The sequence below is a fragment of the Brevibacillus sp. NPDC058079 genome, from assembly GCF_042885155.1.
Taxonomy (GTDB): domain Bacteria; phylum Bacillota; class Bacilli; order Brevibacillales; family Brevibacillaceae; genus Brevibacillus.
Map to the genome: position 1 here is coordinate 1 of NZ_JBHVSO010000021.1, position 55237 is coordinate 55237.

Below are 55237 nucleotides of genomic sequence, written 5' to 3' on the forward strand. Positions count from 1 at the left end.
GGTTCGGTGTGGAAGCGCGGTAACGCGTGGAGCTGACGAATACTAATCGGTCGAGGACTTATCCACACACTTAGCAATCATGCGTATTCAGTTTTCAGGGAATGAAACCAACCTCTTTACCCCAGAATGGGTAAGGAGGTTTTTCGTTTTTATAGCAAAAAGACAAACTCGCGATTATTTTGTCGATAAGTTAGGCCGAATGACCGACAAGTTCCCTCTTGCAGACGGGTCTTGGGGTAGACTAACATGAGAAGGTACCTGATCCAGGCGTTGGAGTAGGCGAGGTTATGAAGGAGAATCGTTCATGAAAAAAATTCTAATCTTTTCCGCTTCCATCGGTAACGGACACAACCAGGCAGCGCGAGCCATGCAAGAAAGCTTGGCTGAGAATGGTTGCACATCAATGATCATCGATACGTTGGAATATATTAGCCCCACCTTTCACAAGATTTTGCTGGAAAGCTATATGAATCTGTTAAGGCTGTCACCTAAGATGTGGGGAAGAATTTACCATAATACAGAAAAAACCCGTTTCTTCGATATGAATGTGCTGATGAATAAATTATTGGCAAACAAACTGAAAAAGCTGATCAACAGTGTACAGCCTGATGCCTTTATTGCTACGCATCCGTTTGCAAGCTGTATGCTTTCCGTACTGAAAGGAAGAAATGATTGGAAGGAACCAATCTATACGATCATTACTGACTATACCATCCATCCTTCATGGATTAATCACCATATCAATTATTACTTTATCGGCCATGAACAACTGTATTACCTGTTAGACGTTTATCGACAGGACCATCAAAAATTCATTCCGATGGGCATTCCCATCATGAAAAAATTCAGTTTGCCATTGGAACCCGAACTGATTCGGGAAAAGCTGGGCCTCGCTCCTGGACAAAAGAGCATTATTCTTTCAGGGGGTGGATTGGGTCTTGGCTCGATGGAAAAGGTATTAGATGGGCTAGAAGAGATTAACATTCCTCTGAAAACCTTTGTGTTAACAGGGACAAACGACAAGCTGTACAATAAAGTGATAAATCGTACGTATCGACATGAAGTCGTTCCACTAAAATTCATCAATAACTTCCACGAATACTTGGAGACAGCTGATTTAATTGTCACCAAATCAGGCGGACTTACATCAGCTGAAGTAATGAGTAAACGGGTACCCATGATTGTTTACAATCCTCTGCCTGGACAGGAAGAGAGGAACAGCCACTTTTTGCTCAATAATGGATGTGCGGTACATGCGAATCTGTCAGAGCAATTGATTTACTTTATCGATGAACTATTGCATAGCCCGTCCAAGGTGGATTATATGCGTAGAATGGGACAGAAAATCTCAAAGCCAGATGCTGCACAACGAATTACCGAGTTCATCATGGATGATATGAATATGTTGCCAGGAGAAGTAGAATAGCTGCCTAGCCAGACAAAATGGAGGAACCCATGACTGTACCATTCGCCATATTATTTGATATGGATGGCACGTTACTACAAACAGAAAAGCTGTCGACCCCCGCATTTATTCGAACGTTTGACCAGCTTCGTCAAAAAGGGCTATGGCAAGGGGAAACCCCCGACGAACGTGAACTGATCAATGTACTGGGAATGACGATCGAGCAAATCTGGGACAAATTACTGCCGGGCGCGAGTGAGGAAGCCATTCGCTCAGCCGACGCCTTCTTGCTAGACAATGAAATCCAGTTACTCAAAGAAAGAGTGACCGAGCTATATCCGGATGTAAAATCAACCTTGGAAACGCTGCGTGAGAAAGGATTTGCTTTGTTTGTAGCAAGCAATGGGCAGGAAGAGTACATCGATGCCATTTGTCAGGAATACGAGTTAAAGCCGCTGATGACCGATCTGTACTCAGCTGGCCGTTTCCGCACGCATTCCAAAAATGACCTAGTTGCAAAATTGTTGTCTGATTACAAAATCGGGCAGGCCATCATGGTAGGAGATCGTCACTCCGACGTGGAAGCAGGCAAGACAAACGGTTTATTTACCATTGGATGCGACTTTGGTTTTGCGAAACCAGGCGAGCTTGATGGGGCAGATGTCATCATCACCAGCTTCTCTCAGCTACTGAATCATTTGCCAGCAATCGACACCAATACACAAGAACAAACATAAACCATTCCTCAGGGAGTGGTTTTTTTGTTGATCATGTCCAAGTTTCAAGCGACCCTCTTTTGCCCACACTAGAATGTGTAAGGGACACTTGCGGGCACGCATTAAACCCATTATAATTAACGTCAAAGATAGTCAAAGTCAATAGGTAACCTCATAAGAACATACACAGAGGAATAGGAGGCGATGACTTGCGTAACATCTCGGACATCATTGAACATCACTTAAAAGGCATCATTACAAACAGTCCCAATGGATCGATCGAGATTCAGCGTAGTGAGCTTGCCGACCATTTTCAATGTGTGCCGTCTCAGATCAACTACGTCATCAATACGCGCTTTACCGTTCAAAAAGGATACATTGTAGAGAGTAAGCGCGGGGGCGGCGGGTATATTCGCATACGCAAGGTGCAGATTGTCAGCAAAGCACGCTTGCAGCAATTGCTAACAGAAGAACTAATTGGTGAGAGCATCAGTCAGAGCGTGGGAAATGCGATCGTAGAAAGACTATTTGAGGAAGGATTAGTCAACATCAGAGAAGCCACCTTGATGAAAATCGCTACCTCGCGAAACGTATTGACGCTAGAAGCTGAATTGCGGGATCGTTTGCGGGCAAATATTTTAAAGCAGATGATCGCAGCAATCTTGTTGAAGTAAGAGGAGGTATGATGTTATGAACTGTGAGGAATGCGGAAAACGACCGGCGACACTTCATTTGACGAAAATCGTCAATGGCGAAAAAACCGAATACCATATTTGCGAGCAATGTGCTCATGAAAAAGGGGACGTCTTTACCGGCTTTCACAACTTCAGCATCAACAATCTCCTGTCAGGACTTTTAAAATTTGATCCCATGCAAAAGAATGGACGCGAAACGGCAACGAATAAGCCGCTTCAATGCGAAACATGTGGACTCACATATTCTCAATTTAGTAAAAGCGGCCGATTTGGCTGTAGTGATTGCTACACCTTTTTGGGTGATCGACTGGACCCCCTTTTCCGCCGAATTCATGGAAACACACAGCATAGTGGAAAAGTACCAGAGCGGACCGGTGGCAAACTGAAGATCCGTAAAGAGCTGGAGCAACTAAAGCAAGCGCTGCAAAGTCATGTCGCCAGTGAAGAGTTCGAGAAGGCAGCAGAAATGCGCGATCGAATTCGAGCATTGGAACAAAAAATGGCCCAATCGTAGCAAGGGAGGTTAGCTGGTTATGTCCCAAAAGCAGTTTATGCAAAACCCGTGGAGCAATTGGATGAAAGGAGAAGGTCCTGATTCCGACATTGTCATTAGTACACGGCTGCGTATCGCCCGTAACCTGCGCCAGCACCCCTTTCCGTTATTGGCAACGGACTCGCAGGGCGAGGAAGTCGTCAGAAAGGTAACGGAAGTAAGCGATTCGGAGGCAATGCGCAAAAGGCATCAGCTTCAGGTCATCCATATGGACCAAATTAATCCGTTAGAAAAAAGGGTGCTCGTAGAAAAGCATCTGATTAGCCCTCACCTGGCAGAGGAATCTCGCAAAGGTGCGGTATTACTTCGTGATGATGAGTCTGTCAGCATTATGGTTAATGAAGAAGACCACATTCGAATACAGGTACTATTACCCGGGTTTCGTTTGAACGAGGCATGGGAAATAGGTACGAAGATAGACGACATTTTTGAGAAAAGCTTGAACTACGCTTTCGACGAAACTCGAGGATATCTTACAAGCTGCCCAACCAATGTGGGTACGGGAATTCGTGCATCTGTGATGCTGCACTTGCCAGCTCTGGTGATGACGCAGCAGATCAGCAGAATTTTACAGGCAATTAATCAAGTTGGTCTAGTCGTTAGAGGAATTTACGGAGAGGGCAGCGAAGCTCTAGGGAATCTTTTTCAGTTATCCAATCAGGTCACACTGGGGATGTCTGAATCGGATATCCTTTCCAATCTCTACGGCGTAGCCAGACAGATTATTGAGCAAGAGCGTGTGGCACGTACTTATTTGCTGGAGCATACACGGGTTTCTTTGGAGGATCGGATTTTTCGGTCGTATGGCATCTTGATGTACGCCCGTACGGTAGAGTCCAAGGAAGCGGCTCAACGCCTGTCCGATGTACGTCTGGGAATTGATCTAGGCATCATTCCGAATGTATCTCCGCTCGTCCTAAACGAACTGTTGGTCACGACACAGCCAGGGTTCTTACAGCACCACGCTGGACAAAAGCTCACTCCGGACCAACGCGACGAAAGAAGGGCAAGGCTGATCCGAGAGCGTCTGCGCGTAGTAGAATCACAAGAGTAATCGTAATGGTATCACGCAATTGTTAACCATATAGAGAAAAAACACGGTTATACGGAGGTGTACGATATGATGTTTGGACGTTTTACAGAACGAGCACAAAAAGTACTGGCGCTTGCCCTGGAAGAGGCGGTTCGTCTCGGACACAAAGATATTGGGACAGAGCATGTGCTACTGGGACTTATTCGAGAAGGCGAAGGGATTGCGGCAAAGGCACTGCAATCACTTGGGCTTGGCCTCGATAAAATCCAGAGTGAAGTGGAGTCGTTAATCGGGCGAGGAACAGAGCAGTCCGGTAGTAATTACACACCAAACTATACACCTCGCGCCAAAAAGGTTATTGAACTTTCGATGGACGAAGCCCGCAAGCTGGGTCATACCTATGTCGGGACTGAACATATTCTGCTTGGCTTGATCCGTGAAGGAGAAGGCATTGCTGCGAGAATCATGAACAATTTGGGCGTTAGCCTGAACAAGGCACGTCAACAGGTACTTCAGCTTCTTGGTAGCTCAGAAATGATGGCATCTCATCAACCGTCTGGAGGGAATCCAGCGGCGAATACGCCGACACTGGACGGCTTGGCAAGGGATCTGACTGCAATCGCTCGTGATGGCGGGCTGGACCCTGTCATCGGTCGCCAAAAGGAAATCGAGCGTGTGATCCAAGTACTTAGCAGACGCACCAAGAACAACCCTGTTTTGATTGGGGAGCCTGGTGTCGGGAAAACAGCTATCGCAGAAGGACTTGCCCAAAAAATCGTGAACAACGAAATTCCGGAGACCCTTCGTGATAAACGAGTCATGACACTGGATATGGGAACCGTTGTTGCGGGAACCAAATATCGCGGTGAGTTCGAAGATCGTCTGAAAAAAATCATGGACGAAATTCGCCAAGCAGGAAACATCATCCTGTTTATTGATGAGCTGCACACCCTGATTGGTGCAGGTGGAGCAGAAGGCGCAATTGATGCCTCCAACATTTTGAAGCCTGCTCTGGCACGTGGCGAGCTACAGTGCGTAGGTGCCACAACGCTGGATGAATATCGCAAGTACATCGAAAAAGACGCGGCACTGGAGCGTCGTTTCCAACCGATTCAGGTTGATGAACCGACAGCGGAGGATGCTATTCGTATCCTGCATGGCCTTCGTGATCGTTACGAAGCCCACCATCGTGTCAAAATTACCGATGAAGCAATCGAGCAGGCAGTAAAACTGTCTGACCGCTATATTACGGAACGCTTCCTGCCTGACAAGGCCATTGACTTGGTCGACGAGGCGGCATCCAAAGTTCGCTTGCAATCCTTTACGGTTCCACCAAACCTCAAAGAGCTGGAGGGACGTCTGGAAGAGGTGCGCAAGGAAAAAGACGCTGCTGTGCAATCACAAGAGTTCGAGGAAGCAGCAGCACTTCGCGATCAGGAGCAAAAACTGCGTGAAGAACTGGATAAAACGAAAAAAGACTGGAAAGAGCGCCAAGGTCAGCTGAACATGGAGGTTACGCCAGAAGATATCGCACAAGTAGTAGCGAGTTGGACGGGTATTCCTGTGTTGAAGCTGAAGGAAGAAGAGACAGAGCGCTTGCTGAAGATGGAAGAGATTTTGCACGATCGCGTCATTGGTCAAGATGAAGCAGTCAAATCCATCTCACGTGCGATTCGCCGTGCCCGTGCTGGTCTGAAAGACCCAAAACGTCCAATCGGCTCGTTTATCTTCCTAGGACCTACTGGTGTGGGTAAAACTGAATTGGCTCGTGCCGTGGCAGAGACGCTTTTCGGTGACGAGGATGCAATGATTCGTGTAGATATGTCCGAGTATATGGAGAAGCATTCCACCGCTCGACTGGTAGGTGCCCCTCCTGGCTATGTAGGCTTTGACGAAGGCGGTCAGCTGACCGAAAAAGTGCGTCGCAAGCCTTACTCCGTCATTTTGCTGGACGAAATCGAGAAGGCTCACCCAGACGTATTTAACATCCTCTTACAAGTACTGGATGATGGTCGTCTGACAGACTCCAAGGGACGTACCGTCGATTTCCGCAACACGGTTGTCATTATGACTTCCAACGTCGGAGCCAACATGATCAAGAAAAATACGACGCTCGGCTTCACAACCAACGATTCGGAAAGAAAGTATCAGGATATGAAAGACAAAGTCATGGATGAGCTGAAGAAAAGCTTCCGTCCTGAGTTCTTGAACCGTATCGACGAAGTCATCGTGTTCCACTCCTTGGAGCAAGAGCACATCGAGCAAATCGTATCTCTCATGACAGACGAGCTGCGTAAACGTTTGAAAGAGCAAGACATTGATTTCCAACTGACCGAAGAAGCTAAGAAAGTATTGGCAAAAGAAGGCTTTGATCCGGCTTATGGTGCACGTCCTCTGCGTCGTGCTATCCAGCGCCACATCGAGGATAATTTGTCCGAGGAATTGCTCAAGGGCACGATCAGTAAAGGCGATACCGTCAATATCGAAGCCGAAGAAGGCAAGCTGGTTGTCAAGCGCCTCGAAAAAACGAAATCATAAGCTAGGTTGAAATGTAATAGAATGCCTCCTGATTTGGGAGGTATTCTTTTTTTGGGTGCGTAATTATGATAAAAGTAGAGAAAGAAATCCAAGTGAGGGTGCGATTATGTCAAAGTATAAAACGAAATACGCGTGTCAAGAATGTGGCTATGAATCACCAAAATGGATGGGAAAATGCCCAGGCTGCAGTAGCTGGAACACCTTGGTGGAGGAAGTGACGGTAAAAAATGCACATCGTCACGAAGGGATGAGCGGCGGCCAGCGCCAATCTGCGATTCCATTGACCCAGGTAGCCAGTGAAGAAGAGCCACGCATGGATACGACAATCGGAGAATTGAATCGTGTACTTGGTGGAGGACTTGTTCCGGGTTCACTCATTTTGGTTGGGGGAGACCCCGGAATTGGGAAATCGACATTGCTTTTGCAGACATCTTTTGCCTTGGCTCATCAAGGGGCGAAGGTTCTCTATGTATCTGGAGAGGAGTCGGCAAAGCAAATCAAAATTCGCGCGGATCGACTCCATTTGCAAACGCCGCCGATGTTTGTATTGGCAGAAAATGATTTGGATTTGATCGAACAGCATATTAATCAAGTAGACCCAGATGTGCTGATTATTGACTCGATCCAGACCGTGTTTCACCCGACGATCCAATCGGCTGCTGGAAGTGTCGCACAAGTGCGGGAGGCGACTGCCCAATTGATGCGGATTGCAAAAGGGAAAGGAATTGGTACCTTCATTGTCGGTCACGTTACCAAGGAAGGATCTATCGCCGGTCCGCGTATGCTTGAGCACATGGTAGATGCTGTTCTTTATTTTGAAGGAGAGCGCCACAATACGTTTCGAATTTTGCGCGCCGTCAAAAACCGTTTTGGTTCGACAAATGAAATCGGTATTTTCGAGATGAAGGATCGCGGTTTGGAGGAAGTGGCGAATCCATCTGAGATATTTTTGGCAGAGCGTCCATTTGGTGTTGCGGGTTCGACAGTCGTAGCCAGTATGGAGGGCACACGTCCCGTCTTGGTTGAGCTGCAAGCTCTCGTTGCCCCGACCAGCTTTGTAACCCCTCGGAGAACGGCAACAGGGGTCGATCATCAGCGTGTGGCGATGATCATGGCAGTGTTAGAAAAGCGCATGGGCATGATGCTGCAAAATCAGGATGCTTATGTAAACGTAGCAGGTGGGGTCAGATTGGATGAGCCAGCGGTTGATTTGGCGATTGCCGTAAGCATTGCAAGCAGTTTCCGTGACCACGCTACCAATCCGCATGATGTCGTTATCGGAGAGATTGGTTTGACTGGAGAGGTGCGCGGTGTCTCCCGTATCGAGCAACGAGTACGAGAAGCACATAAGTTAGGGTTTAAGCGTGTCATCATCCCGGAGAAAAACATCCGTGGTCTGGATGCGCCAGCTGATATTCAAGTAATTGGTGTAAGCAATATTGCCGATGCGTTGAATGAGGTGATAAGGAGGTAGGAGTGGGCATGCAGGGGAACATCAAAAGAGCTCCGCAATTCGGTGATGTGCTTCGTCTCGTGGCACCCGGCACACAGCTTCGTGAAGGGTTGGAAAATGTTTTACGGGCCAAAACCGGGGGCTTGATCGTCATTGGGTGCGGTCCAGAGATGAAGTCGATTGTCGATGGCGGTTTTTCCATCAATTGTGATTTTTCTCCTGCCCATTTGTATGAATTAGCGAAGATGGATGGGGCGATTATAGTAAGTGAAGACGCAAAACGCATCCTGTACGCGAATACGCAAATCTTCCCACCCTCCTCAATCCCCACGAGCGAGACGGGGACACGGCATCGTACAGCGCAACGGACAGCCATTCAAACCAATCATCTGGTCATTGCTATCTCTCAGCGCCGCAATGTGATCACGCTGTATCAGGGGAATTTCCGGTATGTCTTAAGCGAAATCAGCGTCATTTTGGCCAAGGCGAATCAAGCTGTATCTACCCTTGAGAAATACAAGGCCGTGCTTGATCAAACACTGACGAATCTCGGTGCGTTAGAATTCGAGGAGCTCGTTACGTTACATGAAGTTGCCTCGGTTTTGCAACGGATTGAGATGGTATTACGTATTAAGACAGAGGTCTCCAAATACATATGTGAGCTAGGGGTAGAAGGAAGGCTCGTCAGTATGCAGTTGGAGGAACTGGTCTCAAACATTGAGGAAGAGGCCCATATGCTTATTCGGGATTATTCCCGAGATCCATCCTATTCACCTGATCTCGTGCTTCGGGATATGAAAAAATTGAACTCGGAGGAAATGCTGGAGCTCACTTCCTTTTTGCGAACGCTGGGATATTCCTCCAATGCCAGTATGCTGGATGAATCCGTTTCCCCTAGAGGATATCGGATCCTGTACAAGATCCGGCGGCTGCCCGTTACGATCATCTCAAATCTGGTAGAGCATTTTCATCATCTGCCGCGAATTATGATGGCAACGATCCAGGAATTAGACGAAGTAGAAGGCATTGGCGAGGTCCGAGCGAGAGCCATTAAAGAGGGGCTGAAACGAATTCAAGAACAAGTGTTCATTGACAGACACATTTAAAGTAGAATAGGATAAAGGCATTATTTGTATTCAACATTTGCCTAGGGGACTTGGATAAAAACAAGGTCGACAGGATAACCTGCTCCTTACGCAAAAGAAATCAGGAGGTAGTCTATGTTCGTGAAATCGTTACCGAACATACTAACCGTAAGCAATTTGTTTCTGGGAGTTTTAGCAATTATTCTTGCGTTTCGAGGCGATCAATACGTCGAATATGCAGCGATCACAGTGATCATTGGTATGCTGGCAGACGGGCTGGATGGACGTGTAGCTCGTATGCTGAATGCCCAAAGTGAGTTCGGGAAGGAATTGGATTCCCTTTCTGACGTCATTACATTTGGGATTGCGCCAGCGTTCATCATGTATGTTGTCGTCTTGCAACACTTTGATTTGCTTGGGATTCTCATTACAGCCATTTTTCCGATCTGTGGTGCGCTGCGTTTGGCGCGTTTTAACGTACAGGCCGGGGTTCCGGGGTATTTCATCGGTTTGCCGATTACGGCAGCGGGGGGCGTACTGGCTACGCTCGCACTCTATCACCAAGTTTTCACTCCGGTATTGCTTGCCGTAAGTATGTTGCTGCTTGCCTTTTTGATGGTATCAAAGGTCAAGTATCCTAACTTTAAAAAAGTGGGGATTCCAAAGTCTGCTTACTGGATCACACCCATTATCATCGCGATTGTGGTTGTTGTAGCGATTAAGTATCCGCAGCAATTTCCAAAAATCGTCTTCCTGCCACTTGCTTTTTATGCACTGTACGGAATAAAAAAAAACGTTGACTTTCTTGTCAAAAAATTACGCAAGCGTAAAAACAAAGAGGAAGAATCCGTTCCGTTCGAATAGTTACGGCATAAAAAAACCCACACTTCAATGTGCGGGTTTTTCTTTTTTGTATGCAACTTTTTTTAGGGTTCATTCGTAATACGAGTAGCGGACTTTTAAGACAGATTGAAGACACCCAAAGTATTCAGTCGGTTGGATTCTTTCTGAAGCACATCTTCTAGCTTAATGTCAGTAATATTGCACAAGGCAGTGAGGTAAAAGAGGTTTTTGCCAAGCTCAGCAGTAACTACATCGCGACAATGCTCGCACAGCGGACCGTTAAAGTGGGTGTCCAAATGGGACTTGTTGTCCTCCAGATTCTTGTTCGAATCATATGTCTGTTTTTTGGCAACCACTTCGACACAGCCGCATTCGGTGATGGCTTTTGTCAGTGAACGGTTAATGCGGGATGCCGTTTCCTGAACTTTGGACATGACGTCCAGTACGCTACGATGTCTGATCAAAAGCTCGGATACTTGCGTTTGAAAGTCGTCTATGTTTCGATTGTCCATCTGGGTTCACCTCTGCTTTAGGCTGTTGGTATCGTCATAATTTTCTCTCATTACGATACTGACATTATAAGAAGGGAGCCAGCTCTCTGTCAATTTATCATCGAAGGAAACGAGTGTTCCCGGGTTGACGAGAAAATGACAACTATGTTAAAATTTTTGGCTATTTGACATGGCAAAATCTTTTTTGCTATAGTGAGGGAAAGTAAAATGAAGCATTATAATGATTTGGAAAAAAATAGGGTTTTACTCTTAGGCTTCTGTCTATATTAGTAAAAGGAGGTGAAGGCATGTTACGCCGAGTAGGAAAATTCATTTTTGTTTTGATTGGTGGCGGATTGGGGTATCGATTTGGTGACGAATTGTTCTCGTTGCTTGATCCACTGTTAAACTTTGGTGTAGTAGCCGGATCGCAATATATTGGAGCTATACTGGGTGCCATCTTGTTTTTCTTTTTAGCGAATTGGGTTGTGGATTATGTTCTGCGCATCGTTCGATGGGGTGAAGAGACACTCGTCAAAATGCCGGTTGTCGATGTGATGTTCGGAGCGATGGGGTTGATTAGTGGTCTTATTGTTGCATTCTTATTATTCCTGCCCATCAGTAAAATTCCGATTCCATTTGTAGGAGATCTTTTGCCGTTAATTGTTTCCGGGTTGCTCGGTTATTTGGGCTTCCAGGTAGGGTTTCGCAAGCGGGACGAGATTATGTCGGTATTTTCGATTGGACGTAAGGATAAGAAAAAGGAAAGTGGAACATCTGCCACTACCTTGGAAAATAAAATTCTCGATACCAGTGTCATCATTGACGGACGCATTGCAGATATTTGCCGTACCGGCTTTCTGGAAGGGGTACTGGTCATTCCGGGATTTGTGCTAGAGGAGCTGCAGCATATCGCCGATTCCTCCGATGTACTGAAGAGAAACCGCGGTCGTCGTGGTCTGGATATTTTGAACAAGATTCAAAAAGAAATGAAGGTAAAGGTCCAGATTTGGGAAGGCGATTTTGAAGAAGTATCCGAGGTGGATAGCAAGCTGATCAAGCTCGCAAAGCTCATTAGCGGAAAGGTCGTAACAAACGACTTTAACCTGAACAAGGTATGTGAGCTGCAAGGTGTTGCAGTCTTGAACATCAATGATTTGGCGAATGCAGTCAAGCCAGTAGTTCTACCTGGAGAAGAGATGAATGTTCAGGTCATCAAGGATGGGAAAGAGCACGGTCAGGGTGTCGCTTATCTGGACGATGGCACGATGATTGTTGTAGAGGGCGGACGAGAGTACATCGGAAATGACGTCGATGTTCTCGTAACGAGTGTGCTGCAAACTTCAGCAGGACGTATGATCTTCGCCAAACCAAAGTTGCTGGAACGAGCGTTATAGAAAAGACAACAGGAGAGGGATGAATCAGTGAGTACGGGTGTCGTGATCGTTGCAGCCGGTTCGGGTAAACGAATGGGTGGACAACGCAACAAGTTGTGGTTACCGCTTGCAGGCGAGCCGATCTTGGCTCATACGGTACGTCTTTTTGCTACTCATCCCGACATTGATGAAGTCGTGCTAGTGGTGAGTGAAGCAGACCACGCAGAAGTAATGACCTTGATCTCGGCTGAAAAACTGACGGCTGTGGTTACTCTGGGTGGAGCAGAGCGACAAGACAGTGTGAGAAATGGCTTGGCATCACTATCCGCAAAATGCGATTACGTACTGGTTCACGATGCAGCTCGTCCTTTCGTCACTCGCAAACAGATCAGTGACATGATCAAACAGGTGCAACAAGATCAGGCAACGATCATGGCAGTACCTGTCAAAGATACGATTAAAGTGGTGGGGGCAAAAGGACTTGTAGAGTCAACCCCGGCACGGGAAAGCTTGTGGGCGGTTCAAACCCCACAAGCTTTTCGTATGTCTTTATTGCGAGAGGCACATCAGGCAGCGGAGGCAGCGGGGAAGCTGGGTACGGATGATGCGATGTTGGTTGAGTGGCTGGGTCATCCGGTATCGATTCTCCACGGAAGCTATGAGAACATTAAGATTACTACGCCAGACGATCTGTGGTTTGGTGAAGAGATATTGCGGAAACGAAAGGGAGAGTAGCTCATGCGTATTGGACAAGGTTTTGACGTGCATCAATTAGTAGAGGGGCGTCCATGCATTATCGGAGGCGTCACCATTCCGTATGAAAAAGGCTTGCTAGGGCATTCTGACGCAGATGTTCTCCTCCATGCGATTAGTGACGCGATTCTTGGAGCGATTGGTGAAGGGGATATTGGCCGTCATTTCCCAGATACAGACCCGGCTTTCAAGGATGCGGATAGCGTAAAGCTGCTGGAGCATGTATGGAAGTTGGTTCGGGAGCGCGGCTACCGCTTAGGAAACGTGGATGCAACGATCATTGCCCAAGCGCCGAAAATGGCGCCGTACATCCCGCAAATGTGTGAAGTCATTGCACGCGTGCTGGAAGCAGACGATCTCTCGCAAGTGAATGTGAAGGCGACGACATCGGAGAAACTCGGTTTTACAGGCAGAGGAGAAGGAATCGCTGCACAGGCAGTATGCTTGCTTGTCAAGTAGAGGGGCAAGGTGTAACATAAAGCCTTAGATACGTTTTTACTTAGGTCAAGGTTATAGCCTTTTACATTCATAAGGATGGTGCTACCAATGGCGAAAGAAATTCGCACTCGTTATGCGCCGAGTCCTACGGGGCATTTACACATCGGCGGTGCGCGAACAGCGCTCTTCAATTATCTTTTTGCTAAACATCACGGTGGTTCGTTCATCGTTCGGATTGAAGATACGGACCAAACACGCAATAAGGAAAATGCGGACGAAGAACAAATGAAAAACCTGAAATGGCTCGGCGTAACTTGGGAAGAAGGTACAGACGTTGGTGGACCATATGGACCGTACCGTCAAACAGAACGCCTGGACATTTATCGGAAATATATCGATCAACTGCTGGCAGAAGGCAAAGCGTACTACTGCTACGCGACAAAAGAAGAGCTGGATGCAGAACGTGAAGAACAGCTTGCGCGTGGAGAAACACCACGCATTCTGGAAAAGCACCGCCATGTAACGGACGAGCAGCGTGCTCAGTACGAAGCAGAAGGGCGAGTGCCATCCATTCACTTCCTCGTTCAGGATAATCGCGAGTATGTCGTGAACGACCTGATTCGTGGCCAGGTAACATTCGACTCCAACGAGATGGGCGATTTCGTTATTTGCCGTCCGGATGGAATTCCTACATACAACTTCGCTGTTGTAGTGGATGACTATTTGATGAAAATTAGCCACGTCATTCGTGGAGAAGAGCATCTGTCCAACTCGCCTCGTCAATTGATGATTTATGAAGCGTTTGGCTGGGAAGCGCCTGACTTTGCTCACTTGGCACTGATCCTCAACCAAGATGGCAAAAAGATGTCCAAGCGCGACGAGAGCATTCTTCAGTTCATTGAACAATACCGTGACCTCGGCTTCTTGCCAGAAGCAATCGTGAACTTCCTTGTTCTTCTGGGATGGTCTCCAGGTGGCGAAGAAGAGATTTTCTTAATGGAAGATCTGATCAAGCTGTTCTCAATGGACCGCGTGAACAAGTCGCCAGCTGTGTTTGATGCAACGAAGATGAACTGGATGAACAACTTCTATTTGAAGCGTCAACCGCTGGATATGATTACAGACATGTGTATCCCGCATCTGCAAAAAGCTGGCTTCATCGAAGAGAATTTGTCTGCTGAGAAGCGCGAATGGGTTCGCAGTATCGTAGGCCTGTACCAAGAGCAAATGTCCTACTGTGCACAAATCGTTCCGTTGGCAGCTCTTTTCTTCCTCGACGAAGTGGTGTACGATGAAGAAGCAACTTTGGTGCTGAAAGAACCACAATTGCCGGAAGTACTTGCTTCCTTTGTGAAACACCTTTCTGCCCAGGATGCATATAATGTGGATGTTATTAAAGCGGTACTCAAAGACGTGCAAAAGGAAACGGGTCACAAAGGCAAGGCATTGTTCATGCCGGTCCGCGTAGGAGCAACTGGTCAAGCGCATGGTCGCGATCTGGCGGAGACGTTGTATCTGCTTGGACGCGACAAGGTGATTGCACGTGCAGAGCAAGTAATTACAAACGGTCAGTAAGTGTTGGCTGATTCTCTATTATAAATAATGAATGCAACGATCAGGAGAAGTACAACAGTCTGCACATCTACAGAGAGGATGGATAGGTGAGAGCCATCTGGTGTGCCCTGTATGGAAATGCCCCTGTGAGCAATGAGCTGAACCTATCTTTTTGAAAAGATATCAGTAGGCGCCATCGGCTTCCCGCCGTTATCGGGATATGAGCGAGATTTGCTCATGACTGTTGTGAGTTTTTCGTGACAGTGATGACGATCTAAGCAGAGTGGAACCACGGTAAACCCGTCTCTGTCCCTTCGTGTTTGAGGGGATAGGGGCGTTTTTTATTTTTTTGATCGCTATCGTTGAGCAGGTAAATCAGGCAGGAGGTGCCACCCAAAAATGTTAGCACAGATGAGAGATGACATTCATGCTGTTTTTGAACGAGACCCGGCTGCGCGAAGTACGCTGGAAGTCGTTATGACCTATTCCGGTTTGCACGCGATATGGGGGCACCGGATTGCCCACAGGCTCTGGAAGGCTGAGCTGTGTACACTCGCCCGAATTGTCTCTCAAGTATCCCGTTTTTTCACGGGAATTGAGATTCACCCGGGCGCAACAATTGGCCGCGGCCTGTTCATTGACCATGGCATGGGTGTTGTGATCGGAGAGACGTGCGAAATCGGAGACCATGTAACGATTTATCAAGGGGTTACACTCGGGGGAACAGGTAAGGAAAAAGGAAAGCGTCACCCTACGATCGGCAATGATGTCATTATTGCGACGGGAGCAAAGGTGTTGGGCTCCTTCAAAATTGGCGATAATTCAAAGATAGGGGCTGGTGCCGTTGTCTTGCAGGAGGTACCGCCTAACTCGACCGTAGTAGGAATCAAGGGACGCATCGTCATCCAGGATGGCAAACGGGTCAAAAATGATTTGGACCATGTAAACATGCCAGACCCGGTAGCGGATACGATTCGTATGATGCAAAAGGAAATTGATCAATTACGTAAAGAATTGGAGCTTTTGAGGGAGGATAAAAAGAACGATGGGCATTCAGCTGACTAACACGATGACGCGGCGAAAGGAACCGTTTCACACATTGGAGCCAGGAAAGGTAAAAATGTACGTGTGCGGCCCGACCGTGTACAACTACATCCACATTGGAAATGCGCGCCCTGCCATTGTATTTGATACACTGCGCCGTTACTTGAAATATCGTGGATACGAAGTGACGTTCGTGCAAAATATTACGGACGTAGAAGACAAACTGATTCGTGTGGCGAATCAGGAAGGTGTCACTGTCAAAGAAGTGGCTGATCGATACACAGATGCGTACAATGCTGATCTGAAATCACTGAACGTATCGCCACCGGATATTCAACCGCGAGTGATGCAGACAATTCCGGAGATCATTGAATTCGTGCAAGGACTGATTGAAAAAGGCTTTGCCTACGAGAGTGAAGGTGACGTCTATTTCCGCACAGGACGTTTTCAGGAATACGGAAAGCTATCGCATCAACCGCTGGATGATTTGCAGGCAGGTGCTCGTGTAGAAATCAATGAGAAAAAGGAACATCCCCTGGACTTCGTACTTTGGAAAGCGGCCAAGACCGGAGAAGTTACCTGGGACAGTCCGTGGGGCGAGGGAAGACCAGGATGGCATATTGAGTGCTCGGCAATGGCCCTGAAGTTTTTGGGTGAGGAAATCGATATTCATGCGGGCGGAACAGACCTTGTGTTCCCGCACCATGAGAACGAAATTGCCCAGTCGGAGTGCTTTACGGGTAAAGTCTTTGCTCGCTACTGGCTACACAACGGGATGCTCAATATCGATAACGAAAAAATGTCCAAATCCCTCGGGAATTTCTTGCTTGCACGCGATCTTTCGGAGAAATTCGGCGGTCAATTAATTCGCTTCTTTATGCTTCAGGGGCACTATCGCAACCCGATCAATTTTAGCGAAGAGTTGATCGAACAGGCGGCCAATGGTATGGAGAGAATCAAGACTGCATATACGAATCTGTCCCATCGTCTGGATACCGTGCGCGCAGAAGAGCCGAATGATCAGGCGCAGGAGCAGGCACGAATCATTGGAGAGCTTCGCGAGCGTTTCGTTGCTGAGATGGATGATGATATTAATACAGCTAATGCCATTACCGTTATTTTTGACGTCGTGAAGGAAGCCAACCTGTATTTGCGTCATCAAAATGTAGGCGAAACCGAAGTTCGTGCGTACATGGATTTGTTGGTGGAGTTGACGGAGGTTCTTGGTCTTGAAATTGCAGAAGAGCAGGAGCTGTTGGATAGTGAGATTGATGCGTTGATCGAAGAGCGCACAGAAGCTCGCAAAGCAAGAGACTTTGCCCGTTCTGACGAAATCCGCGATCTGCTCGCAGCAAAAGGAATCGTGCTGGAGGACACGCCACAAGGTGTTCGCTGGCGTCGAAAGTAAGGGGCCGAAGAAAATAGATGCAAAAAGAAGAACTAACCCGAGATCCTAATCTGACAAATCCACTCGTGCTTGCCTTCCTCGGGGATGCTACCTATTCGCATTGTGTCAGGTATCATTTGATCGCCAAGGGGCTGGTTAAACCAAACCAGCTCCACAAGGCGGCCAACCGCTATGTTTCAGCGAAAGCACAGGCCAATGTGTTGTTGACGTTAATGCCCACACTGCCGGAGGAAGAATTGAATGTAGTGAAGCGGGGGCGGAATGCCAAATCCGGTTCCAGTGCCAAAAACGCCGATATTATCGACTACCGTCATGCAACGGCTTTTGAAGCATTGATCGGGTACCTGTACTTGAGTGGAAAAGAAGAGCGGATCGCTGAAATTGTGCAGCAGGCTTTTGCCATAGTGGAAGGAGAATCATGAAATGAGTGAAGAGTGGATTCTGGGGAAAAACCCCGTTATCGAGGCTCTGCGATCAGGCCGTACGATCAATAAGATTTGGATTGCAGAGGGAACGAATAAAAATCTGATGGGACCTGTCTATGCCTTGGCAAAAGAACAGGGTGTCATTGTGACGACGGCGAATCGTAAAAAGCTGGATCAGCTCGTGTCGACGGACAACCATCAGGGTGTAGTGGCTTCTGTTGCTGCTTATGATTACGTAGAGATAGACGATATTTTGAAGCGGGCAGAGGAAAAAAACGAGGCGCCGTTCATTTTGCTGTTGGACGAGCTGGAAGATCCGCATAACCTTGGTTCCATCATGCGGACAGCCGATGCAGTCGGTGCTCATGGTGTCATCATTCCAAAGCGCCGTTCTGTCAGTCTTACGGCAACGGTGGCAAAAGCTTCGGCAGGGGCGATCAACTACGTGCCAGTAGCGAGAGTGACGAACTTGGTTCGTACCATGGAAGAGCTCAAAGAACGCGGTGTTTGGATCGCAGGAACAGACGCAAGTGCCAAACAAGATTTCCGTCAGGGTGACTATACGATGCCACTCGCGATTGTCATTGGCAGCGAAGGAAAAGGTATGAGTCGCCTCGTGCGGGAAAACTGTGATTTTCTGTACAGCCTTCCGATGGTGGGCAATGTTACCTCACTCAACGCTTCTGTAGCAGCTGCCTTGTTGATGTATGAAGTCTATCGCTCCAGGAGTCCAATTCCGACTCGGGTGAAATGACATGGCAAAACGAAAAGCCAAGCAGCTGTTGATCGTAGATGGATACAATATCATCGGCGCCTGGCCCGATCTGCGCCTGCTGAAGGATCAAGAGCGGATGGACGAGGCACGTGATCAATTAATCGCAAAAATGGCAGAGTACCAGAGCTACACTGGTGTGCAGGTCATCATTGTCTTTGATGCGTACAACGTTCCTGGCATTGGCCGTCAAATGGAAGACTTCCAGGTTGAAGTTTATTTTACGAAGAAAAAGGAGACGGCTGACGAAAAAATCGAGCAGTTAGTCTCCCAATTTCACAATAAAAATCGACAAATTTACGTGGCAACTTCTGACTATACGTCGCAACGTGTCATATTTGGGCAGGGAGCTTTGCGCAAATCTGCCCGGGAGTTGTTGCTCGATATGGAAAATGCGGGGAAAGAAATCAAGAAACAAGTCGAAAAAACGCAAGAAGACGGCTTCTCCAGGCGGATTGCGCTGAATGATGAAATAGCGAAAATATTCGAAAAATGGAGAAGGGAATAACTTGGATTCGGTTGACGCTTTTTTACGGCATCATGTATAATAGCGCTATCTATTGGAGAAACCGGTTGGCGGAGGGATCATTTGTGAGTGTTGACCTCAAGGAGTTAAAACATGCCCAATATGAACTAATGACCGACGAAGAAGTAGTCGACCTGGTTCGCGATAATGACGCCGAAGCTTTGGAGTATTTGATCAACAAATACAAGAACTTCGTCCGTGCCAAAGCGAGATCCTATTTTCTTATTGGGGCTGACCGCGAAGACATCGTGCAGGAAGGGATGATCGGACTGTACAAGTCTATTCGCGACTTCCGAGGAGACAAGCTCACGTCGTTCAAGGCATTTGCCGAGCTGTGTATTACCCGTCAGATCATTACCGCGATCAAGACGGCGACACGCCAAAAGCACATCCCGCTCAATTCTTACGTCTCATTGGACAAGCCTATATACGATGAAGATTCTGACCGCACACTACTCGATGTGATCTCGGGAACCAAGGTGACCGATCCAGAGGAATTGTTTATCAATCGGGAAGAATTCGATGACATCGAGGGCAAGATGAGTGAAATCTTGAGTGACTTGGAGCGCCAGGTTCTCATGCTTTACTTGGACGGACGATCCTATCAGCAGATTGCTGTTGAACTGAAGCGTCATGTCAAGTCTATCGATAATGCATTACAAAGAGTCAAGCGCAAGCTAGAGCGCTATTTAGAAGGAAGAGAGATTCATCTGTAAGAGAGAATCTCTCTTTTTATTTTGGAAGCAAAAGGACTTCAGGTTGTCAAGTCATTTTGTTTGACATGGGTATTTCGGTATGATAAATTTATTTAGGTAGCCATAGACTCTTATCTCTCTGTTCTATGGTTACTTAGGTGAATGAAATGGTCTGGAAAAAGTAGCGGTTTTCCCGTACTATTTATCATCGGGGTACTTTTAACTAATAGCAGGTTTGAAATGAGATGGAGGTGGCAATAAATGCGAGTAAACATCACGTTGGCGTGCACCGAGTGTGGCGAGCGTAACTATATCTCCACAAAGAACAAGCGCACCACTACTGAACGTGTTGAACTGAAAAAGTATTGCTCCCGTGACAAGAAGCAAACCCTTCATCGCGAGACGAAGTAATGGTTGATGCGACGAAGTCAGGGGGTGGCAAAGTGGGTTTTTTATCACGAATCGGAGCCAGTTTTCGCCGTACCGGTGGTTTTTTTAGTGACGTAATGTCCGAGCTAAAGAAAGTCCGTTGGCCTAACCGTAAAGAATTGACGACCTATACGCTCGTTGTTCTTGTTACGGTTATGCTCCTGGCAGTATTCTTCTTCGTCGTTGATTTGGGTATCTCGCGCTTGATCGATTTGATTCTAGGAACGTAATTATGCAAGTCTTAGGAGGGACGGACGGTTATCGTCCTGTTGGATATGGAAAAAGCATGGTATGTACTTCATACGTACTCAGGTTACGAAAACAAGGTGAAAACCAATCTGGAGAAGCGACTCGAGTCGATGGGCATGGAAGACAAGATCTTTCGCGTTCTTGTTCCCACTGAAGAAGAGGTGGAAACCAAGGATGGTAAGAAGCGCACCGTCACGAAAAAAGTGTTTCCTGGATACGTCCTTGTTGAAATGGTGATGACGGACGACTCTTGGTATGTCGTGCGCAACACCCCTGGGGTTACCGGCTTTGTCGGATCCACGGGTGCTGGCTCTAAACCGACAGCGCTGCGTCCTGAAGAGGCCGATACGATTCTCAAGCAAATGGGAATCGAAATTCCCAAGATCAGAGTCGATTTTGCTCTCCGCGATATGGTGCGCGTCACAGATGGTCCGTTTTCCAATCGCACCGGGGAGATTATCGAGATTTACCCGGACAGGCAGAAGGTTCGCGTGTTGGTGGACATCTTCGGTCGCGAAACACCGGTAGAGCTAGACTTTACACAAGTTCAACAATTGGATTAGGATTCAACTTGAAAAGTATCGCGCTATGTGGTACATTTCATTTTGTTTTAACAATCCCACAACACTAATTGGGGTTTCTTGCACTCTCACTATAGATCGAAAGTCTTTTACTAGACTTTCAAAAAACGGTGGGAGGGGGCATTCCCCCGTAATAACCACATGTGAAGTAAGGAGGTGTCTTACGTGGCTAAGAAGGTTATCCGCGTAATTAAATTACAAATTCCAGCAGGTAAAGCGAATCCTGCACCTCCAGTAGGTCCGGCTCTCGGTCAAGCTGGTGTAAACATCATGGGATTCTGTAAAGAATTCAATGCTCGCACTGAAAGCGAAGTAGGTATGATCATTCCGGTGGAAATCACCGTGTTTGAAGACCGTTCTTTCACTTTTATCACAAAAACTCCTCCAGCTGCAATTCTGTTGAAGAAAGCTGCTGGTATCGAGTCCGGTTCCGGCGTACCAAACAAAACAAAGGTTGCTACGCTGAAGCGTGATAAAGTTCGTGAAATCGCAGAACTGAAGCGTCCTGACCTGAATGCTGCATCCGTAGAAGCGGCTATGCGCATGGTAGAAGGTACAGCTCGTTCTATGGGTATCGTAATCGAAGACTAATTGTCTTGAGTGCAAGGGGGCACAGACGTTGTGCCCCCCTGTCTGTGGGAGGATCAACCGCTACGACCACATTGAAGGGAGATTTAATCATGGCGAAAAAAGGTAAGAAATATCAAGATGCTGTAAAGCTCGTTGATAAAAACAAAGTATACGAAGTAGCAGAAGGTATTGAGCTGGTTAAAAAAGCAGCTACTGCTAAGTTCGATGAAACTGTTGAAGCGGCTTTCCGTTTGGGTGTAGACCCTAAACGTGCTGACCAACAAATCCGTGGCGCTGTTGTATTGCCACATGGTACTGGTAAAGTACAACGTGTTCTCGTATTCGCTAAAGGCGAAAAAGCAAAAGATGCTGAAGCAGCTGGCGCAGACTTCGTAGGCGATGCAGACATGATCGCGAAAATTCAAGGTGGCTGGTTCGACTTTGACGTTATCGTAGCTACCCCTGACATGATGGGTGAAGTAGGTAAATTGGGTCGTGTACTCGGTCCAAAAGGCCTGATGCCAAACCCTAAGACCGGTACTGTTACTTTTGACGTAACAAAAGCGGTTAACGAAATCAAAGCAGGTAAAATTGAGTATCGTGTAGACAAAGCAGGTAACATCCACGCTCCTATCGGTAAAGCGTCCTTTGATGCTGACAAGCTGGCTGACAACCTGGCTGCTCTGACTGACGCACTGAACCGTGCGAAACCAGCTGCAGCAAAAGGTGTTTACATGAGAAATGTAACCCTGAGCTCCACTATGGGCCCTGGTGTTCGTGTATCTGTAAAATAATGACAGTTGACTTCCGATGTGGGAGTTGTTAAGATAGTTCCTGTTGATGAAAAGAATATGCCGTAGACAGAAGGCGCGGTGCTTGTGAGAGTAACGCTTAATTTCCCTCCGAGGCGTGTAATGTACGAATGAGGAAACGCTGTTTTCCTTTGACGATATAGCATTATGCCCTCGTGAGTCTGCGAGGGCATTCTTCATTTTCTAGGATTAGAGCACGGGAGGTGTAATCAATGGCAGAAATTCGTCCAACCGTTATTCGTGAAGAAAAGGTACAAGCGATCAACGAAATCGCAACTAAGCTTCGCGAAAGCCAAACTACAGTGGTAGCTGACTACCGCGGTTTGACAGTAGCACAAGTAACTGAGCTCCGTAAGCAATTGCGTGAAGCTGGTGTTGAGTTCCAAGTGTTGAAAAACTCTTTGACTCGTTTGGCTACTGAGAAGGAAAGCCTGACTGAACTGGATCAATATCTGACTGGGCCGAACGCTTTGGCGTTCTGCAAAGACGATATCATCGCTCCAGCGAAAGTTATCGCTGAATTCGCTAAGAAAAACGAAAAGCTGGAAATCAAGGGTGGCGTTATCGAAGGTAAAGTAGTTGATGCTGAGCAAATTAAAGCTCTGGCTTCCCTGCCGAACCGCGAAGGTCTCTTGTCCATGCTTCTTTCCGTCCTGCAAGCTCCAATGCGCAACGTTGCACTGGCAGTCAAAGCAGTGGCAGAACAAAAAGAAGGTCAAGGCGCTTAATCGTCTGACCGGTTAATGTTTTACAAATACTATTCCTTGAATGGAGGATTTACAAATGTCTAAAGACCAAATCTTGGAAGCCATTAAAGGCATGTCCGTTCTCGAACTGAACGATCTGGTAAAAGCAATTGAAGAAGAATTCGGCGTAACTGCTGCTGCTCCTGTAGCTGTAGTTGCTGGTGGCGGAGCAGAAGCTGCTGCTGAGCAAACTGAATTCACTGTTAACCTGGTAAGCGGCGGCGCTTCCAAAATCAACGTAATCAAAGTTGTTCGTGAGCTGACTGGCTTGGGTCTGAAAGAAGCAAAAGACCTGGTAGACAACGCTCCAAAAACACTCAAAGAGGGCGTTTCCAAAGACGAAGCAGAAGCTCTCAAAGCAAAACTCGAAGAAGCTGGCGCACAAGTAGAAGTAAAGTAAGTTAGCTTCCTTTAGGAAATCCCCTTGCCTGCGGCAGGGGGTTTTTCTGTAAGGTTTTGATGAATGCATGTTGAAACGATGAGGAAGGGTGAATCACACGTGGCAGACCACTACTACACCAATCGACCGGGTGCTGCACATGACGAACAGCAATTTACGTTTATGCTCCGTGGCAATGAGCTTCGTTTCATTACGGATGCAGGCGTTTTTTCCCGAGAGCGGATTGACTTTGGAAGTGTATTGCTCATCGAGAACATGGAAATCGACAGTCATGCGCGTGTGCTCGATGTGGGCTGTGGGTATGGTCCGATGGGCTTGACGGCTGCCAGACTTGCTGAACATGGTCGGGTAACGATGATCGATGTGAACGAGCGTGCGGTGAACCTGGCTCGTCGTAATGCAGAAGCAAATGGAATAAAAAATGTCGAGGTTCGAGTGAGTGATGTTTATAGCGGCGTGCAAAGTGAGCAGTTTGACGTCATTCTGACCAACCCGCCGATTCGCGCGGGCAAGGAAATCGTTCATCGCATTTTCGTGGAAGGTTACGATCTGTTGGTTGATGGTGGAGAAATGTGGGTTGTCATTCAAAAGAAACAAGGCGCCCCATCTGCATTGAAGAAACTACAGGAAATGTACCGTGAAGTGATAGAAGTAGATCGGGAAAAGGGCTACCACATATTCCGTGCAATCAAATAAGCAAGAAGAAATCATTAGAAAAGTTTTCTTGACGTGAATAATTGAATGTGGTAGCATTATAAAATGTCAATATGGGATAAATGTCTATTTTTCAGCAATTCCCTGTCTGTCAAGCGTTTCTACTTTTTTCCTTAGATAGGAATGTTTGCGTGAAAACATGGGAATTCTTTTAAAATAGAGTTTCTCTGGGTTAAAAATGGTTGAAACTACTTTAACCCATTTTTATTTTTAGGCATTCGTCTGCGATTTTAAAGTTGCCGAATGCCGAGTTTCTATGTGTGAAAACACAACCTGAGGGGTGAATAAGTTGGCAGGTAAAGTGATTCAAAGTGGCCGACACCGCCAGCGTCGTACGTATTCACGTATTAACGAAGTGCTGGGCCTTCCAAATCTCATCGAGATTCAACAAAAGTCCTACCAGTGGTTCCTTGATGAGGGGCTCCGTGAGATGTTCCAAGACATTTCGCCAATCCAGGACTTCACAGGTAATCTCGTGCTGGAGTTTATCGACTACAGCTTGGGAGAGCCGAAGTACGATGTTGACGAGTCGAAAGAACGTGACGTCACCTATGCGGCGCCTCTGCGTGTGAAGGTACGTTTGTTGAACAAAGAGACGGGAGAAGTGAAGGAACAAGAAGTCTTCATGGGGGATTTCCCGCTCATGACCGAAACGGGAACCTTCATTATTAATGGTGCTGAGCGCGTTATTGTCAGCCAGCTTGTTCGTTCCCCCAGTGTATATTACAACACCAAAGTGGACAAAAACGGCAAGCAGACGTTTACAGCTACAGTAATCCCGAACCGGGGTGCTTGGCTGGAGCTGGAGACCGATGCGAAAGACGTAATTTATGTCCGCATCGACCGTACGCGAAAAATCCCGGTAACGGTTCTTTTGCGTGCGTTGGGCTTTGGTTCTGACATTGAGATTCTCAACTTGCTGGGTGAAGATGAATACATCAAGAACACGCTGGAAAAAGACAATACCGATTCTACGGAAAAAGCGCTCATCGAAATCTACGAGCGTCTTCGTCCGGGCGAGCCGCCAACAGTTGAAAATGCGAAGAGCCTCTTGATCTCTCGTTTCTTCGACCCTAAGCGCTATGACCTGGCTTCTGTTGGTCGTTACAAAATGAACAAGAAGCTTCATCTGAAAAACCGTCTGTACAACCAACGTTTGGCTGAAACATTGATCGATACCACTACAGGTGAAATTTTCGCCGAAGCCGGTCAAATGATTGACCGTCGTGTATTGGAGCGCATTGTGCCAGCTCTGGAAGGCAGCATCGGATTTATTGACGTTCGCACGCATGGCGGCGTTCTGGAAGATGAAGCAATCCATCTACAATCTATCAATATTTTCTCTCCGATTGAAGATGGCAAGATCATCAAAGTAATCGGAAACGGAAATGTAGATAAGTCCTTCAAGCATATTACGCCGGCGGACATCGTCTCGGCGATCAACTATTTCATGAACCTCCTGCACAGTGTAGGTTCCACAGACGATATCGACCACTTGGGTAACCGTCGTCTGCGTTCCGTGGGTGAGCTCTTGCAGAACCAGTTCCGTATCGGTTTGTCCCGTATGGAGCGTGTGGTTCGTGAGCGTATGTCCATCCAAGATCAAAATCAAATTACACCGCAGGCTCTCATTAACATCCGTCCAGTGATTGCATCACTGAAGGAGTTCTTTGGTAGCTCGCAGTTGTCTCAGTTTATGGACCAAACAAACCCATTGGCTGAGCTGACGCACAAACGCCGTCTGTCCGCACTCGGACCTGGTGGTTTGACGCGTGAGCGCGCGGGCTTCGAAGTGCGCGACGTTCACCATTCCCACTACGGTCGTATGTGTCCAATTGAGACGCCAGAGGGACCAAACATTGGTTTGATCAACTCTTTGTCGTCCTTTGCACGCATTAACGATTACGGATTCATTGAAACACCTCGTCGTAAAGTAGATCCAGAAACAGGCTTCGTGTTGACTGATATCAGCTACTTGACTGCTGATGAGGAAGACGTGTTCAACGTGGCACAGGCGAATCAGCCACTGGATCAAGATGGCCGTTTCGTAAACGACATGGTTATCTGCCGTCGTAAAGGTGAGATCTTGAGCGTACCGCGCGACAAGGTTGACTTCATGGACGTATCGCCGAAGCAGGTTGTATCTGTTGCGACAGCGCTGATTCCGTTCCTCGAGAACGATGACGCCAACCGCGCACTGATGGGTTCAAACATGCAGCGGCAGGCCGTTCCGCTTTTGATTCCACAAGCACCGTTTGTCGGTACTGGTATGGAACATAAAGCAGCTCAAGACTCCGGAGTGGCGATCGTAGCCAAAAATCCGGGTCAAGTAGAGCGCGTAACGGCTCGCGAAATCTGGATTCGTCGTTACCAAGAAATCGACGGCAGAAAAGTTGCCGGCGATCTCGATAAGTACAAAATGCACAAGTTTATTCGTTCCAACCAAGGTACCTGCATCAACCAGCGTCCAATCGTAAGCACTGGAGACTGGATTGAAAAAGGCGATATCGTTGGGGACGGCCCATCCACTGAAAAAGGTGAATTGGCTCTCGGTCGTAACGTAATCGTAGCGTTTATGACGTGGGAAGGATACAACTACGAAGACGCGATTCTTCTGAGTGAAAAACTTGTTAAAGATGACGTGTATACGTCTATCCATATTGAAGAATATGAGTCCGAAGCTCGCGACACCAAGCTGGGTCCAGAGGAAATCACTCGCGATATTCCAAACGTCGGGGAAGATGCTCTGAAAAACCTGGACGAACGCGGTATCATCCGTGTTGGTGCGGAGATTCAGGACGGCGACATTCTCGTTGGTAAGGTTACTCCAAAAGGGGTTACTGAGCTGACAGCAGAAGAACGCCTCCTGCATGCCATCTTCGGTGAAAAAGCTCGTGAAGTTCGTGATACATCCCTGCGCGTACCGCATGGCGGTTCCGGTATCATCGTAGACGTAAAAGTATTTACGCGTGAGAATGGCGACGAATTGCCACCAGGCGTAAACCAACTCGTTCGCGTTTACATCGCCCAAAAACGGAAAATCTCCGTGGGTGACAAAATGGCCGGTCGACATGGTAACAAAGGGGTTATTGCCCGCATCATGGCGGAAGAAGACATGCCGTTCCTGCCAGATGGCTCTCCAGTAGAGATCGTACTCAACCCGTTGGGCGTACCTTCGCGTATGAACATTGGGCAGGTATTGGAGACTCACTTGGGTATGGCAGCGAAGCTTCTGGGTATCCACGTAGCAACGCCAGTATTTGACGGTGCACGTCAGGCAGAAGTATTCGAAACGTTGGAAGAAGCAGGCCTGGATCGTGACGGAAAAACGATCTTGTTTGATGGTCGTACAGGTGAACCGTTTGATCGCCGTGTAACAGTTGGTTGTGTATACATGCTGAAACTGGCTCACTTGGTTGATGACAAAATCCATGCTCGTTCTACTGGTCCTTACTCTCTTGTTACGCAACAGCCATTGGGCGGTAAAGCTCAATTTGGTGGACAGCGTTTCGGGGAGATGGAGGTTTGGGCACTGGAAGCATACGGTGCTGCCTACACTTTGCAAGAAATTCTCACTGTCAAGTCGGATGACGTCGTGGGCCGCGTGAAAACGTACGAAGCGATCGTTAAGGGTGAAAACGTTCCAGAACCAGGTGTTCCTGAGTCCTTCAAAGTATTGATTAAGGAACTCCAGAGCTTGGGTATGGACGTGAAGATTCTGTCCGGTGATGAGAAGGAGATTGAAATGCGTGAAATGGAAGACGAGGATGAAGGCAACGGTGAAAAACTGAACCTCGTACTCGAAGGCGGAAGCTTGAACGAAGAGTAAGATTCCGGTACCAAGGGAGGTAACGCCCTGTGATTGACGTGAACAACTTCGAATATATGAAGATCGGCTTGGCTTCCCCCGATAAGATCCGTTCGTGGTCTTTCGGGGAAGTGAAGAAGCCAGAGACGATCAACTACCGCACATTGAAACCGGAAAAAGACGGCTTGTTCTGCGAACGCATCTTTGGACCAACCAAGGACTGGGAGTGTCATTGCGGTAAGTACAAGCGCGTTCGTTATAAAGGTGTAGTGTGCGACCGTTGTGGCGTGGAAGTGACCCGCGCCAAAGTACGGCGTGAGCGTATGGGGCACATTGAACTGGCTGCCCCAGTTTCTCACATCTGGTACTTCAAAGGGATTCCTAGCCGCATGGGCTTGGTACTCGACATGTCCCCTCGTTCCCTGGAGGAAGTAATCTACTTTGCTTCTTACGTAGTAACTGATCCAGGTGACACTCCTCTCGATAAAAAGCAATTGCTCTCCGAAAAAGAGTATCGCAACTATCGTGAGAAATACGGCCACTCCTTCCAAGCGATGATGGGAGCAGAAGCGATCAAACGCCTGCTTGCAGAAATCGATCTGGATAAAGACGTGGAAACGTTAAAAGAAGATTTGAAAACGGCACAAGGCCAGCGTCGCAACCGTGCGATCAAGCGTCTGGAAGTACTCGAGGCATTCCGCAACTCCGGTAACCATCCGGATTGGATGGTTCTCGACGTACTGCCGGTTATCCCGCCAGAGCTTCGTCCAATGGTTCAGTTGGATGGTGGACGTTTTGCCACTTCCGACCTGAATGACCTGTACCGCCGTGTAATTAACCGGAATAACCGTTTGAAGCGCCTGCTCGAACTGGGTGCTCCTGACATTATCGTACAAAACGAGAAACGCATGCTGCAGGAAGCAGTAGACGCGCTCATCGACAACGGTCGTCGTGGACGTCCGGTAACAGGACCAGGTAACCGTCCTTTGAAATCTCTCAGCCACATGCTGAAAGGTAAACAAGGTCGTTTCCGTCAAAACCTGCTCGGTAAGCGTGTTGACTACTCCGGACGTTCCGTTATCGTTGTAGGACCTAACCTGAAGATGTATCAGTGCGGTTTGCCTAAAGAAATGGCACTGGAACTCTTCAAACCGTTCGTGATGAAAGAGCTGGTTTCCAAAGGCCTCGCTCACAACATCAAGAGCGCAAAGCGCAAGGTTGAGCGCGTTCAGCCAGAGGTATGGGACGTTCTCGAGGACGTTATTCGTGAGCACCCGGTACTGTTGAACCGTGCCCCCACCTTGCACCGTCTGGGTATCCAGGCATTCGAACCAGTTCTGGTTGAAGGCCGTGCGATCCGTCTGCATCCACTCGTTTGTACAGCGTACAACGCGGACTTTGACGGTGACCAAATGGCGGTTCACGTTCCGTTGTCTGCTGAAGCACAGGCGGAAGCTCGTATCCTCATGCTGGCAGCGCAGAACATCTTGAACCCGAAAGACGGTAAACCGGTAGTAACACCATCCCAGGATATGGTGCTTGGTTCCTACTACCTGACACTGGAACGCGAAGGTGACAAAGGCGAGGGTACGATTTATCGCGATCCTCACGATGCGATTGCCGCTTATCAGCAAGGCTTTATCAGCCTGCATACGCGCATCGCTCTGCCAGCGAAACGCCTGAACAAAATCAGCTTTACTGAGCGCCAAGAGAACGCACTGATCGTAACGACAGTTGGGAAAGTGATCTTCAACGAAATCTTCCCTGCAGATATGCCGTTTATCAATGCACCGACTAGAGCTAACCTGCAAACGATGGTTCCAGATGAGTGCTTTGTCTTTGATAAAGGTACGAATGTTTCTGAGTTCATTAAGAACCTCCCGGATCCAGGTGCTGTAAAAAAAGGCTTCCTAGGAACCATTATTTCCGAGTGCTTCCGTCGCTTTGGTACGATGAAAACGTCCATGATCCTCGACAAGATCAAGGAACTGGGCTTCACGTACTCGACGAAAGCAGGTATCACGATTGCCGTAGCGGACATCGCAGTACCAGGAAAGAAAAAAGACATCCTTGATGCTGCAGATGAGAAAGTTGCAACTGTCATGACGCAATTCCGTCGCGGTTTAATTACCGAAGACGAGCGTTATGACCGTGTAATCTCCATCTGGTCCAAAGCGAAGGATGAAGTAACAGAAGTTTTGATGAAGGCGATGGATAAGTTCAATGCGATCTACATGATGGCGAACTCCGGTGCCCGCGGTAACGTATCCCAGATCACTCAGCTGGCAGGTATGCGCGGTCTGATGGCCAACCCATCTGGTCGAATCATTGAGTTGCCGATTAAATCCAACTTCCGTGAAGGTCTGACGGTATTGGAGTACTTTATCTCCACGCACGGTGCGCGTAAAGGTCTCGCCGATACGGCCTTGCGTACAGCGGACTCGGGTTACCTGACTCGTCGTCTGGTGGACGTAGCTCAAGACGTGATTGTACGCGAAACCGATTGTGGAACAGATAAAGGTATCCGTGTAACAGCGATCAAGGATGGTAAAGAAGAGATCGAGAAGCTGTCTGACCGTCTGACAGGACGTACTTGCTTCGAGACTTTGCGCCACCCTGAGACGAAAGAAATCATCGTGCACCGCAATGAGGAGATCTCTGAAGAGGTTGCCGAGTATATCGAAAAAGAAGGTATTACTTCCGTCTATATCCGTAACGTACTTGCTTGCCGCACCAGCCATGGTGTCTGCAAACTGTGCTACGGACGCAACCTGGCGACAGGTGCCGAGGTGGAAGTGGGAGAAGCGGTTGGTATTATCGCTGCTCAGTCCATTGGTGAGCCGGGTACCCAGCTGACCATGCGTACCTTCCATACCGGTGGGGTTGCGGGAGACGATATTACCCAAGGTTTGCCGCGTATTCAGGAGTTGTTCGAAGCGCGTAATCCTAAAGGGCAAGCAGTCATCTCCGAGATCGATGGTGAAGTCGTCGACATTCGCGAAGGGAAAGATCGTCGCGAAATCGAAGTGCGTGGAGAAGCGGAAAACAAAGTGTATGCAGCACCGTATGGCTCTCGCATCAAAGTTTCTGTTGGTGTGAAGCTGAATGCTGGTGATGAGCTCACGGAAGGTTCCGTAGACCCGAAAGAAATGCTCAAAGTTCGAGGCATGCGCGGCGTTTCCAACTACATCTTGCAAGAGGTACAAAAAGTTTACCGTATGCAAGGGGTAGAAATTAACGACAAGCACGTTGAGGTTATGATTCGTCAGATGCTGCGCAAACTGCGCGTTATCGACAGCGGAGATACAGACCTCTTGCCAGGCTCCTATGTTGAGGTACCAGAATTTGAAGTAGCGAACACAAAAGCCCTCATGGAAGGCAGAAGTCCAGCAGTAGGTCGTCCGGTTCTTCTCGGGATTACAAAAGCATCTCTTGAGACGGATTCCTTCTTGTCGGCAGCTTCTTTCCAAGAAACTACCCGCGTTCTCACCGACGCAGCGATCAAAGGAAAAGTGGATCGCTTGCTAGGTTTGAAAGAGAACGTTATTATCGGGAAGTTGGTTCCAGCAGGTACCGGTATGTCTCGTTACCGCAATGTAAAAGTTGCTAGTCAAGTAGATTACGAAGCAGAGTTGGAAGCAGCAAAAGCCGAGCAAGAAGCGGTTTCTGTAGAGTAATTACGGGAAAAGCGCCCATCACCGATTGGTGGGCGCTTTCCTAAATAAAAATTTGAGATGGGCGTTGACAACAACTAGCCCACCTGATATTATATTCAAGTGTGCCTGACATCTGTACTTTGGAGGATATGAGAATCATGTCTTATGAAAAAGTCGAGCGGGCCAAGGACTTGACTATCGGCATTAAGCAGACGATCAAGGCTGTTGAAAACCAACAGGTAGAAGCGGTGTATATCGCTGTTGATGCAGATAAGCGTTTGACCCAAAAAGTCGAGCTCCTTTGCAAAGAGAAGGGTGTTCCAGTCATTCATGTAGATTCCATGCATCGCTTAGGCAAAGCGTGCGGAATTGAAGTGGGAGCGGCTACTGCTGCGATTAAAAAAAGTGGTTAACGATGTTTTTGTCTGCGGCTTACACGTTGCGTAATGCTGGACAAGGACTTTCTATTTGACCTAAAAATGACTCACCTGGATCTGTGGTCTTGAAGATTGGGTATTAAGAAGGGAGGTAACATCATGCCTACAATTAACCAATTGGTGCGTAAAGGTCGCGAGGATAAGGTTGTGAAGTCGAAGTCCCCAGCTCTTCAAAAGGGGTACAACAGCTTCAAGAAAAGCCAAACTAACCAAAGCTCTCCTCAAAAACGTGGTGTTTGCACTCGTGTAGGTACCATGACTCCGAAAAAACCGAACTCCGCGTTGCGTAAATACGCTCGTGTGCGTTTGACTAACGGAATCGAGGTAACAGCTTACATCGGTGGTATTGGCCACAACCTGCAAGAGCATAGCGTCGTGCTGGTGCGCGGCGGTCGTGTAAAAGACTTGCCAGGGGTACGCTACCATATCGTTCGTGGTGCACTTGACACTGCTGGTGTGAACAACCGTAAACAAGGTCGTTCCAAGTACGGTACTAAGCGTCCGAAGCCAGGTCAAGCAGCAGCTGCAGCGAAAAAGAAATAAGAAAACGCCTGTGAAGTGGCGTGATTTTATAACGAAAAGAAGGAGGGAATACGATGCCTCGTAAAGGTCCTGTAACCCGTCGTGACGTGCTGCCTGATCCTATTCACAACAGCAAGTTGGTTACTCGCTTGATTAACCGCCTGATGTTGGATGGTAAGCGTGGTGTAGCTCAGAACATTCTCTACAACGCATTTGACATCATCCAGGAGCGCACAGGTCGCAACCCGATGGAAGTGTTTGAAGAAGCACTGAAAAACGTAATGCCAGTATTGGAAGTTAAAGCTCGCCGTGTAGGTGGTGCTAACTACCAAGTACCAATCGAAGTAAAACCGGAGCGCCGTACCACTCTTGGCCTGCGTTGGATGGTTAACTACTCCCGTAACCGTGGAGAGAAAACCATGGAACAACGTCTTGCTAACGAGATCATGGACGCTGCTAACAACACCGGTGCAGCAGTTAAAAAGCGTGAAGACACGCACAAGATGGCTGAAGCGAACAAAGCGTTTGCTCACTATCGCTGGTAGGAATTGAATCGGGTGTCCGTATTGGATACCCGTTTATTCTCAAACTCGAGTATGGAAGGAGCATACCTAATGGCTCGCGAGTTCTCTTTGCCGAATACGCGTAATATCGGTATCATGGCTCACATCGATGCTGGTAAGACGACGACTACTGAGCGTATTCTGTTCTACACTGGTCGCGTTCATAAAATTGGTGAGGTGCACGAAGGTGCAGCAACCATGGACTGGATGGAACAAGAGCAAGAGCGTGGTATCACGATCACTTCGGCTGCTACTACTGCTCAATGGAATGGCCATCGAATCAACATTATCGATACGCCAGGCCACGTAGACTTCACTGTAGAAGTTGAGCGCTCCCTGCGCGTTCTTGACGGTGCTGTAACCGTTTTTGACGCAAAAGGTGGCGTTGAGCCGCAAACCGAAACCGTATGGCGCCAAGCTGACCGCTATGGCGTACCACGCATGTGCTACATCAACAAAATGGATATCATGGGTGCTAACTTTGATATGTGCTTGGGTCAGATCAAATCTCGCCTGGGTGCAAATCCAGTAGCTATCCAATATCCAATCGGTGCAGAAGATCAATTCAAAGGTATGGTTGACCTGATCGAAATGAAGGCAATCGTATATACCGATGATTTGGGTAAAACTTCTGACTCCGCTGAAATCCCTGCTGACCTGCTCGCTCGTTGCGAAGAACTTCGCATGGCGATGGTAGAGGCAGCTGCAGAACAAGACGAAGAGCTCATGATGAAGTACTTGGAAGGCGAAGAGCTGACCAACGACGAAATCCGTGCTGCTCTGCGTAAGGGTACTATCGAGTGCAAACTGACGCCGGTAATGTGCGGTTCTTCTTACAAGAACAAAGGTGTTCAGCCTATGCTGGACAACGTAGTTACTTACCTGCCGTCTCCGGTAGATATCCCTGCAATCAAAGGTACATTGCCAGATACTGAAGAAGAAGTTGATCGTGCTGCTGACGACAACGGTCCGTTCTCTGCTCTTGCGTTCAAGATCATGACTGACCCGTATGTAGGCCGCCTGACTTTCTTCCGCGTATACTCCGGTGTACTGAGTTCCGGTTCTTATGTTCTCAACTCTACCAAAGGTAAACGTGAGCGCGTAGGCCGTATCCTGCAAATGCACGCAAACCACCGTGAAGAGATCCAAACGGTTTACTCCGGTGACATTGCTGCAGCTGTAGGTTTGAAAGATACAACAACTGGTGATACTCTGTGTGATGAAAAGGCTCCTGTAATCCTCGAGTCTATGGACTTCCCAGAGCCAGTTATCTCTGTTGCGATCGAACCAAAATCCAAAGCAGACCAAGACAAGATGGGTATCGGCCTGTCCAAGCTGGCTGAAGAGGATCCAACGTTCAGAACTCGCACAGATGAAGAGACTGGTCAAACAATCATCTCCGGTATGGGTGAGCTTCACCTGGAGATCATCGTAGACCGTCTGAGACGCGAATTTAAAGTCGAGTCGAACGTAGGTGCTCCACAAGTTGCTTACCGTGAAACATTCCGTAACGCAGCAAAAGTGGAAGGTAAATTCGTTCGTCAGTCCGGTGGTCGTGGTCAATACGGTCACGTTTGGGTGGAATTCTCTCCACTCGAAGCTGGTCAAGGCTTCCAATTCGAAAACAAAATCGTTGGTGGTGTAGTACCACGCGAATACATCCCTGCTGTTCAAGCGGGTATCGAAGAGTCCATGAAAAATGGTGTTATCGCTGGCTTCCCGCTGGTTGATATCAAAGCAACTGTCGTAGACGGTAGCTACCATGATGTTGACTCCAACGAGATGGCATTTAAAGTAGCAGGTTCTCTCGCTCTGAAAGAAGCTGCGAAAAAATGTGGCGCTGTACTGCTCGAGCCAATCATGAAAGTAGAAGTTACAATGCCAGAAGAGTACATGGGCGACGTTATGGGCGACCTGAACTCCCGCCGCGGTCGTATCGAAGGTATGGAAGCTCGTGCAAATGCACAAGTAATCCGTGCAATGGTACCACTGTCCGAGATGTTTGGTTACTCCACAATTCTTCGTTCCCGTACCCAAGGCCGTGGCGTTTACTCCATGGTGATCGACCACTACGAAGAAGTACCTAAATTTATCGCTGAAGAGATCATCAAGAAATCTAAAGGCGAATAATTACAGGTTACAGCTTTATCTTGCAATCAGAAAGGTTTACAATATTGAAGGGACAACCATTCGTAAGGTAAACCTTTCTTCAAACCATAAAACCCTTATCTATAAGGAGGCTTTTCTCTCATGGCAAAAGCGAAATTTGAACGTAATAAACCACACGTTAACATTGGTACTATCGGTCACGTTGACCATGGTAAAACTACCCTGACTGCTGCTATTACAACTGTATTGGCACAGAGCGGTAAAGCACAAGCAATGAACTATGCTGCGATTGACGCTGCTCCAGAAGAAAAAGAGCGCGGTATCACAATCAACACAGCACACGTTGAGTACGAAACTGACAACCGTCACTATGCTCACGTTGACTGCCCTGGTCACGCTGACTACGTGAAAAACATGATTACTGGTGCTGCTCAAATGGACGGCGCAATCCTGGTTGTATCCGCAGCTGATGGCCCTATGCCACAAACTCGCGAGCACATCCTGCTCTCTAAGCAAGTAGGCGTACCTTACATCGTAGTATTCATGAACAAATGCGACATGGTAGACGATGAAGAGTTGTTGGAACTGGTTGAAATGGAAATCCGTGACCTGTTGTCTCAATATGAGTTCCCAGGTGACGACACTCCAGTAATCAAAGGTTCTGCTAAAGAAGCTTTGGATAACCCAACTGGTGACTGGGCTAAGAAAATTGTTGAGCTGATGGAAGCTGTAGATTCCTACATCCCAACTCCTGAGCGCGCAACTGACAAGCCGTTCCTGATGCCTGTAGAGGACGTGTTCACGATCACTGGTCGTGGTACTGTTGCTACTGGTCGCGTAGAGCGCGGTGTAGTAAAAGTTGGTGACCAAGTTGAGATCATCGGTTTGGCTGAAGAAACAAAAACAACTACTGTAACTGGCGTTGAGATGTTCCGCAAATTGCTGGATTCCGCTCAAGCTGGTGACAACATCGGTGCTCTTCTGCGCGGTGTAGACCGTAATGACATCGAGCGTGGACAATGCTTGGCGAAGCCAGCTTCCGTTAAGCCTTACACTAAGTTCAAAGCAGAAGTTTACGTTCTGTCCAAAGAAGAAGGCGGACGTCACACTCCTTTCTTTGCTAACTACCGTCCACAGTTCTACTTCCGTACAACTGACGTAACAGGTATCATCCAACTGCCAGAAGGCGTTGAAATGATCATGCCTGGCGACAACACTGAGTTCACTGTTGAACTGATCGCTCCAGTAGCGATGGAACAAGGTACTCGCTTCGCGATCCGCGAAGGTGGCCGTACAGTAGGCGCTGGTGTTGTAGCTTCTATCGACGCTTAGGATTTACTGATACGCAAAAACCCGACAACTTTGGTTGTCGGGTTTTTTTATGCGCTTTTATCGAATTTTTAAATAACTCCCATCAAAATCATTCAATAAGCTGCTCGGAGTAATATGCTACAATACCATCAGGATTGGATGGGGGATACTATAGATGAAAAATAATGAGCGATTATTGTTTCTTATGCTTGCAGGTGTTGTCACGCTGTGGGGCTTGAACGTGGTCATGGTCAAATATTTAACGACGTTCCCTCCATTATATGTGGCCGCTATACGCATGACTGTTGGTGGGATATGTTTATCGCCACTCATCTTCATATACAGAAAGAGTTTGCGATTTAGCAAAACAGATTGGTTCTTGTTAGCTGGAGTCGGTGCTAGTTCTATCGCGCTTCATCAAATAACGCTTGCAGCAGGTGTTCAATACACGACGGCAGGAAATGCATCGCTTATACTTGGATTAAATCCTTTGGCAACTGCTCTCTTGGCGATGCTTTTCTTAGGGGAAGGCATGTCGTTGAAAAAAGGGCTTGGCATTGGAATGGGTTTTGCAGGAGTATTGATTGTCGTCATCTCTCAGCACGGCGGCCTTCATATGAATGGCTGGGGAGATGCCATTATGTTTTTCTCCATGCTTATGTATGTAACGGGTGGTTTACTCATTCGGAAATTGGTCGTAAGAGGTGTACCGGTGCTTTTAATTACGGCTTTATCGCAAATGTTTGGGGTCATCTTCTTATGGGGAGTCGCATTGACTGTCCAACCAGCTTCCTATTATCTATCTTTGGATGTTTCATCCTTCCAGTGGCTTGTGATTTTTGCTTCAGGTGCGCTGTCAACTGCGCTCGGTTCGATCGGCTGGAATTATGGGATACGTCAGCTCGGAGCGAGTCGAACAGCTGTTTTCTTAAATGGAATGCCAATGGCCAGCTTGGTATTTGCGGCGATATTCCTGGGAGAAAGCCTTCAACTCGTACACTTGCTGGCGTTGTGTATGATCGTAGGCGGTGTTTATTTGGGATCGCGTAGCTTAGTGAGACCGAAAGCTACACGTGCAGCAGCAACCTCTGATATAACGACAAAAGCGTAGGACAGTAAATTGCCCTACGCTTTTTCTTATTGATCCCACTTATTGACCATATGATGAGCAGTTAAGCGCAAGCGATCAAAGATTTGCTTTCGAATTTCGCCTTCCAGTTCAGTCAGGTCCATGGCTTTATCCATACAAGAGAGCCAAGCTTCTGCCTGTATAGGTCCAATCGGGAATGGCATGTGTCGTGCTCGCAGCATCGGATGACCATGGGCGTCCGAATACAGGCTTGGACCACCGAGAAACTGTGTTAAAAACTGATATTGCCGTTCCTTCACATGGGTTAAATCTTCAGGGAAGAGGTCGTTAATGTCGGGATGCTGCTTTACCAGATCGTAAAAAGTATCGACAAGACGGGCCAAAGTATCTGCACCGCCAATGATTTCATAAGGGGTTTGATTCACATCAGACATTGAGGAAAACCTCCATTTCATAACGATTACAACCATTAGTATAACGTTTTCCTTCTATTATAGATAGATGACTTAGGGAGTTGGCAGGTAATCCCGCTTGCCTTTCTTCCCGGAAATCTGTAATATGTTCAAGGTGAGCTATTCAGTAGGCACACCATGTACAAAAAAATATGCGGAAACCCAAGAAAAAACTTGCGTTGCCCAATTCTTTTTAGTACAATATTGAATGTTGGTCATGGACTTGCGATGATGTGGGAGGTTGCTGACACACCCGGGCCCTTTGCCATGACTGGGGTGCAGGATATTTCCACGGAGAAATGTCTGTTTAAAAAATGGGCGAAAAAGGAGGGACTTCAATGGCAAAGCAAAAGATTCGTATTCGTTTGAAGGCGTATGATCACAAAATCCTGGATCAGTCCGCAGAGAAAATCGTGGACACTGCGAAGCGTTCCGGTGCTAACGTATCCGGTCCAATTCCACTTCCTACGGAGAAAGCAATTTACACGATCCTGCGTGCGGTTCATAAGTACAAAGATTCTCGTGAGCAATTCGAGATGCGTACACATAAACGTTTGATCGATATCTTGAATCCTACACCACAAACAGTAGATGCTCTGATGCGTCTGGATCTGCCGTCTGGTGTGGACATCGAGATTAAACTGTAAGGTCCCAAAAAGCGATACACGCGCAGACGTTGTCTTGATAAGCGTGTTATACCAAGCAACAAACCCTTAAATGGCACCCCTGCGCATCGATGGGGACTTGATACAACATAAAACGTTTTACTGAAATAAGCACAGGAGGTGGCACAAATGACCAAAGGAATCTTAGGGAAAAAACTTGGAATGAGTCAAGTTTTTGGTCCAAACGGAGCAGCGATTGCTGTAACGGTTATCGAGGCAGGTTCTAACGTAGTTCTTCAGAAGAAAGACGTTGCGAACGACGGTTATGAAGCAATTCAAATCGGTTTCGACGACAAAAAAGAACAGCGCGCTAACAAGCCGGAAAAAGGCCATGCAGCAAAAGCTAACACTGCTCCTAAGCGCTTCGTTCGCGAAATTCGCGGAGTAAACCTCGCTGACTATGAGGTTGGTCAAGAGTTGAAGGCTGACATTTTTGCTGAGGGAGAATTCGTTGACGTTGCCGGTGTAACCAAGGGTAAAGGTTTCCAAGGTGCAATCAAACGTCACAATCAATCCCGCGGTCCTATGGCTCACGGTTCACGCTACCATCGCCGCCCAGGTTCTTTGGGTGCTGTCGATCCAGGTCGTGTATTTAAAGGCCAAACCCTGCCAGGTCAAATGGGTGGAGACAACGTTACCATTCAAAACCTGGAAGTGGTTAAAGTTATCGCAGAACGCAACTTGATTCTCGTGAAAGGCTCCGTGCCTGGTCCGAAAAACGGCTGCGTACTGGTTTCCACGGCAGTCAAGAAGAACTAGTAAGGAAAGGAGGAACTGACATGCCGAAAGTAGCTCTTTATAACCAAAGCGGTTCTCAAGTTGGCGAAATCGATCTGGCAGACAGCGTATTTGGGATTGAGCCTAACAGCGCAGTTCTGTACGATGCGATCGTGATGCAACAAGCATCCCAACGCCAAGGTACACATGATGTAAAGAACCGTTCTGAAGTACGTGGTGGTGGCCGCAAGCCATGGCGCCAAAAAGGTACAGGACGTGCACGCCAAGGTTCCATTCGCTCTCCGCAATGGAAAGGTGGCGGCGTTGTATTCGGTCCAACTCCGCGCAAATACGGTTACAAACTGAACCGTAAAGTTCGTCGTTTGGCACTGAAATCCGCACTCTCCGCAAAAGTACAAAGCAATGAAATGTTGGTTTTGGAAGCTCTGAACATTGCAGCTCCTAAAACAAAAGAAATGACAGTTGTTCTGAACAACTTGAAAGCAGATCGCAAAGTTCTGATCGTTACTTCCGAGTACGACCAAAACGTAGCTCTTGCTTCCCGCAATATTCCAGGTGCAAAAATCGTAGATGCTGCAGGCATTAACGTTCTTGATCTGGTAGCGCATGACAAAGTAATCGTGACGAAAGAAGCGATTGCGAAAGTAGAGGAGGTGCTCGCATAATGAAGAGCCTTCATGATGTCCTTAAACGCCCTGTCATTACCGAGCGCACCACTGATATGATGGCTGAGAAAAAGTACGTATTCGAAGTACCTCTCAAAGCCAACAAGACAGAAATCAAACAAGCAGTTGAAAAAGTATTTGGCGTAAAAGTAGAAGCAGTTAACACAGTTCGTGTACCTGCTAAACCAAAACGCTACGGAAAATACTCCGGTTACACATCCGAGTGGAAGAAAGCAATCGTTAAGCTGACTGATGACAGCAAAGAATTGGCCTTCTACGAGGGAGTATAACCTCGACGACTACCGAAAAGGAGGGTATTAACATGGGTATCAAAAAGTTTAAACCGACTTCTCCTGGTCGTCGCCAAATGACGGTTTCTACTTTCGAGGAGATCACCACGTCGACTCCCGAAAAATCCTTGTTGGCGCCTCTCAGCAAAAAAGCTGGTCGCAACAACCAAGGTAGAATTACCGTTCGTCATCAAGGTGGCGGTCACAAACGTAAATACCGTATTATCGACTTCAAACGTAACAAAGATGGTATCATTGGTCGCGTAGCAACCATTGAATACGATCCAAACCGTTCCGCTAACATCGCGCTGATCAACTATGCAGACGGTGAAAAGCGTTACATTATCGCTCCACAAAACCTGAAAGTGGGCGACCAGATTGTATCCGGAGCAGATGCCGACATCAAAATCGGTAACGCACTGCCAATGGAGAAAATCCCGGTAGGTACTACCATCCACAACATCGAGCTGAAACCTGGTAAAGGTGGCCAATTGGTTCGCGCTGCTGGTACTTCTGCTCAATTGCTTGGTCGTGATGGTGAATTCGTAATCGTACGCCTGTCTTCCGGTGAAACTCGCCGCATTCATAACGTATGCCGCGCTACCATCGGTCAAGTAGGTAACCAAGATCACGAATTGCTGAACATCGGTAAAGCAGGACGTTCCCGCTGGTTGGGTATTCGCCCGACAGTTCGCGGTAGCGTAATGAACCCTAACGATCACCCACACGGTGGTGGTGAAGGTCGCGCTCCAATCGGTCGTAAGGCTCCTGTTACTCCTTGGGGTAAACCAACCCTGGGTCTCAAGACTCGTAAGAAGAAGAACAAGTCCGACCAGTACATCATCCGCCGCCGTAAAAAGTAAGGTAGGCTGATACTATAACCGAACGCCTATGGCGAAGGGAGGTTCACTAATGGGACGTAGCTTAAAAAAGGGTCCTTTCGTGGATGACCACTTGATGAAAAAAGTTGACGAGCAAAATGAAAAGAACGAGAAACGCGTGATCAAAACATGGTCTCGCCGTTCCACCATCTTCCCTGATTTCGTAGGACACACGTTTGCAGTTTACGATGGCCGCAAACATGTACCTGTATACGTATCGGAAGACATGGTTGGTCATAAATTGGGTGAATTCGCACCAACTCGTACCTTCAAGGGTCACGTCGACAACGACAAGAAGTCCAAGAAGCGCTAATTTTCTCTTGACAGAGAGGAGGTACAAAGATGGAAGCAAAAGCAGTTGCACGCAATATTCGCATCGCGTCTCGTAAAGTCCGCCTGGTGGTTGACTTGATCAGAGGCAAGCAAGTAGGTGAAGCTTTGGCGATCTTGAAACATACGCCTAAAGCAGCTTCTCCGGTTGTTGAAAAGCTCCTGAAATCGGCTATTGCAAACGCTGAGCACAACTATGAGCTGGATCCAAACGGCTTGGTAGTGGGCAAAATCTTCGTAGACCAAGGTCCTACGTTGAAGCGTTTCCGTCCGCGCGCTATGGGTCGCGCTAGCCGCATCCATAAACGCACGAGCCACATCACAGTGGTACTAAACGAGAAATAAGGAGGGATTACGTGTGGGTCAAAAGGTAAGCCCGGTAGGTCTTCGGATCGGTGTCATTCGTGACTGGGAGTCCAAATGGTACGCTGACAAGGACTTCGCAACTCTGTTGCACGAAGACTTGAAAATCCGTAAGTATGTAAAAGGGCGTCTGAAAGATGCTGCTGTATCCACGATCGAAATCGAACGCGCAGCTAATCGCGTGAACGTTACGATTCACACCGCTAAGCCTGGTATGGTAATTGGTAAAGGTGGTTCAGAGGTTGAAACTCTGCGCAAAACTTTGACCGAACTGACTGGCAAACGCGTTCATATCAACATCAACGAAGTAAAACGTCCGGATCTGGATGCTACTCTTGTAGCTGAAAATATTGCACGCCAATTGGAAAACCGCATTTCTTTCCGCCGTGCGCAAAAGCAATCGATCACTCGTTCGCTGCGCTCTGGTGCTAAAGGTATCAAAACCTTGGTAAGCGGTCGTCTTGGCGGCGCGGACATCGCACGTTCTGAAGGTTACAGCGAAGGTACTGTTCCGCTTCACACATTGCGCGCTGACATCGACTACGGTACTGCTGAAGCACATACCACTTATGGTCGCATCGGTGTTAAAGTGTGGATCTATCGTGGAGAAGTCCTTCCAGCGAGAAAGAACGTCGCTACTGAGGAAGGAGGCAAGTAATCATGTTGACGCCAAAACGCGTGAAACACCGTAAACAACACCGCGGGAAAATGGCAGGTAACGCAAAAGGCGGTACTACTGTTGCGTTCGGTGAATACGGATTGCAAGCAATGGAGCCATCTTGGGTAACTAACCGTCAGATCGAGGCAGCTCGTATCGCGATGACTCGTTACATTAAACGTGGTGGTAAAGTTTGGATCAAAATTTTCCCAGACAAACCAGTAACACAAAAACCGCTCGAAGTACGGATGGGTTCCGGTAAAGGTTCTCCTGAGAAATGGGTAGCGGTAGTGAAGCCAGGCAAGATCATGTTTGAACTTGCTGGTGTTCCTGAAGAAGTCGCTCGCGAAGCTATGCGTCTGGCTATGCACAAACTGCCTATCAAGTGCAAGTTCGTGAAGCGTGAAGAAGTGGGTGGTGACGCACATGAAGGCTAATGAGTACCGTAATTTGACCACTGCCGAGCTCGAACAAAACGTTACTTCTTTGAAAGAAGAGTTGTTCAACCTTCGTTTCCAGTTGGCAACGGGTCAACTCGAAACCACATCTCGTATTAAACAAGTGCGTAAGGATATTGCTCGTGCGAAAACCGTCCTGCGCCAGAGAGAATTGGGAATCGGCTAATTATAGGAAGGAGGTTTGAACGATGACCGCAGATCGCAATATGCGTCGAACCGTTGTAGGTCGCGTCGTTTCCGACAAGATGGATAAAACCATTGTTGTTCTTGTTGAAACTTACAAGACACACCCATTGTACGGTAAACGCATGAAATTCTCCAAAAAGTTCAAGGCTCACGATGAGAACAACGCAGCAAAAGTTGGCGACATCGTAGAAATCATGGAAACTCGTCCATTGTCTAAAGACAAGCGTTTCCGTATGGTACGTATCGTTGAAGAGGCAGTAATCGTATAAGTCAGATTTTCGGATAGATAAATCCGAAAGGAGGAACAGTAAATGATCCAAACTCAAACGAGATTGGCTGTTGCTGACAACTCCGGTGCTAAGGAACTCATGTGCATCAAGGTTCTGGGTGGTTCCGGTCGCAAAACGGCGAACATCGGGGATGTTATCGTGTGCTCCGTAAAATCCGCTACACCCGGCGGCGTTGTCAAGAAAGGTCAAGTAGTTAAAGCGGTTGTAGTACGCACAGCAAGTGGCGTTCGTCGTAACGATGGTTCTTACATCAAGTTCGATGAGAATGCAGCTGTAGTTATCAAAGACGATCAATCCCCTCGTGGTACTCGTATCTTTGGACCTGTGGCTCGTGAGCTCCGCGACAAGGATTTCATGAAGATCATCTCTCTGGCTCCAGAGGTTATCTAATTGAACGGAAAAACTCAGGCAGTTTGTTCGATAGGAGGTGCACCAAGCGATGCACGTTAAAAAAGGCGACACTGTTATCGTAAATGCGGGCAAAGATAAAGGCAAAAAAGGTCGCGTTCTCGCTGCTTATCCAAAGAAAGAACGCGTTCTGGTTGAAGGTATCAACCTCGTGAAGAAACATAGCCGTCCGTCCCAAGCTAACCCGCAAGGTGGCATTGTGACTCAAGAAGCAGCTATTCACGTATCCAACGTGTCTTTGATCGATCCGAAGTCCGGAAAAGCTACTCGCATCGGTTACAAAGTTTTGGATAACGGCAAGAAAGTTCGGTACGCGAAAAAGTCTGGCGAAGTACTCGACAAGTAGTCAGGTTGGAAAGGAGGATATCCTAGATGGCAACAAGATTGAAAGAAAAGTATACGAGCGAAATCGTGCCTGGTTTGATGAGCAAGTTTAACTACACTTCCATCATGCAAGTGCCGAAAGTAGAAAAGATCATCATCAATATGGGTGTTGGCGAAGCGGTAGCGAACGCTAAGTCCTTGGATACTGCAATTGAAGACCTGCAAATCATCGCTGGTCAAAAGCCTGTAGTAACAAAGGCTAAGAAATCCATCGCGGGTTTCAAATTGCGTGAAGGTATGCCGATCGGTGCGAAGGTTACTCTGCGCGGCGAGCGTATGTACCACTTCCTCGACAAATTGATGAACGTATCTCTCCCGCGTGTTCGTGACTTCCGTGGAATTTCTTCCAAGGCTTTTGACGGTCGCGGTAACTACACACTTGGTCTGAAGGAACAACTGATCTTCCCTGAGATCGAGTACGATAAAATTGATAAAGTTCGTGGTATGGACATCGTTATTGTTACTTCCGCGAAAACGGATGAGGAAGCTCGTGAGTTGCTGACTCAAATGGGTATGCCATTCCGTAAATAAACCCACTCGTAAGGAGGGAAGAATGTGGCAAAGAAATCAATGATCATCAAGCAACAGCGGGAGCCGAAGTTTGCAGTACGCGCGTACACTCGTTGCGAGCGTTGCGGACGTCCTCACTCCGTATTGCGTAAATTCAAACTCTGCCGTATTTGCTTCCGTGAACTTGCTTATAAAGGTCAAATTCCAGGCGTGAAAAAAGCAAGCTGGTAATTTGAAACGGGAAGGAGGTTTTCTCTCATGGTTATGACTGATCCAATCGCAGATATGTTGACACGAATTCGTAACGCCAACATGGTTCGCCACGAGAAAGTGGAAATCCCGGCGTCCACCATCAAGAAGGAAATCGCGCGCATTCTGAAAGAAGAAGGCTTCATCCGCGATGCGGAGTTTGTTGAAGACAACAAACAAGGAATCATCCGCGTATTCCTGAAATATGGTGCGAGCAACGAGCGCGTCATCACAGGTCTGAAACGTATCTCCAAGCCAGGACTTCGTGTTTATGCAAAGAACAATGAAGTACCTAAGGTTTTGGGTGGTCTCGGTTGCGCGATCATCTCTACATCCACTGGTGTAATGACTGACAAGCAAGCTCGTCAAGCACACGTTGGTGGAGAGGTTCTCGCATACATTTGGTAATTAACAGATTGTAAATAGCACAGGAGGTGCACCACATGTCTCGTGTCGGTAGAAAACCGATCGTGGTCCCTGCAGGCGTTACCCTCACTCTGAACGGTACTGAGCTGACGGTAAAAGGCCCTAAGGGTCAACTCGTTCGTAGCTTCCATGAAGATATCAAAATCAACATCGCTGAAAACGAAGTAGTTGTTGAGCGTCCAAGCGATAACAAACTTCACCGTTCCCTGCATGGTACGACTCGTGCGCTGGTATCCAACATGGTAACTGGCGTATCTGAAGGCTTCACTCGTACCTTGGAACTGGTCGGTGTAGGTTACCGTGCTGCCAAAACAGGCAACGGCGTTACTCTCTCTCTTGGTTTCTCCCACCCAGTGGAAGTTAATCCAGAAGAGGGTATCGAAATCGACGTACCTAACCAAACGACTCTGATTGTTAAAGGTATCAACAAAGAGCGTGTAGGCCAAATTGCTGCTGAGATTCGTTCCCTGCGCAAACCTGAGCCATACAAAGGTAAAGGTATTCGTTACAACAACGAAGTGGTTCGTCGTAAAGAAGGTAAAAAAGGTAAATAAGCTTCTAGCTTCATGAGAAAGGAGGCCGCTTAATGTTTACGAAAGCTGATAAAAACAAAGCTCGGAAAAAACGTCACCTGCGAATCCGCAAACGCGTGATTGGTTCAACCATTCGCCCGCGTCTGAACGTATTCCGTTCTTCTAAGCACATCTACGCTCAATTGATCGACGATGCAACTGGCGCAACATTGGTATCTGCATCTTCTTTGGATAAAGAGCTGGGCCTGAATAATGGCGCTAACGTGGAAGCTGCTACAGCTGTTGGCACACTGATCGCTAAGCGTGCACAAGAAAAAGGTGCGACTGAAGTGATTTTTGACCGCGGTGGTTACATCTATCATGGACGTATTAAAGCACTGGCAGAAGCAGCTCGTGAAGCTGGTCTGCAATTCTAACAACAAGGAGGGTAAGGAATGCGTATCGACCCTAGCAAATTAGAGCTCGAAGAAAAAGTAGTCGCAGTTAACCGTGTAGCAAAAACGGTTAAAGGTGGACGTCGTATGAGCTTCAGCGCCTTGGTTGTTGTGGGAGACCGTAACGGCCACGTAGGTGCTGGTATGGGTAAAGCTCAAGAAGTTCCAGACGCCATTCGCAAAGCGATTGACGATGCTAAGAAAAAATTGATCCGTGTACCGATGAGAGGAACAACAGTTCCGCACCAAGTACTGTGCCAATTCGGCGCAGGTAAGGTTCTCATCAAGCCTGCTGCCCCTGGTACAGGTGTTATCGCTGGTGGACCTGTTCGTGCCGTACTCGAACTGGCTGGTGTAGGCGATATTTTGAGTAAGTCTCTTGGTTCCAACAATCCTATCAACATGGTCAACGCTACGCTGGAAGGCCTCGGCCGTCTGAAAACAGCGGAAGATGTCGCGAAATTGCGCGGTAAGACTGTTGACGAGTTGTTGGGTTAATAAGGAGGGAATGAACATGGCAAAATTGCAAATCACCCTCAAACGCAGCTTGATTGGTCGCACTGTTGACCAACAAGACACTGTAAAAGCTCTGGGTCTTCGCAAAATCAACTCCACTGTAGTGAAGGAAGATAACGCTGCAATCCGTGGAATGGTTTTCAAAGTGAAGCACTTGGTTGAAGTGAAAGAAGTAGAAGCTTAATTGATCATCTCAATTAGTTAGGAGGTGCAACGTATGAAATTGCATGAACTGCAACCTGCAGAAGGATCCCGTCACACTCGTAAGCGCATCGGTCGCGGTATTGGTAGCGGTACTGGCAAAACTGCTGGTAAAGGTCACAAAGGTCAGAACGCTCGTTCTGGTGGCGGTGTTCGCCCTGGTTTCGAGGGTGGTCAAAACCCATTGTACCGTCGTCTGCCTAAGCGTGGTTTCACTAACATCAGCCGCAAAGAATTTGCGATTGTTAGCTTGGACGCGCTGAACCGTTTCGAAGAGGGCACTGTAGTAACACCTGAGCTGTTGAAAGAAACTGGTGTTATCAGTGCGCTGCGCGATGGTGTTAAGGTTCTTGCTAACGGTGAACTGACTGTGAAGCTGACTGTAAAAGCTCACAAGTTCTCCGGAGCTGCTGCTGAGAAGATCGCTCAAGTCGGTGGAACAACCGAGGTGATCTAATGTTAGCGTCCTTAACTAACATTTTTAAGATTAGCGACTTGCGTAGTAAGATCCTTTTTACGCTCATGATGCTGGTTGTTTTCCGTATCGGAAGCTATGTGCCAGTTCCTAACGTAAACGTCGAGTTGTTTCAGCAGAACACAAACCAATTACTGGGCTTGTTGAACACCTTCTCGGGTGGAGCACTGCATAACTTCTCGATTTTTGCCATGGGTATCATGCCGTACATTACGGCATCGATTATCATGCAGCTGATGTCCATGGATGTTGTGCCTAAGCTTACGCAATGGGCTCGTGAAGGGGAAGTTGGCCGTCGCAAGATTGCCACCGTTACCCGTTACGCTACAATTATCCTTGGTTTGATTCAGTCTGTAGGGATGACGATTGGATTCAACAATATGGCGCCTGGTTTGCTAAACGACACGTCGGCTAGCAGCTATGCACTCATTGCGTTGACTTTGACAGCTGGGACCGCATTCATGATGTGGATGGGGGAGCAGATTACGGAGAAGGGTATCGGTAACGGGATTTCGATCCTGATCGTTGCCGGGATCGTTGCTGGACTGCCTAATGCGGCTACGACGATTTACACCACGATGTTTAGTGACCCATCTGTAAACATCTTCTTCAGCATCGTCAAAGTTCTGCTTATCCTATTGGTGGTCCTCGCCATTATTGTCGGGGTTATCTTTATGCAGCAAGGTCTTCGTAAGATTCCAGTGCAATATGCGAAACGAGTGGTTGGACGCAAAATGTACGGTGGTCAATCTACCCACATTCCGCTGAAAATCAACTCTGCTGGTGTTATTCCTGTTATCTTTGCGGTATCGCTGGTAATGTTCCCGTCAACGCTTGCTCAGTTCTGGGTGGATGCATCCGGACAAGGATTTGCTAACTGGATTTATCAGAACTTCCAAGTCAACAAACCATTAGGAATGACGCTTTACGCTATCTTGATTCTCGGATTCACCTACTTCTACACATTCGTACAGATCAACCCTGTACAAATGGCAGAAAACATGAGAAAAAATGGTGGTTACATTCCTGGTATCCGACCTGGTAAAAACACTGAGGTATTCATTACTCGTACATTAAACCGGTTAACATTGGCGGGCGCTTTGTTCTTGATGCTGATTGCGATTTTGCCATTCTTCTTCGGTAGTATTGCAAACTTGCCGCAATCCATTTACATCGGCGGTACATCGCTGTTGATCGTGGTTGGGGTATGCTTGGATACAATGAAGCAGATTGAAAGTCAGATGATCAAACGCCACTACCAAGGGTTTATCAAGTAATGACTTAGATGTTTACAGAGAAGCTTCTATAGCTTTTTTGATGGGACGGAGGGAATGGACGTGAATATAATTCTGATGGGACTGCCTGGAGCCGGTAAAGGGACACAGGCAGAACGTATCGTAAAAGAGTTTGACATCCCGCACATTTCGACTGGCGACATGTTCCGAGCTGCGGTCAAAAACGAAACGCCGCTCGGACTAGAGGCTAAATCCTACATGGATAAAGGTCATCTCGTCCCAGACGAGGTCGTCATTGGTATTGTGCGGGAGCGCCTTTCGATGGATGACTGCGAAAAGGGATTCCTCTTAGATGGTTTTCCGCGCACAGTTCCTCAGGCGGAAGCGTTGACAGCTACAGTAAAAGAGCTGGGACGCGAAATTGACCATGTAATTAACATCAACGTTCAACGCGAGCAATTGATTGAACGTCTGACCGGTCGCTGGATCTGCCCTGTTTGCGGTGCTAGCTATCACACGATGTTCAATCCTCCAAAAGAGGCTGGCGTATGTGATAAAGATGGTGGTAAGCTGTATCAGCGTGATGACGACAAGATCGAAGTGGTAACACAACGCCTTGACGTAAATATCGCTCAAACACAGCCACTTATCGACTACTACTCCGCACAGGAACTTCTGCGAGATATCGATGGAGAACAAGATATCCAGGTAGTGTTTGCGGAAATTAAGTCTTTGTTGCGAGGGTAATTGCGAATGATTATCCTAAAGTCGAAAGCAGAACTTGAGGTTATGCGCGAAGCTGGTCGTATCGTCGCACTCACCCATCAAGAACTGGCCAAGGCGATCAAGCCTGGTGTCACGACGAAGCAGCTAGACGAAATTGCCGAGACCTTTATTCGAAGCATGGGAGCAATTCCATCGTTTAAAGGCTATGGTGGCTTTCCAGGAAGTATCTGTGCTTCAGTCAATGAAGAACTCGTACACGGGATCCCAGGTAAACGGGCGTTGCAAGAAGGAGACATTATCAGTATCGACATTGGTGCCCAGTTTCAGGGTTACCATGGCGACTCCGCTTGGACGTATCCGGTCGGTAAGATTTCAACAGAAAACCAGAATCTGCTCAGAGTAACGGAAGAGTCGTTGTACAAGGGGCTTGAAAAAGCTGTTCCGGGTGGACGCTTATCCGATATCTCTCATGCGATTCAGGTTCATGCAGAAGCTGCCGACTTCACACTCGTTCGCGAGTATGTGGGGCATGGGATCGGGCAAAACTTGCACGAAGATCCGCAGGTTCCTAACTACGGCCCTCCTGATCGAGGACCGCGGTTAAAACCAGGCATGGTGTTGGCAATTGAGCCAATGGTAAATGCCGGCGAACGTTATGTCCGCACATTGGAGGACAATTGGACGGTAGTAACAGTGGATCGGAAAACTTGTGCTCATTTTGAACACACCATCGCGATTACGGAAGATGGCTATGAGATTTTTACACGGATATAAAAACGGTAGTTCCGAATGATTCGGGATTGTCGTCCAACGTGTCGACGATAAGTTCGTTGTGTGATCATTTCGCAAAACTCATGGGCCGACTGAAGAGCAGAAGAAAGGAGAGTTTACCATGGCAAAAGATGATGTAATTGAGGTGGAAGGTACGGTAATCGAACCTTTGCCAAATGCTATGTTTCGAGTAGAATTAGAGAATGGACATAAAGTCCTTGCTCACGTCTCTGGAAAAATCCGCATGCACTTTATCCGTATCCTGCCGGGGGATAAAGTAACTGTTGAACTGTCGCCGTACGACTTAACCCGCGGACGTATTACGTACCGCTATAAATAGTAAGCAAAACCCCTAGAAAAGGGAGGCAAGAACCATGAAAGTGAGACCTTCGGTTAAACCGATCTGCGAGAAATGCAAGGTTATCCGTCGCAAAGGTAACGTAATGGTTATTTGTGAAAATCCGAAGCATAAGCAAAAACAAGGGTAAACAAGGAGGTGCTTTTGACACATGGCACGTATTGCAGGCGTAGACTTGCCGCGCGAAAAACGCGTTGAAGTTGCTCTTACCTACATTTTTGGTATTGGCCGCCCCACGTCTCAAAAAGTTCTGTCCGCCACTGGCGTAGACGCTAACACTCGTGTTCGCGATCTGACAGAAGACGAAGTAAACAAACTTCGTGAGTACATCGACAAAACTGTGAAGGTGGAAGGTGACCTCCGTCGTGAGATCTCCCTCAACATCAAGCGTCTGATGGAAATCGGTTGCTTCCGTGGCATCCGTCATCGTCGTGGACTTCCAGTTCGCGGTCAACGTTCTAAAACAAATGCTCGTACGCGTAAAGGTCCACGCCGTACAGTAGCAAACAAGAAGAAGTAAAGGAGGGTAATCTGACATGGCGAAAAGAAAACAAGCTACAGCAACTCGTACCCGTCGTCGTGACCGTAAGAATGTTGAAGTCGGCGTAGCACACATCCGCTCAACTTTCAACAATACGATCGTCACTATCACGGATCCACACGGTAACGCGATCTCTTGGTCCAGTGCTGGTTCCCTCGGCTTCAAAGGCTCCCGTAAAAGCACGCCATTTGCTGCGCAAATGGCTGCTGAAGCGGCTGCACGCGTTGCTATGGAACACGGTATGCGTTCCCTTGAAGTATCAGTAAAAGGCCCAGGTGCTGGTCGTGAAGCTGCGATCCGTTCCCTGCAAGCAACTGGTCTTGAAGTGAACATGATTAAAGACGTGACGCCAATTCCGCACAACGGTTGCCGTCCACCAAAACGTCGCCGCGTGTAACTGGTTTATATCGTTCAGAACATGTCCATACTAGAATGGTAAATTCTGATTTATAGCTTGTCATGCACGCAAACGGTAAACCGCCGGGGAAATTCCTGAGTGGGCACGTATGCGGCCCACCCAAGGATTTCGACGTTTTGAAGGAGGGTTTGTTTAATGATAGAAATAGAAAAACCAAAAATCGAGGTTGTGGAAGTTAGCGACGACAACTCGTATGGAAAGTTTGTTGTAGAACCTCTAGAGCGCGGATACGGAACTACCCTTGGCAACTCGCTGAGACGAATTCTTCTTTCGTCCTTGCCAGGCGCGGCAGTTCGTACTGTTCAAATCGATGGGGTTCTTCACGAATTCTCCACGATTGAAGGCGTCGTTGAAGATGTAACCGAGATCATCCTGAACATCAAAGGCTTGGCGCTGAAGATCCATTCCGATGAAGAAAAAGTAATCGAGATCGATGCAGAAGGCGAAGGCGTTGTCAAAGCGGGAGATATCCGTGCTGACAGTGATGTGGAGGTCTTAAACCCTGATCTTCATATTGCAACGTTGGCCAATGGCGGTCGTCTGCATATCCGCATGACAGCTGGACGTGGTCGTGGTTATGTTCAATCTGATGGAAACAAATCTGAGGATCTGCCTATTGGTGTGATTCCGATTGATTCGATCTACACGCCGATCAAGCGCGTTAACTATCAAGTGGAAAATACCCGTGTAGGGCAAATGACCAACTATGATAAGTTGACACTTGAGGTTTGGACTAACGGTAGCATCAGTCCGGAAGAAGCCGTAAGTCTCGGCGCTAAAATCATGACGGAGCACCTGAACCTGTTTGTCGGTTTGACTGACGAGGCGAAGGATGCAGAAATCATGGTAGAGAAGGAAGAGGACAAGAAAGAGAAAGTCTTGGAGATGACTATCGAAGAGCTTGACCTTTCTGTTCGTTCCTACAACTGCTTGAAGCGTGCCGGTATTAATACCGTGCAAGAGCTGACGCAGAAGACCGAAGAGGACATGATGAAAGTACGCAATCTGGGGCGCAAATCTCTTGAAGAAGTTCAAGAAAAGTTAGCTGAGCTGGGCCTGTCCCTGCGCAGCGACGACTAGAATCGCAAACCAAGAAGCAAACTTTTGTTCTCTCGATTAAGAGGGAGGTAAACCACATGGCACAACGTAAATTGGGTCGTCGTAGCTCAGCTCGTAAAGCGCTGTTCCGCGACTTGGTAACAGACCTGATCATCAACGAGCGCATCGAAACTACAGAGATGAAGGCGAAAGAACTGCGCCCAATCGCTGAAAAAATGATCACGCTCGCGAAACGTGGCGATCTGCATGCTCGCCGTCAAGTTGCTGCTTTCGTTCGTAAAGAAGTTGCGAATACTGAAGGCCGCGATGCTGTTCAAAAACTGTTCGATGAAATCGCACCTCGCTTCAAAGAGCGCAACGGTGGATACACTCGTATCCTGAAAACCGGCCCTCGCCGTGGCGACGCTGCTCCAATGGCGTACATCGAATTCGTTTAATACATGTAAGCTGGTCGTTTACTCAGGTTTTAAGCCTGGTAGATTACCGCGAAAAGGGTGGGGGCAGATCTGGTCATAGGCTGGACTCTGATTCAACCCTTTTTTCCTTTCTCATCGAAATCCTGCTAGTCAGTTCCCTGTGAAGGCTGGGGAGGTTGTGAATGCCTCATGAATGAAGATAACCTGCTGGCATTGCGAGATGTTTCTTATATCTACGATGGTGAGGATGGCCAACGGGTTCCGGTATTACAAGGTGTTGACCTTACCATTCAAAAAGGTTCCTTTGTATCCGTACTGGGTCACAACGGTTCCGGCAAATCAACGATGGCAAAGCTGATGAATGCCCTGTTGCTTCCAGAAGGCGGCACAGTACTTATCGGTGGAATGGATACGAAAGATGGGGAGCAGCTTTGGGAAATTCGACGACATGTGGGCATGGTCTTCCAGAACCCGGACAATCAGATTGTTGGGGCTACCGTGGAAGATGATGTCGCCTTTGGCCTAGAAAACATGGGTGTGGACCCCAAAGAGATGCGAAATCGTATTGATGAGGCGCTCGTTTCTGTAGGGATGGAGTCTTATTTACAGGCACAACCACATCGTCTGTCTGGAGGTCAAAAGCAACGAGTGGCGATCGCAGGGATTATGGCGATGCGTCCTTCTGTCATCATCTTGGATGAAGCGACAGCGATGCTTGATCCACAAGGGAGAATGGAAGTGCTGAATCTGGCTCGTCAACTGAACCGTGACGAGGGACTCACGATCATTAACATTACCCATTTTCCGGAAGAAGCCATCTATTCGGATAAGGTCATTGTCATGAATGCCGGTGAAGTCCTGATGGAAGGTAAGCCGAGTGAAGTGTTTAATGAGGTAGATCGATTGAAACAGGTGGGGCTGGATGTGCCATTTGCCGTTCGACTGCGACACGCACTTCATTCCAACGGGATTGATTTACCGTTTGTCCTGCATCAAGAGGAGCTGGTGGAGCACGTATGCAAATTACTTTTGACCAAGTAAGCCATATCTACGCAAAGGGAACACCGTTCGAACGAGTTGCCTTACACAATATTTCGCTGACGATTCCATCCGGTTCGTTTGTCGGAATTATTGGCCACACGGGCTCGGGTAAGTCAACGCTGATTCAGCACTTGAACGGGTTGCTGATGCCTAGTACAGGGCAGATTACCCTGGGTGATGCGGTCATTACTCCAAAGCGGCGATTATCTCATGCTCAAAGGCGCGATATTGGGCTCGTCTTTCAATATCCTGAACATCAGTTGTTTGAAGAAACGGTTGCGAAGGATGTTGCTTTTGGACCGCTCAATTTTGACTTGCCAACGGAAATGGTGGAAGCGCGCGTAAAGGAGTCCCTTGAAATTGTCGGCTTGGATTATGCCACGATCAAGGATCGTTCGCCGTTTCATTTGAGTGGCGGTCAAATGCGACGTGTTGCTTTGGCTGGTGTTCTTGCCATGCAGCCCAAGGTTTTGGTATTGGATGAACCAACTGCGGGTCTTGATCCTGCGGGACGAGTAACGATTCTGGAAGGGATCTACCGGATTCATCGGGAACAAAACCTCACGACACTATTGGTAACGCACAGCATGGAAGAGGCAGCCCGCTACGCAGACTATTTGCTTGTGATGGCACAAGGACAAGTAGCTTTGCAGGGGAAGCCGGAGGAAGTATTCATGCAAGTGGATCGTCTCCGAGAGCTGTCTTTGGATGTACCGGAAACGGTGGCTCTCGTATCGCAAATGAATCAAATGCTGCCGGA

At 47.7% G+C, this 55237-nt stretch carries 69 protein-coding genes and 2 other annotated features (1 of these 71 cut by a window edge); of the genes, 67 read left to right on the forward strand and 2 right to left on the reverse strand.

Annotated features, from left to right (window positions below):
• Positions 1-304: 304 nt before the first annotated feature.
• The 9 genes from ACFVS2_RS32315 (at position 305) to pssA (ending at position 10342) form a co-directional block, all read left to right on the forward strand.
• Positions 305-1426: an MGDG synthase family glycosyltransferase gene (locus ACFVS2_RS32315; protein ID WP_173621055.1), complete on the forward strand. Its 1122-nt coding sequence runs from the start codon at positions 305-307 to the stop codon at positions 1424-1426.
• Between the two features lie 29 nt (positions 1427-1455).
• Complete coding sequence (locus ACFVS2_RS32320; protein WP_390240611.1) at positions 1456-2142, forward strand: HAD hydrolase-like protein; 687 nt, start codon at positions 1456-1458, stop codon at positions 2140-2142.
• A gap of 188 nt (positions 2143-2330) precedes the next feature.
• Positions 2331-2795: a CtsR family transcriptional regulator gene (locus tag ACFVS2_RS32325; RefSeq protein WP_173621057.1), complete on the forward strand. Its 465-nt coding sequence runs from the start codon at positions 2331-2333 to the stop codon at positions 2793-2795.
• A gap of 16 nt (positions 2796-2811) precedes the next feature.
• A complete protein-coding gene (mcsA, locus tag ACFVS2_RS32330; protein ID WP_007716182.1) occupies positions 2812-3330 on the forward strand; it encodes a protein-arginine kinase activator protein McsA in 519 nt (172 codons plus the stop codon).
• A 19-nt stretch (positions 3331-3349) separates the two neighbouring features.
• Positions 3350-4423, forward strand: coding sequence for a protein-arginine kinase McsB (gene mcsB, locus ACFVS2_RS32335; RefSeq protein ID WP_390240613.1), 1074 nt, complete (start codon positions 3350-3352; stop codon positions 4421-4423).
• A gap of 66 nt (positions 4424-4489) precedes the next feature.
• Positions 4490-6940, forward strand: coding sequence for an ATP-dependent Clp protease ATP-binding subunit (locus ACFVS2_RS32340; RefSeq protein WP_007716185.1), 2451 nt, complete (start codon positions 4490-4492; stop codon positions 6938-6940).
• Positions 6941-7046: 106 nt separating this feature from the next.
• Positions 7047-8414, forward strand: coding sequence for a DNA repair protein RadA (radA, locus tag ACFVS2_RS32345; protein WP_173621058.1), 1368 nt, complete (start codon positions 7047-7049; stop codon positions 8412-8414).
• Between the two features lie 8 nt (positions 8415-8422).
• Entirely contained in the window at positions 8423-9499 is a 1077-nt protein-coding gene (gene disA / locus ACFVS2_RS32350) for a DNA integrity scanning diadenylate cyclase DisA (protein WP_048036021.1), read from the forward strand.
• A gap of 114 nt (positions 9500-9613) precedes the next feature.
• A complete protein-coding gene (gene pssA, locus ACFVS2_RS32355; protein ID WP_017247027.1) occupies positions 9614-10342 on the forward strand; it encodes a CDP-diacylglycerol--serine O-phosphatidyltransferase in 729 nt (242 codons plus the stop codon).
• Positions 10343-10437: 95 nt separating this feature from the next.
• Here the strand turns inward: pssA and ACFVS2_RS32360 are convergent, their stop codons facing one another.
• The gene (locus ACFVS2_RS32360; protein ID WP_007716195.1) at positions 10438-10833 is read right to left on the reverse strand and encodes a nucleoside triphosphate pyrophosphohydrolase family protein; all 396 of its coding nucleotides are present in this window, start codon (positions 10831-10833) and stop codon (positions 10438-10440) included.
• A 287-nt stretch (positions 10834-11120) separates the two neighbouring features.
• Between ACFVS2_RS32360 and ACFVS2_RS32365 the strand changes: the two genes are divergently transcribed.
• The 26 genes from ACFVS2_RS32365 (at position 11121) to ACFVS2_RS32490 (ending at position 37821) form a co-directional block, all read left to right on the forward strand.
• Positions 11121-12209, forward strand: coding sequence for a PIN/TRAM domain-containing protein (locus tag ACFVS2_RS32365; RefSeq protein ID WP_390240616.1), 1089 nt, complete (start codon positions 11121-11123; stop codon positions 12207-12209).
• A 27-nt stretch (positions 12210-12236) separates the two neighbouring features.
• A complete protein-coding gene (gene ispD, locus ACFVS2_RS32370) occupies positions 12237-12923 on the forward strand; it encodes a 2-C-methyl-D-erythritol 4-phosphate cytidylyltransferase (protein ID WP_390240618.1) in 687 nt (228 codons plus the stop codon).
• 3 nt (positions 12924-12926) lie between these two features.
• On the forward strand, positions 12927-13400 hold the full coding sequence (gene ispF, locus ACFVS2_RS32375; RefSeq protein ID WP_048035642.1) for a 2-C-methyl-D-erythritol 2,4-cyclodiphosphate synthase: 474 nt from the start codon (positions 12927-12929) through the stop codon (positions 13398-13400).
• Between the two features lie 87 nt (positions 13401-13487).
• Entirely contained in the window at positions 13488-14954 is a 1467-nt protein-coding gene (gltX, locus tag ACFVS2_RS32380) for a glutamate--tRNA ligase (protein WP_390240621.1), read from the forward strand.
• Between the two features lie 27 nt (positions 14955-14981).
• Positions 14982-15244: a binding site (T-box leader), on the forward strand.
• 88 nt (positions 15245-15332) lie between these two features.
• Positions 15333-15998, forward strand: coding sequence for a serine O-acetyltransferase (cysE, locus tag ACFVS2_RS32385; protein ID WP_390240623.1), 666 nt, complete (start codon positions 15333-15335; stop codon positions 15996-15998).
• Entirely contained in the window at positions 15979-17385 is a 1407-nt protein-coding gene (gene cysS, locus ACFVS2_RS32390) for a cysteine--tRNA ligase (RefSeq protein WP_390240625.1), read from the forward strand. The genes cysE and cysS overlap by 20 nt, the downstream gene beginning before the upstream one ends.
• 17 nt (positions 17386-17402) lie before the next feature.
• Positions 17403-17807: a Mini-ribonuclease 3 gene (locus ACFVS2_RS32395; protein ID WP_007716204.1), complete on the forward strand. Its 405-nt coding sequence runs from the start codon at positions 17403-17405 to the stop codon at positions 17805-17807.
• 1 nt (position 17808) lies between these two features.
• Positions 17809-18564, forward strand: a complete 756-nt coding sequence (gene rlmB / locus ACFVS2_RS32400) for a 23S rRNA (guanosine(2251)-2'-O)-methyltransferase RlmB (RefSeq protein ID WP_390240627.1) — start codon at positions 17809-17811, stop codon at positions 18562-18564.
• 1 nt (position 18565) lies between these two features.
• The gene (locus ACFVS2_RS32405; RefSeq protein ID WP_390240629.1) at positions 18566-19090 is read left to right on the forward strand and encodes an NYN domain-containing protein; all 525 of its coding nucleotides are present in this window, start codon (positions 18566-18568) and stop codon (positions 19088-19090) included.
• 83 nt (positions 19091-19173) lie between these two features.
• A complete protein-coding gene (gene sigH, locus ACFVS2_RS32410; RefSeq protein WP_005828894.1) occupies positions 19174-19824 on the forward strand; it encodes an RNA polymerase sporulation sigma factor SigH in 651 nt (216 codons plus the stop codon).
• Between the two features lie 240 nt (positions 19825-20064).
• Positions 20065-20214, forward strand: coding sequence for a 50S ribosomal protein L33 (gene rpmG, locus ACFVS2_RS32415; protein ID WP_003392018.1), 150 nt, complete (start codon positions 20065-20067; stop codon positions 20212-20214).
• Positions 20214-20462, forward strand: coding sequence for a preprotein translocase subunit SecE (gene secE, locus ACFVS2_RS32420; protein ID WP_007716212.1), 249 nt, complete (start codon positions 20214-20216; stop codon positions 20460-20462). The genes rpmG and secE overlap by 1 nt, the downstream gene beginning before the upstream one ends.
• A 45-nt stretch (positions 20463-20507) precedes the next feature.
• Positions 20508-21044: a transcription termination/antitermination protein NusG gene (gene nusG / locus ACFVS2_RS32425; protein ID WP_012683971.1), complete on the forward strand. Its 537-nt coding sequence runs from the start codon at positions 20508-20510 to the stop codon at positions 21042-21044.
• Positions 21045-21227: 183 nt separating this feature from the next.
• The gene (gene rplK / locus ACFVS2_RS32430) at positions 21228-21653 is read left to right on the forward strand and encodes a 50S ribosomal protein L11 (RefSeq protein ID WP_007716214.1); all 426 of its coding nucleotides are present in this window, start codon (positions 21228-21230) and stop codon (positions 21651-21653) included.
• An 89-nt stretch (positions 21654-21742) separates the two neighbouring features.
• A complete protein-coding gene (gene rplA / locus ACFVS2_RS32435; RefSeq protein WP_173621066.1) occupies positions 21743-22426 on the forward strand; it encodes a 50S ribosomal protein L1 in 684 nt (227 codons plus the stop codon).
• Between the two features lie 42 nt (positions 22427-22468).
• Positions 22469-22632, forward strand: a sequence feature (ribosomal protein L10 leader region).
• A 24-nt stretch (positions 22633-22656) separates the two neighbouring features.
• Entirely contained in the window at positions 22657-23172 is a 516-nt protein-coding gene (gene rplJ, locus ACFVS2_RS32440; protein ID WP_390240632.1) for a 50S ribosomal protein L10, read from the forward strand.
• 55 nt (positions 23173-23227) lie between these two features.
• Positions 23228-23590, forward strand: coding sequence for a 50S ribosomal protein L7/L12 (gene rplL, locus ACFVS2_RS32445; protein ID WP_007716218.1), 363 nt, complete (start codon positions 23228-23230; stop codon positions 23588-23590).
• Positions 23591-23689: 99 nt separating this feature from the next.
• On the forward strand, positions 23690-24286 hold the full coding sequence (locus ACFVS2_RS32450) for a class I SAM-dependent methyltransferase (RefSeq protein ID WP_173621067.1): 597 nt from the start codon (positions 23690-23692) through the stop codon (positions 24284-24286).
• A gap of 307 nt (positions 24287-24593) precedes the next feature.
• The gene (gene rpoB, locus ACFVS2_RS32455; protein WP_173621068.1) at positions 24594-28133 is read left to right on the forward strand and encodes a DNA-directed RNA polymerase subunit beta; all 3540 of its coding nucleotides are present in this window, start codon (positions 24594-24596) and stop codon (positions 28131-28133) included.
• A 29-nt stretch (positions 28134-28162) separates the two neighbouring features.
• Positions 28163-31789 carry a DNA-directed RNA polymerase subunit beta' gene (gene rpoC, locus ACFVS2_RS32460; RefSeq protein ID WP_007716221.1) on the forward strand — a complete coding sequence of 1209 codons (3627 nt, stop codon included), beginning with the start codon at positions 28163-28165 and terminating at the stop codon, positions 31787-31789.
• Positions 31790-31926: 137 nt separating this feature from the next.
• Complete coding sequence (locus ACFVS2_RS32465; protein ID WP_087341519.1) at positions 31927-32181, forward strand: 50S ribosomal protein L7ae-like protein; 255 nt, start codon at positions 31927-31929, stop codon at positions 32179-32181.
• A 123-nt stretch (positions 32182-32304) separates the two neighbouring features.
• A complete protein-coding gene (rpsL, locus tag ACFVS2_RS32470; RefSeq protein WP_005828873.1) occupies positions 32305-32748 on the forward strand; it encodes a 30S ribosomal protein S12 in 444 nt (147 codons plus the stop codon).
• Positions 32749-32801: 53 nt separating this feature from the next.
• On the forward strand, positions 32802-33272 hold the full coding sequence (gene rpsG, locus ACFVS2_RS32475) for a 30S ribosomal protein S7 (protein WP_007716226.1): 471 nt from the start codon (positions 32802-32804) through the stop codon (positions 33270-33272).
• Positions 33273-33341: 69 nt separating this feature from the next.
• A complete protein-coding gene (gene fusA, locus ACFVS2_RS32480; RefSeq protein ID WP_390240636.1) occupies positions 33342-35420 on the forward strand; it encodes an elongation factor G in 2079 nt (692 codons plus the stop codon).
• A 120-nt stretch (positions 35421-35540) separates the two neighbouring features.
• On the forward strand, positions 35541-36731 hold the full coding sequence (tuf, locus tag ACFVS2_RS32485) for an elongation factor Tu (RefSeq protein ID WP_106841287.1): 1191 nt from the start codon (positions 35541-35543) through the stop codon (positions 36729-36731).
• 154 nt (positions 36732-36885) lie between these two features.
• Positions 36886-37821 (forward strand): DMT family transporter, encoded by a 936-nt coding sequence (locus tag ACFVS2_RS32490; RefSeq protein WP_390240638.1) that lies wholly within the window; start codon positions 36886-36888, stop codon positions 37819-37821.
• 26 nt (positions 37822-37847) lie between these two features.
• On the opposite strand, the gene ACFVS2_RS32495 is transcribed toward ACFVS2_RS32490, so the two are convergent.
• Positions 37848-38234 (reverse strand): globin domain-containing protein, encoded by a 387-nt coding sequence (locus ACFVS2_RS32495; RefSeq protein WP_173621071.1) that lies wholly within the window; start codon positions 38232-38234, stop codon positions 37848-37850.
• Between the two features lie 356 nt (positions 38235-38590).
• Here ACFVS2_RS32495 and rpsJ point away from each other — a divergent pair, with 356 nt between their 5' ends.
• The 32 genes from rpsJ to ACFVS2_RS32655 form a co-directional block, all read left to right on the forward strand.
• Positions 38591-38899, forward strand: a complete 309-nt coding sequence (gene rpsJ / locus ACFVS2_RS32500) for a 30S ribosomal protein S10 (RefSeq protein WP_007716236.1) — start codon at positions 38591-38593, stop codon at positions 38897-38899.
• A 147-nt stretch (positions 38900-39046) separates the two neighbouring features.
• A complete protein-coding gene (gene rplC / locus ACFVS2_RS32505; protein ID WP_064202927.1) occupies positions 39047-39676 on the forward strand; it encodes a 50S ribosomal protein L3 in 630 nt (209 codons plus the stop codon).
• Between the two features lie 20 nt (positions 39677-39696).
• Complete coding sequence (gene rplD, locus ACFVS2_RS32510) at positions 39697-40320, forward strand: 50S ribosomal protein L4 (protein ID WP_173621072.1); 624 nt, start codon at positions 39697-39699, stop codon at positions 40318-40320.
• Positions 40320-40610: a 50S ribosomal protein L23 gene (rplW, locus tag ACFVS2_RS32515; RefSeq protein ID WP_007716243.1), complete on the forward strand. Its 291-nt coding sequence runs from the start codon at positions 40320-40322 to the stop codon at positions 40608-40610. Before rplD ends, rplW begins: the two co-directional genes overlap by 1 nt.
• A 32-nt stretch (positions 40611-40642) precedes the next feature.
• A complete protein-coding gene (gene rplB / locus ACFVS2_RS32520) occupies positions 40643-41473 on the forward strand; it encodes a 50S ribosomal protein L2 (RefSeq protein ID WP_007716245.1) in 831 nt (276 codons plus the stop codon).
• Between the two features lie 49 nt (positions 41474-41522).
• The gene (gene rpsS, locus ACFVS2_RS32525; protein WP_007716246.1) at positions 41523-41804 is read left to right on the forward strand and encodes a 30S ribosomal protein S19; all 282 of its coding nucleotides are present in this window, start codon (positions 41523-41525) and stop codon (positions 41802-41804) included.
• A 29-nt stretch (positions 41805-41833) separates the two neighbouring features.
• Positions 41834-42166 carry a 50S ribosomal protein L22 gene (rplV, locus tag ACFVS2_RS32530; RefSeq protein WP_144618199.1) on the forward strand — a complete coding sequence of 111 codons (333 nt, stop codon included), beginning with the start codon at positions 41834-41836 and terminating at the stop codon, positions 42164-42166.
• 13 nt (positions 42167-42179) lie between these two features.
• Positions 42180-42842, forward strand: coding sequence for a 30S ribosomal protein S3 (rpsC, locus tag ACFVS2_RS32535; protein WP_007716248.1), 663 nt, complete (start codon positions 42180-42182; stop codon positions 42840-42842).
• A gap of 2 nt (positions 42843-42844) precedes the next feature.
• Positions 42845-43279 carry a 50S ribosomal protein L16 gene (gene rplP, locus ACFVS2_RS32540; RefSeq protein ID WP_007716249.1) on the forward strand — a complete coding sequence of 145 codons (435 nt, stop codon included), beginning with the start codon at positions 42845-42847 and terminating at the stop codon, positions 43277-43279.
• Positions 43269-43466: a 50S ribosomal protein L29 gene (rpmC, locus tag ACFVS2_RS32545; protein WP_007716250.1), complete on the forward strand. Its 198-nt coding sequence runs from the start codon at positions 43269-43271 to the stop codon at positions 43464-43466. Before rplP ends, rpmC begins: the two co-directional genes overlap by 11 nt.
• A gap of 22 nt (positions 43467-43488) precedes the next feature.
• Positions 43489-43755: a 30S ribosomal protein S17 gene (gene rpsQ, locus ACFVS2_RS32550; RefSeq protein ID WP_007716251.1), complete on the forward strand. Its 267-nt coding sequence runs from the start codon at positions 43489-43491 to the stop codon at positions 43753-43755.
• 42 nt (positions 43756-43797) lie between these two features.
• Positions 43798-44166: a 50S ribosomal protein L14 gene (gene rplN / locus ACFVS2_RS32555; RefSeq protein WP_017247050.1), complete on the forward strand. Its 369-nt coding sequence runs from the start codon at positions 43798-43800 to the stop codon at positions 44164-44166.
• A gap of 49 nt (positions 44167-44215) precedes the next feature.
• Positions 44216-44530 carry a 50S ribosomal protein L24 gene (gene rplX, locus ACFVS2_RS32560; RefSeq protein WP_007716253.1) on the forward strand — a complete coding sequence of 105 codons (315 nt, stop codon included), beginning with the start codon at positions 44216-44218 and terminating at the stop codon, positions 44528-44530.
• 26 nt (positions 44531-44556) lie between these two features.
• The gene (gene rplE, locus ACFVS2_RS32565) at positions 44557-45099 is read left to right on the forward strand and encodes a 50S ribosomal protein L5 (protein ID WP_007716254.1); all 543 of its coding nucleotides are present in this window, start codon (positions 44557-44559) and stop codon (positions 45097-45099) included.
• 24 nt (positions 45100-45123) lie between these two features.
• Positions 45124-45309 carry a type Z 30S ribosomal protein S14 gene (locus ACFVS2_RS32570; RefSeq protein ID WP_007716256.1) on the forward strand — a complete coding sequence of 62 codons (186 nt, stop codon included), beginning with the start codon at positions 45124-45126 and terminating at the stop codon, positions 45307-45309.
• A gap of 27 nt (positions 45310-45336) precedes the next feature.
• Positions 45337-45735: a 30S ribosomal protein S8 gene (gene rpsH / locus ACFVS2_RS32575; RefSeq protein ID WP_007716262.1), complete on the forward strand. Its 399-nt coding sequence runs from the start codon at positions 45337-45339 to the stop codon at positions 45733-45735.
• A gap of 35 nt (positions 45736-45770) precedes the next feature.
• The gene (rplF, locus tag ACFVS2_RS32580; protein ID WP_173621073.1) at positions 45771-46307 is read left to right on the forward strand and encodes a 50S ribosomal protein L6; all 537 of its coding nucleotides are present in this window, start codon (positions 45771-45773) and stop codon (positions 46305-46307) included.
• Positions 46308-46339: 32 nt separating this feature from the next.
• Positions 46340-46702: a 50S ribosomal protein L18 gene (gene rplR, locus ACFVS2_RS32585; RefSeq protein ID WP_007716266.1), complete on the forward strand. Its 363-nt coding sequence runs from the start codon at positions 46340-46342 to the stop codon at positions 46700-46702.
• A gap of 18 nt (positions 46703-46720) precedes the next feature.
• Positions 46721-47218: a 30S ribosomal protein S5 gene (gene rpsE / locus ACFVS2_RS32590; protein WP_007716268.1), complete on the forward strand. Its 498-nt coding sequence runs from the start codon at positions 46721-46723 to the stop codon at positions 47216-47218.
• A gap of 16 nt (positions 47219-47234) precedes the next feature.
• On the forward strand, positions 47235-47420 hold the full coding sequence (rpmD, locus tag ACFVS2_RS32595) for a 50S ribosomal protein L30 (RefSeq protein WP_007716270.1): 186 nt from the start codon (positions 47235-47237) through the stop codon (positions 47418-47420).
• A 33-nt stretch (positions 47421-47453) separates the two neighbouring features.
• Positions 47454-47894 (forward strand): 50S ribosomal protein L15, encoded by a 441-nt coding sequence (rplO, locus tag ACFVS2_RS32600; protein ID WP_007716272.1) that lies wholly within the window; start codon positions 47454-47456, stop codon positions 47892-47894.
• Positions 47894-49189 carry a preprotein translocase subunit SecY gene (secY, locus tag ACFVS2_RS32605; protein WP_390240644.1) on the forward strand — a complete coding sequence of 432 codons (1296 nt, stop codon included), beginning with the start codon at positions 47894-47896 and terminating at the stop codon, positions 49187-49189. The genes rplO and secY overlap by 1 nt, the downstream gene beginning before the upstream one ends.
• A 60-nt stretch (positions 49190-49249) precedes the next feature.
• Complete coding sequence (locus ACFVS2_RS32610; RefSeq protein WP_007716278.1) at positions 49250-49894, forward strand: adenylate kinase; 645 nt, start codon at positions 49250-49252, stop codon at positions 49892-49894.
• Between the two features lie 6 nt (positions 49895-49900).
• A complete protein-coding gene (map, locus tag ACFVS2_RS32615) occupies positions 49901-50647 on the forward strand; it encodes a type I methionyl aminopeptidase (protein ID WP_007716279.1) in 747 nt (248 codons plus the stop codon).
• Between the two features lie 118 nt (positions 50648-50765).
• Positions 50766-50984 (forward strand): translation initiation factor IF-1, encoded by a 219-nt coding sequence (gene infA / locus ACFVS2_RS32620; protein ID WP_003333772.1) that lies wholly within the window; start codon positions 50766-50768, stop codon positions 50982-50984.
• 34 nt (positions 50985-51018) lie between these two features.
• Positions 51019-51132, forward strand: a complete 114-nt coding sequence (gene rpmJ / locus ACFVS2_RS32625) for a 50S ribosomal protein L36 (RefSeq protein ID WP_003333770.1) — start codon at positions 51019-51021, stop codon at positions 51130-51132.
• A 21-nt stretch (positions 51133-51153) separates the two neighbouring features.
• On the forward strand, positions 51154-51522 hold the full coding sequence (rpsM, locus tag ACFVS2_RS32630; protein WP_007716287.1) for a 30S ribosomal protein S13: 369 nt from the start codon (positions 51154-51156) through the stop codon (positions 51520-51522).
• Between the two features lie 16 nt (positions 51523-51538).
• Entirely contained in the window at positions 51539-51940 is a 402-nt protein-coding gene (gene rpsK, locus ACFVS2_RS32635) for a 30S ribosomal protein S11 (RefSeq protein ID WP_005828803.1), read from the forward strand.
• Between the two features lie 156 nt (positions 51941-52096).
• Positions 52097-53041 carry a DNA-directed RNA polymerase subunit alpha gene (locus ACFVS2_RS32640; RefSeq protein WP_017247057.1) on the forward strand — a complete coding sequence of 315 codons (945 nt, stop codon included), beginning with the start codon at positions 52097-52099 and terminating at the stop codon, positions 53039-53041.
• A 56-nt stretch (positions 53042-53097) separates the two neighbouring features.
• Positions 53098-53457: a 50S ribosomal protein L17 gene (gene rplQ / locus ACFVS2_RS32645; RefSeq protein ID WP_007716290.1), complete on the forward strand. Its 360-nt coding sequence runs from the start codon at positions 53098-53100 to the stop codon at positions 53455-53457.
• A gap of 168 nt (positions 53458-53625) precedes the next feature.
• Positions 53626-54477, forward strand: a complete 852-nt coding sequence (locus ACFVS2_RS32650; protein ID WP_390240648.1) for an energy-coupling factor transporter ATPase — start codon at positions 53626-53628, stop codon at positions 54475-54477.
• Positions 54453-55237, forward strand: the 5' portion of a protein-coding gene (locus tag ACFVS2_RS32655; RefSeq protein WP_173621077.1) for an energy-coupling factor transporter ATPase. 88 nt of this gene lie beyond the right edge of the window; the window shows 785 of its 873 coding nt (coding positions 1-785); the start codon lies at positions 54453-54455; its stop codon lies beyond the right edge, outside the window. Before ACFVS2_RS32650 ends, ACFVS2_RS32655 begins: the two co-directional genes overlap by 25 nt.

Excerpts from the sequence above, each read along its gene's own strand:
- ACFVS2_RS32315 (WP_173621055.1), top strand. The coding sequence starts at position 305 with ATGAAAAAAATTCTAATCTTTTCCGCTTCCATCGGTAACGGACACAAC.
- ACFVS2_RS32320 (WP_390240611.1), top strand. The coding sequence starts at position 1,456 with ATGACTGTACCATTCGCCATATTATTTGATATGGATGGCACGTTACTA.
- mcsA (WP_007716182.1), top strand. The coding sequence starts at position 2,812 with ATGAACTGTGAGGAATGCGGAAAACGACCGGCGACACTTCATTTGACG.
- mcsB (WP_390240613.1), top strand. The coding sequence starts at position 3,350 with ATGTCCCAAAAGCAGTTTATGCAAAACCCGTGGAGCAATTGGATGAAA.
- ACFVS2_RS32340 (WP_007716185.1), top strand. The coding sequence starts at position 4,490 with ATGATGTTTGGACGTTTTACAGAACGAGCACAAAAAGTACTGGCGCTT.
- radA (WP_173621058.1), top strand. The coding sequence starts at position 7,047 with ATGTCAAAGTATAAAACGAAATACGCGTGTCAAGAATGTGGCTATGAA.
- disA (WP_048036021.1), top strand. The coding sequence starts at position 8,423 with ATGCAGGGGAACATCAAAAGAGCTCCGCAATTCGGTGATGTGCTTCGT.
- pssA (WP_017247027.1), top strand. The coding sequence starts at position 9,614 with ATGTTCGTGAAATCGTTACCGAACATACTAACCGTAAGCAATTTGTTT.
- ACFVS2_RS32360 (WP_007716195.1), bottom strand. The coding sequence starts at position 10,833 with ATGGACAATCGAAACATAGACGACTTTCAAACGCAAGTATCCGAGCTT.
- ACFVS2_RS32365 (WP_390240616.1), top strand. The coding sequence starts at position 11,121 with ATGTTACGCCGAGTAGGAAAATTCATTTTTGTTTTGATTGGTGGCGGA.
- ispF (WP_048035642.1), top strand. The coding sequence starts at position 12,927 with ATGCGTATTGGACAAGGTTTTGACGTGCATCAATTAGTAGAGGGGCGT.
- gltX (WP_390240621.1), top strand. The coding sequence starts at position 13,488 with ATGGCGAAAGAAATTCGCACTCGTTATGCGCCGAGTCCTACGGGGCAT.
- cysE (WP_390240623.1), top strand. The coding sequence starts at position 15,333 with ATGTTAGCACAGATGAGAGATGACATTCATGCTGTTTTTGAACGAGAC.
- cysS (WP_390240625.1), top strand. The coding sequence starts at position 15,979 with ATGGGCATTCAGCTGACTAACACGATGACGCGGCGAAAGGAACCGTTT.
- ACFVS2_RS32395 (WP_007716204.1), top strand. The coding sequence starts at position 17,403 with ATGCAAAAAGAAGAACTAACCCGAGATCCTAATCTGACAAATCCACTC.
- rlmB (WP_390240627.1), top strand. The coding sequence starts at position 17,809 with ATGAGTGAAGAGTGGATTCTGGGGAAAAACCCCGTTATCGAGGCTCTG.
- ACFVS2_RS32405 (WP_390240629.1), top strand. The coding sequence starts at position 18,566 with ATGGCAAAACGAAAAGCCAAGCAGCTGTTGATCGTAGATGGATACAAT.
- rpmG (WP_003392018.1), top strand. The coding sequence starts at position 20,065 with ATGCGAGTAAACATCACGTTGGCGTGCACCGAGTGTGGCGAGCGTAAC.
- secE (WP_007716212.1), top strand. The coding sequence starts at position 20,214 with ATGGTTGATGCGACGAAGTCAGGGGGTGGCAAAGTGGGTTTTTTATCA.
- nusG (WP_012683971.1), top strand. The coding sequence starts at position 20,508 with ATGGAAAAAGCATGGTATGTACTTCATACGTACTCAGGTTACGAAAAC.
- rplA (WP_173621066.1), top strand. The coding sequence starts at position 21,743 with ATGGCGAAAAAAGGTAAGAAATATCAAGATGCTGTAAAGCTCGTTGAT.
- rplJ (WP_390240632.1), top strand. The coding sequence starts at position 22,657 with ATGGCAGAAATTCGTCCAACCGTTATTCGTGAAGAAAAGGTACAAGCG.
- rplL (WP_007716218.1), top strand. The coding sequence starts at position 23,228 with ATGTCTAAAGACCAAATCTTGGAAGCCATTAAAGGCATGTCCGTTCTC.
- ACFVS2_RS32465 (WP_087341519.1), top strand. The coding sequence starts at position 31,927 with ATGTCTTATGAAAAAGTCGAGCGGGCCAAGGACTTGACTATCGGCATT.
- rpsL (WP_005828873.1), top strand. The coding sequence starts at position 32,305 with ATGCCTACAATTAACCAATTGGTGCGTAAAGGTCGCGAGGATAAGGTT.
- rpsG (WP_007716226.1), top strand. The coding sequence starts at position 32,802 with ATGCCTCGTAAAGGTCCTGTAACCCGTCGTGACGTGCTGCCTGATCCT.
- fusA (WP_390240636.1), top strand. The coding sequence starts at position 33,342 with ATGGCTCGCGAGTTCTCTTTGCCGAATACGCGTAATATCGGTATCATG.
- tuf (WP_106841287.1), top strand. The coding sequence starts at position 35,541 with ATGGCAAAAGCGAAATTTGAACGTAATAAACCACACGTTAACATTGGT.
- ACFVS2_RS32490 (WP_390240638.1), top strand. The coding sequence starts at position 36,886 with ATGAAAAATAATGAGCGATTATTGTTTCTTATGCTTGCAGGTGTTGTC.
- ACFVS2_RS32495 (WP_173621071.1), bottom strand. The coding sequence starts at position 38,234 with ATGTCTGATGTGAATCAAACCCCTTATGAAATCATTGGCGGTGCAGAT.
- rpsJ (WP_007716236.1), top strand. The coding sequence starts at position 38,591 with ATGGCAAAGCAAAAGATTCGTATTCGTTTGAAGGCGTATGATCACAAA.
- rplC (WP_064202927.1), top strand. The coding sequence starts at position 39,047 with ATGACCAAAGGAATCTTAGGGAAAAAACTTGGAATGAGTCAAGTTTTT.
- rplD (WP_173621072.1), top strand. The coding sequence starts at position 39,697 with ATGCCGAAAGTAGCTCTTTATAACCAAAGCGGTTCTCAAGTTGGCGAA.
- rplW (WP_007716243.1), top strand. The coding sequence starts at position 40,320 with ATGAAGAGCCTTCATGATGTCCTTAAACGCCCTGTCATTACCGAGCGC.
- rplB (WP_007716245.1), top strand. The coding sequence starts at position 40,643 with ATGGGTATCAAAAAGTTTAAACCGACTTCTCCTGGTCGTCGCCAAATG.
- rpsS (WP_007716246.1), top strand. The coding sequence starts at position 41,523 with ATGGGACGTAGCTTAAAAAAGGGTCCTTTCGTGGATGACCACTTGATG.
- rplV (WP_144618199.1), top strand. The coding sequence starts at position 41,834 with ATGGAAGCAAAAGCAGTTGCACGCAATATTCGCATCGCGTCTCGTAAA.
- rplP (WP_007716249.1), top strand. The coding sequence starts at position 42,845 with ATGTTGACGCCAAAACGCGTGAAACACCGTAAACAACACCGCGGGAAA.
- rpmC (WP_007716250.1), top strand. The coding sequence starts at position 43,269 with ATGAAGGCTAATGAGTACCGTAATTTGACCACTGCCGAGCTCGAACAA.
- rpsQ (WP_007716251.1), top strand. The coding sequence starts at position 43,489 with ATGACCGCAGATCGCAATATGCGTCGAACCGTTGTAGGTCGCGTCGTT.
- rplN (WP_017247050.1), top strand. The coding sequence starts at position 43,798 with ATGATCCAAACTCAAACGAGATTGGCTGTTGCTGACAACTCCGGTGCT.
- rplX (WP_007716253.1), top strand. The coding sequence starts at position 44,216 with ATGCACGTTAAAAAAGGCGACACTGTTATCGTAAATGCGGGCAAAGAT.
- rplE (WP_007716254.1), top strand. The coding sequence starts at position 44,557 with ATGGCAACAAGATTGAAAGAAAAGTATACGAGCGAAATCGTGCCTGGT.
- rpsH (WP_007716262.1), top strand. The coding sequence starts at position 45,337 with ATGGTTATGACTGATCCAATCGCAGATATGTTGACACGAATTCGTAAC.
- rplF (WP_173621073.1), top strand. The coding sequence starts at position 45,771 with ATGTCTCGTGTCGGTAGAAAACCGATCGTGGTCCCTGCAGGCGTTACC.
- rplR (WP_007716266.1), top strand. The coding sequence starts at position 46,340 with ATGTTTACGAAAGCTGATAAAAACAAAGCTCGGAAAAAACGTCACCTG.
- rpsE (WP_007716268.1), top strand. The coding sequence starts at position 46,721 with ATGCGTATCGACCCTAGCAAATTAGAGCTCGAAGAAAAAGTAGTCGCA.
- rpmD (WP_007716270.1), top strand. The coding sequence starts at position 47,235 with ATGGCAAAATTGCAAATCACCCTCAAACGCAGCTTGATTGGTCGCACT.
- rplO (WP_007716272.1), top strand. The coding sequence starts at position 47,454 with ATGAAATTGCATGAACTGCAACCTGCAGAAGGATCCCGTCACACTCGT.
- secY (WP_390240644.1), top strand. The coding sequence starts at position 47,894 with ATGTTAGCGTCCTTAACTAACATTTTTAAGATTAGCGACTTGCGTAGT.
- map (WP_007716279.1), top strand. The coding sequence starts at position 49,901 with ATGATTATCCTAAAGTCGAAAGCAGAACTTGAGGTTATGCGCGAAGCT.
- infA (WP_003333772.1), top strand. The coding sequence starts at position 50,766 with ATGGCAAAAGATGATGTAATTGAGGTGGAAGGTACGGTAATCGAACCT.
- rpmJ (WP_003333770.1), top strand. The coding sequence starts at position 51,019 with ATGAAAGTGAGACCTTCGGTTAAACCGATCTGCGAGAAATGCAAGGTT.
- rpsM (WP_007716287.1), top strand. The coding sequence starts at position 51,154 with ATGGCACGTATTGCAGGCGTAGACTTGCCGCGCGAAAAACGCGTTGAA.
- rpsK (WP_005828803.1), top strand. The coding sequence starts at position 51,539 with ATGGCGAAAAGAAAACAAGCTACAGCAACTCGTACCCGTCGTCGTGAC.
- ACFVS2_RS32640 (WP_017247057.1), top strand. The coding sequence starts at position 52,097 with ATGATAGAAATAGAAAAACCAAAAATCGAGGTTGTGGAAGTTAGCGAC.
- rplQ (WP_007716290.1), top strand. The coding sequence starts at position 53,098 with ATGGCACAACGTAAATTGGGTCGTCGTAGCTCAGCTCGTAAAGCGCTG.
- ACFVS2_RS32650 (WP_390240648.1), top strand. The coding sequence starts at position 53,626 with ATGAATGAAGATAACCTGCTGGCATTGCGAGATGTTTCTTATATCTAC.